This is a genomic window from Streptomyces sp. NPDC048603, from assembly GCF_043199475.1.
Lineage (GTDB): Bacteria > Actinomycetota > Actinomycetes > Streptomycetales > Streptomycetaceae > Streptomyces.
Genome location: NZ_JBICVY010000005.1, coordinates 509,734 through 563,896 on the forward strand (window position 1 = coordinate 509,734; position 54,163 = coordinate 563,896).

The 54,163-nt window shown below is 71.5% G+C and carries 65 protein-coding genes and 1 pseudogene (2 of these 66 running past the window's edge); 24 read left to right on the forward strand and 42 right to left on the reverse strand.

Annotated features, from left to right (window positions below; all coding sequences use genetic code 11):
- The 23 genes from ACGFQ9_RS15075 to ACGFQ9_RS15185 all read right to left on the reverse strand — a co-directional run.
- Nucleotides 1-133, reverse strand: partial view of a hypothetical protein gene (locus ACGFQ9_RS15075; RefSeq protein ID WP_393574198.1) — the start only. It extends 698 nt beyond the left edge of the window; only the first 133 of its 831 coding nucleotides appear in the window; the start codon lies at nt 131-133; its stop codon lies beyond the left edge, outside the window.
- A gap of 63 nt (nt 134-196) precedes the next feature.
- A complete protein-coding gene (locus ACGFQ9_RS15080) occupies nt 197-646 on the reverse strand; it encodes a hypothetical protein (protein ID WP_393574199.1) in 450 nt (149 codons plus the stop codon).
- Between the two features lie 194 nt (nt 647-840).
- Nucleotides 841-1,293 (reverse strand): XF1762 family protein, encoded by a 453-nt coding sequence (locus tag ACGFQ9_RS15085; RefSeq protein WP_393574304.1) that lies wholly within the window; start codon nt 1,291-1,293, stop codon nt 841-843.
- Nucleotides 1,294-1,295: 2 nt separating this feature from the next.
- The gene (locus tag ACGFQ9_RS15090; RefSeq protein WP_393574200.1) at nt 1,296-3,086 is read right to left on the reverse strand and encodes a type IV secretory system conjugative DNA transfer family protein; all 1,791 of its coding nucleotides are present in this window, start codon (nt 3,084-3,086) and stop codon (nt 1,296-1,298) included.
- A gap of 48 nt (nt 3,087-3,134) precedes the next feature.
- Nucleotides 3,135-5,150, reverse strand: coding sequence for a DUF317 domain-containing protein (locus ACGFQ9_RS15095; RefSeq protein ID WP_393574201.1), 2,016 nt, complete (start codon nt 5,148-5,150; stop codon nt 3,135-3,137).
- Nucleotides 5,151-5,188: 38 nt separating this feature from the next.
- On the reverse strand, nt 5,189-5,782 hold the full coding sequence (locus ACGFQ9_RS15100; protein ID WP_393574202.1) for a hypothetical protein: 594 nt from the start codon (nt 5,780-5,782) through the stop codon (nt 5,189-5,191).
- A 20-nt stretch (nt 5,783-5,802) separates the two neighbouring features.
- Complete coding sequence (locus tag ACGFQ9_RS15105) at nt 5,803-6,636, reverse strand: DUF317 domain-containing protein (protein ID WP_393574203.1); 834 nt, start codon at nt 6,634-6,636, stop codon at nt 5,803-5,805.
- Nucleotides 6,627-6,992: a hypothetical protein gene (locus tag ACGFQ9_RS15110; protein ID WP_393574204.1), complete on the reverse strand. Its 366-nt coding sequence runs from the start codon at nt 6,990-6,992 to the stop codon at nt 6,627-6,629. Before ACGFQ9_RS15110 ends, ACGFQ9_RS15105 begins: the two co-directional genes overlap by 10 nt.
- 27 nt (nt 6,993-7,019) lie before the next feature.
- On the reverse strand, nt 7,020-7,877 hold the full coding sequence (locus tag ACGFQ9_RS15115; protein ID WP_393574205.1) for a DUF317 domain-containing protein: 858 nt from the start codon (nt 7,875-7,877) through the stop codon (nt 7,020-7,022).
- Nucleotides 7,874-8,668: a DUF317 domain-containing protein gene (locus tag ACGFQ9_RS15120; RefSeq protein WP_393574206.1), complete on the reverse strand. Its 795-nt coding sequence runs from the start codon at nt 8,666-8,668 to the stop codon at nt 7,874-7,876. Before ACGFQ9_RS15120 ends, ACGFQ9_RS15115 begins: the two co-directional genes overlap by 4 nt.
- A complete protein-coding gene (locus tag ACGFQ9_RS15125) occupies nt 8,665-9,048 on the reverse strand; it encodes a hypothetical protein (RefSeq protein WP_393574207.1) in 384 nt (127 codons plus the stop codon). Before ACGFQ9_RS15125 ends, ACGFQ9_RS15120 begins: the two co-directional genes overlap by 4 nt.
- A gap of 268 nt (nt 9,049-9,316) precedes the next feature.
- A complete protein-coding gene (locus tag ACGFQ9_RS15130; protein ID WP_393574208.1) occupies nt 9,317-10,090 on the reverse strand; it encodes a hypothetical protein in 774 nt (257 codons plus the stop codon).
- Nucleotides 10,091-10,115: 25 nt separating this feature from the next.
- The gene (locus ACGFQ9_RS15135) at nt 10,116-10,766 is read right to left on the reverse strand and encodes a hypothetical protein (protein ID WP_393574209.1); all 651 of its coding nucleotides are present in this window, start codon (nt 10,764-10,766) and stop codon (nt 10,116-10,118) included.
- Nucleotides 10,763-11,656, reverse strand: a complete 894-nt coding sequence (locus ACGFQ9_RS15140) for a relaxase/mobilization nuclease (protein WP_393574210.1) — start codon at nt 11,654-11,656, stop codon at nt 10,763-10,765. Before ACGFQ9_RS15140 ends, ACGFQ9_RS15135 begins: the two co-directional genes overlap by 4 nt.
- Before the next feature lie 76 nt (nt 11,657-11,732).
- On the reverse strand, nt 11,733-12,149 hold the full coding sequence (locus tag ACGFQ9_RS15145; RefSeq protein ID WP_393574211.1) for a hypothetical protein: 417 nt from the start codon (nt 12,147-12,149) through the stop codon (nt 11,733-11,735).
- 105 nt (nt 12,150-12,254) lie between these two features.
- A complete protein-coding gene (locus ACGFQ9_RS15150) occupies nt 12,255-12,515 on the reverse strand; it encodes a hypothetical protein (RefSeq protein ID WP_393574212.1) in 261 nt (86 codons plus the stop codon).
- 439 nt (nt 12,516-12,954) lie between these two features.
- Nucleotides 12,955-14,754 carry a hypothetical protein gene (locus ACGFQ9_RS15155; RefSeq protein WP_393574305.1) on the reverse strand — a complete coding sequence of 600 codons (1,800 nt, stop codon included), beginning with the start codon at nt 14,752-14,754 and terminating at the stop codon, nt 12,955-12,957.
- Entirely contained in the window at nt 14,751-15,893 is a 1,143-nt protein-coding gene (locus ACGFQ9_RS15160) for an AAA family ATPase (RefSeq protein WP_393574306.1), read from the reverse strand. The genes ACGFQ9_RS15155 and ACGFQ9_RS15160 overlap by 4 nt, the downstream gene beginning before the upstream one ends.
- Before the next feature lie 194 nt (nt 15,894-16,087).
- Nucleotides 16,088-16,309 (reverse strand): hypothetical protein, encoded by a 222-nt coding sequence (locus tag ACGFQ9_RS15165; RefSeq protein ID WP_393574307.1) that lies wholly within the window; start codon nt 16,307-16,309, stop codon nt 16,088-16,090.
- Between the two features lie 95 nt (nt 16,310-16,404).
- A complete protein-coding gene (locus tag ACGFQ9_RS15170) occupies nt 16,405-16,830 on the reverse strand; it encodes a hypothetical protein (protein WP_393574213.1) in 426 nt (141 codons plus the stop codon).
- Between the two features lie 41 nt (nt 16,831-16,871).
- The gene (locus ACGFQ9_RS15175) at nt 16,872-18,020 is read right to left on the reverse strand and encodes a hypothetical protein (RefSeq protein ID WP_393574214.1); all 1,149 of its coding nucleotides are present in this window, start codon (nt 18,018-18,020) and stop codon (nt 16,872-16,874) included.
- Nucleotides 18,021-18,022: 2 nt separating this feature from the next.
- Nucleotides 18,023-18,787 (reverse strand): glycosyltransferase family 2 protein, encoded by a 765-nt coding sequence (locus ACGFQ9_RS15180; RefSeq protein WP_393574215.1) that lies wholly within the window; start codon nt 18,785-18,787, stop codon nt 18,023-18,025.
- An 11-nt stretch (nt 18,788-18,798) separates the two neighbouring features.
- On the reverse strand, nt 18,799-19,194 hold the full coding sequence (locus ACGFQ9_RS15185; RefSeq protein ID WP_393574216.1) for a hypothetical protein: 396 nt from the start codon (nt 19,192-19,194) through the stop codon (nt 18,799-18,801).
- Between the two features lie 18 nt (nt 19,195-19,212).
- Between ACGFQ9_RS15185 and ACGFQ9_RS15190 the strand changes: the two genes are divergently transcribed.
- Nucleotides 19,213-19,350, forward strand: a complete 138-nt coding sequence (locus ACGFQ9_RS15190) for a hypothetical protein (protein WP_393574217.1) — start codon at nt 19,213-19,215, stop codon at nt 19,348-19,350.
- A 59-nt stretch (nt 19,351-19,409) separates the two neighbouring features.
- Here ACGFQ9_RS15190 and ACGFQ9_RS15195 read toward each other — a convergent pair whose 3' ends face one another.
- The 8 genes from ACGFQ9_RS15195 to ACGFQ9_RS15230 form a co-directional block, all read right to left on the reverse strand.
- Nucleotides 19,410-20,192: a hypothetical protein gene (locus tag ACGFQ9_RS15195; RefSeq protein ID WP_393574218.1), complete on the reverse strand. Its 783-nt coding sequence runs from the start codon at nt 20,190-20,192 to the stop codon at nt 19,410-19,412.
- 31 nt (nt 20,193-20,223) lie between these two features.
- Nucleotides 20,224-21,714 carry an ATP-binding protein gene (locus ACGFQ9_RS15200; protein ID WP_393574219.1) on the reverse strand — a complete coding sequence of 497 codons (1,491 nt, stop codon included), beginning with the start codon at nt 21,712-21,714 and terminating at the stop codon, nt 20,224-20,226.
- 30 nt (nt 21,715-21,744) lie between these two features.
- Nucleotides 21,745-22,185 carry a DUF6238 family protein gene (locus ACGFQ9_RS15205; RefSeq protein ID WP_393574220.1) on the reverse strand — a complete coding sequence of 147 codons (441 nt, stop codon included), beginning with the start codon at nt 22,183-22,185 and terminating at the stop codon, nt 21,745-21,747.
- A gap of 44 nt (nt 22,186-22,229) precedes the next feature.
- Nucleotides 22,230-23,690, reverse strand: coding sequence for an SCO6880 family protein (locus tag ACGFQ9_RS15210; protein ID WP_393574221.1), 1,461 nt, complete (start codon nt 23,688-23,690; stop codon nt 22,230-22,232).
- Between the two features lie 77 nt (nt 23,691-23,767).
- On the reverse strand, nt 23,768-25,084 hold the full coding sequence (locus ACGFQ9_RS15215; protein WP_393574222.1) for an ATP-binding protein: 1,317 nt from the start codon (nt 25,082-25,084) through the stop codon (nt 23,768-23,770).
- Between the two features lie 30 nt (nt 25,085-25,114).
- Nucleotides 25,115-25,798 (reverse strand): hypothetical protein, encoded by a 684-nt coding sequence (locus ACGFQ9_RS15220; protein ID WP_393574223.1) that lies wholly within the window; start codon nt 25,796-25,798, stop codon nt 25,115-25,117.
- The gene (locus tag ACGFQ9_RS15225; protein ID WP_376146060.1) at nt 25,798-26,100 is read right to left on the reverse strand and encodes a DUF6112 family protein; all 303 of its coding nucleotides are present in this window, start codon (nt 26,098-26,100) and stop codon (nt 25,798-25,800) included. Before ACGFQ9_RS15225 ends, ACGFQ9_RS15220 begins: the two co-directional genes overlap by 1 nt.
- Nucleotides 26,101-26,277: 177 nt before the next feature.
- Nucleotides 26,278-27,390, reverse strand: coding sequence for a C40 family peptidase (locus tag ACGFQ9_RS15230; protein ID WP_393574224.1), 1,113 nt, complete (start codon nt 27,388-27,390; stop codon nt 26,278-26,280).
- A gap of 837 nt (nt 27,391-28,227) precedes the next feature.
- Between ACGFQ9_RS15230 and ACGFQ9_RS15235 the strand changes: the two genes are divergently transcribed.
- The 16 genes from ACGFQ9_RS15235 to ACGFQ9_RS15310 all read left to right on the forward strand — a co-directional run bounded on the left by ACGFQ9_RS15235 (nt 28,228) and on the right by ACGFQ9_RS15310 (nt 40,415).
- A complete protein-coding gene (locus ACGFQ9_RS15235) occupies nt 28,228-28,983 on the forward strand; it encodes a DNA-methyltransferase (protein ID WP_393574225.1) in 756 nt (251 codons plus the stop codon).
- 168 nt (nt 28,984-29,151) lie between these two features.
- On the forward strand, nt 29,152-29,781 hold the full coding sequence (locus ACGFQ9_RS15240) for a DUF4913 domain-containing protein (protein ID WP_393574308.1): 630 nt from the start codon (nt 29,152-29,154) through the stop codon (nt 29,779-29,781).
- Complete coding sequence (locus tag ACGFQ9_RS15245) at nt 29,778-30,284, forward strand: hypothetical protein (protein WP_393574226.1); 507 nt, start codon at nt 29,778-29,780, stop codon at nt 30,282-30,284. Before ACGFQ9_RS15240 ends, ACGFQ9_RS15245 begins: the two co-directional genes overlap by 4 nt.
- The gene (locus tag ACGFQ9_RS15250; RefSeq protein ID WP_393574227.1) at nt 30,281-30,919 is read left to right on the forward strand and encodes a DUF3631 domain-containing protein; all 639 of its coding nucleotides are present in this window, start codon (nt 30,281-30,283) and stop codon (nt 30,917-30,919) included. The genes ACGFQ9_RS15245 and ACGFQ9_RS15250 overlap by 4 nt, the downstream gene beginning before the upstream one ends.
- A complete protein-coding gene (locus tag ACGFQ9_RS15255) occupies nt 30,916-31,590 on the forward strand; it encodes a hypothetical protein (protein WP_393574228.1) in 675 nt (224 codons plus the stop codon). The genes ACGFQ9_RS15250 and ACGFQ9_RS15255 overlap by 4 nt, the downstream gene beginning before the upstream one ends.
- 55 nt (nt 31,591-31,645) lie before the next feature.
- Complete coding sequence (locus tag ACGFQ9_RS15260; RefSeq protein ID WP_393574229.1) at nt 31,646-32,353, forward strand: hypothetical protein; 708 nt, start codon at nt 31,646-31,648, stop codon at nt 32,351-32,353.
- A 161-nt stretch (nt 32,354-32,514) separates the two neighbouring features.
- Complete coding sequence (locus tag ACGFQ9_RS15265; protein WP_393574230.1) at nt 32,515-32,820, forward strand: SH3 domain-containing protein; 306 nt, start codon at nt 32,515-32,517, stop codon at nt 32,818-32,820.
- Between the two features lie 38 nt (nt 32,821-32,858).
- Nucleotides 32,859-33,302 carry a hypothetical protein gene (locus ACGFQ9_RS15270; protein ID WP_393574231.1) on the forward strand — a complete coding sequence of 148 codons (444 nt, stop codon included), beginning with the start codon at nt 32,859-32,861 and terminating at the stop codon, nt 33,300-33,302.
- Nucleotides 33,299-33,742: a hypothetical protein gene (locus ACGFQ9_RS15275; protein ID WP_393574232.1), complete on the forward strand. Its 444-nt coding sequence runs from the start codon at nt 33,299-33,301 to the stop codon at nt 33,740-33,742. Before ACGFQ9_RS15270 ends, ACGFQ9_RS15275 begins: the two co-directional genes overlap by 4 nt.
- A complete protein-coding gene (locus ACGFQ9_RS15280; protein ID WP_393574233.1) occupies nt 33,743-34,168 on the forward strand; it encodes a hypothetical protein in 426 nt (141 codons plus the stop codon).
- A 62-nt stretch (nt 34,169-34,230) separates the two neighbouring features.
- Nucleotides 34,231-35,073, forward strand: a complete 843-nt coding sequence (locus tag ACGFQ9_RS15285) for a winged helix-turn-helix transcriptional regulator (RefSeq protein ID WP_393574234.1) — start codon at nt 34,231-34,233, stop codon at nt 35,071-35,073.
- Between the two features lie 95 nt (nt 35,074-35,168).
- Complete coding sequence (locus ACGFQ9_RS15290) at nt 35,169-36,461, forward strand: MFS transporter (protein ID WP_393574235.1); 1,293 nt, start codon at nt 35,169-35,171, stop codon at nt 36,459-36,461.
- 79 nt (nt 36,462-36,540) lie between these two features.
- Nucleotides 36,541-37,803, forward strand: coding sequence for an MFS transporter (locus tag ACGFQ9_RS15295; RefSeq protein ID WP_393574236.1), 1,263 nt, complete (start codon nt 36,541-36,543; stop codon nt 37,801-37,803).
- A gap of 35 nt (nt 37,804-37,838) precedes the next feature.
- Nucleotides 37,839-39,041 carry a hypothetical protein gene (locus ACGFQ9_RS15300; RefSeq protein WP_393574237.1) on the forward strand — a complete coding sequence of 401 codons (1,203 nt, stop codon included), beginning with the start codon at nt 37,839-37,841 and terminating at the stop codon, nt 39,039-39,041.
- Nucleotides 39,042-39,106: 65 nt separating this feature from the next.
- Nucleotides 39,107-39,916, forward strand: coding sequence for a DUF317 domain-containing protein (locus ACGFQ9_RS15305; protein ID WP_393574238.1), 810 nt, complete (start codon nt 39,107-39,109; stop codon nt 39,914-39,916).
- A gap of 22 nt (nt 39,917-39,938) precedes the next feature.
- Entirely contained in the window at nt 39,939-40,415 is a 477-nt protein-coding gene (locus tag ACGFQ9_RS15310) for a hypothetical protein (protein WP_393574239.1), read from the forward strand.
- A 640-nt stretch (nt 40,416-41,055) separates the two neighbouring features.
- Here ACGFQ9_RS15310 and ACGFQ9_RS15315 read toward each other — a convergent pair.
- Nucleotides 41,056-41,433 carry a hypothetical protein gene (locus tag ACGFQ9_RS15315; RefSeq protein ID WP_393574313.1) on the reverse strand — a complete coding sequence of 126 codons (378 nt, stop codon included), beginning with the start codon at nt 41,431-41,433 and terminating at the stop codon, nt 41,056-41,058.
- Between ACGFQ9_RS15315 and ACGFQ9_RS15320 the strand changes: the two are divergent.
- From ACGFQ9_RS15320 to ACGFQ9_RS15330, 3 genes and pseudogenes are all read left to right on the forward strand, one after another.
- Nucleotides 41,420-41,494, forward strand: a pseudogene (locus ACGFQ9_RS15320) (hypothetical protein); the annotation flags it as partial. The gene ACGFQ9_RS15315 and the pseudogene ACGFQ9_RS15320 overlap by 14 nt on opposite strands.
- 208 nt (nt 41,495-41,702) lie before the next feature.
- Complete coding sequence (locus ACGFQ9_RS15325; protein WP_393574309.1) at nt 41,703-42,197, forward strand: prealbumin-like fold domain-containing protein; 495 nt, start codon at nt 41,703-41,705, stop codon at nt 42,195-42,197.
- Between the two features lie 80 nt (nt 42,198-42,277).
- Nucleotides 42,278-43,324: a collagen binding domain-containing protein gene (locus ACGFQ9_RS15330; RefSeq protein WP_393574310.1), complete on the forward strand. Its 1,047-nt coding sequence runs from the start codon at nt 42,278-42,280 to the stop codon at nt 43,322-43,324.
- Between the two features lie 79 nt (nt 43,325-43,403).
- On the opposite strand, the gene ACGFQ9_RS15335 is transcribed toward ACGFQ9_RS15330, so the two are convergent.
- From ACGFQ9_RS15335 to ACGFQ9_RS15365, 7 genes are all read right to left on the reverse strand, one after another.
- Complete coding sequence (locus ACGFQ9_RS15335; protein WP_393574240.1) at nt 43,404-44,033, reverse strand: hypothetical protein; 630 nt, start codon at nt 44,031-44,033, stop codon at nt 43,404-43,406.
- Between the two features lie 151 nt (nt 44,034-44,184).
- Nucleotides 44,185-44,553 carry a hypothetical protein gene (locus ACGFQ9_RS15340; protein ID WP_393574241.1) on the reverse strand — a complete coding sequence of 123 codons (369 nt, stop codon included), beginning with the start codon at nt 44,551-44,553 and terminating at the stop codon, nt 44,185-44,187.
- 6 nt (nt 44,554-44,559) lie between these two features.
- The gene (locus tag ACGFQ9_RS15345; RefSeq protein ID WP_393574242.1) at nt 44,560-45,033 is read right to left on the reverse strand and encodes a hypothetical protein; all 474 of its coding nucleotides are present in this window, start codon (nt 45,031-45,033) and stop codon (nt 44,560-44,562) included.
- 376 nt (nt 45,034-45,409) lie between these two features.
- On the reverse strand, nt 45,410-46,705 hold the full coding sequence (locus ACGFQ9_RS15350) for a HEPN/Toprim-associated domain-containing protein (protein WP_393574243.1): 1,296 nt from the start codon (nt 46,703-46,705) through the stop codon (nt 45,410-45,412).
- 241 nt (nt 46,706-46,946) lie between these two features.
- Nucleotides 46,947-47,636 (reverse strand): PaaI family thioesterase, encoded by a 690-nt coding sequence (locus tag ACGFQ9_RS15355; RefSeq protein WP_393574244.1) that lies wholly within the window; start codon nt 47,634-47,636, stop codon nt 46,947-46,949.
- Between the two features lie 42 nt (nt 47,637-47,678).
- On the reverse strand, nt 47,679-48,707 hold the full coding sequence (locus ACGFQ9_RS15360) for a zinc-binding dehydrogenase (protein ID WP_393574245.1): 1,029 nt from the start codon (nt 48,705-48,707) through the stop codon (nt 47,679-47,681).
- Nucleotides 48,700-49,137 carry a 4-oxalocrotonate tautomerase family protein gene (locus tag ACGFQ9_RS15365; RefSeq protein WP_393574246.1) on the reverse strand — a complete coding sequence of 146 codons (438 nt, stop codon included), beginning with the start codon at nt 49,135-49,137 and terminating at the stop codon, nt 48,700-48,702. Before ACGFQ9_RS15365 ends, ACGFQ9_RS15360 begins: the two co-directional genes overlap by 8 nt.
- Nucleotides 49,138-49,216: 79 nt before the next feature.
- Between ACGFQ9_RS15365 and ACGFQ9_RS15370 the strand changes: the two genes are divergently transcribed.
- On the forward strand, nt 49,217-49,801 hold the full coding sequence (locus ACGFQ9_RS15370) for a TetR/AcrR family transcriptional regulator (RefSeq protein ID WP_393574247.1): 585 nt from the start codon (nt 49,217-49,219) through the stop codon (nt 49,799-49,801).
- Nucleotides 49,802-49,858: 57 nt separating this feature from the next.
- Here the strand turns inward: ACGFQ9_RS15370 and ACGFQ9_RS15375 are convergent, their stop codons facing one another.
- A complete protein-coding gene (locus ACGFQ9_RS15375) occupies nt 49,859-50,335 on the reverse strand; it encodes a 4-oxalocrotonate tautomerase family protein (RefSeq protein ID WP_393574248.1) in 477 nt (158 codons plus the stop codon).
- A 970-nt stretch (nt 50,336-51,305) separates the two neighbouring features.
- Between ACGFQ9_RS15375 and ACGFQ9_RS15380 the strand changes: the two genes are divergently transcribed.
- The 3 genes from ACGFQ9_RS15380 (at nt 51,306) to ACGFQ9_RS15390 (ending at nt 52,912) form a co-directional block, all read left to right on the forward strand.
- Complete coding sequence (locus tag ACGFQ9_RS15380) at nt 51,306-51,665, forward strand: DUF317 domain-containing protein (protein WP_393574249.1); 360 nt, start codon at nt 51,306-51,308, stop codon at nt 51,663-51,665.
- 155 nt (nt 51,666-51,820) lie between these two features.
- Nucleotides 51,821-52,117 carry a hypothetical protein gene (locus ACGFQ9_RS15385; RefSeq protein WP_393574311.1) on the forward strand — a complete coding sequence of 99 codons (297 nt, stop codon included), beginning with the start codon at nt 51,821-51,823 and terminating at the stop codon, nt 52,115-52,117.
- A 234-nt stretch (nt 52,118-52,351) separates the two neighbouring features.
- On the forward strand, nt 52,352-52,912 hold the full coding sequence (locus ACGFQ9_RS15390) for a DUF317 domain-containing protein (protein WP_393574312.1): 561 nt from the start codon (nt 52,352-52,354) through the stop codon (nt 52,910-52,912).
- Between the two features lie 172 nt (nt 52,913-53,084).
- Here ACGFQ9_RS15390 and ACGFQ9_RS15395 read toward each other — a convergent pair whose 3' ends face one another.
- Nucleotides 53,085-53,759: a hypothetical protein gene (locus ACGFQ9_RS15395; RefSeq protein WP_393574250.1), complete on the reverse strand. Its 675-nt coding sequence runs from the start codon at nt 53,757-53,759 to the stop codon at nt 53,085-53,087.
- A gap of 99 nt (nt 53,760-53,858) precedes the next feature.
- A protein-coding gene (locus ACGFQ9_RS15400; protein ID WP_393574251.1) for a hypothetical protein crosses the window boundary here: on the reverse strand, nt 53,859-54,163 show its 3' portion. It continues 127 nt past the right edge of the window; only the last 305 of its 432 coding nucleotides appear in the window; its start codon lies off the right edge, out of view; its stop codon occupies nt 53,859-53,861.

Consider the following 54,163-nt stretch of genomic DNA (forward strand, 5'->3'; position numbering starts at 1 on the left):
CGGGACCAGAGGCGGCCGTTGGACGGAACAGGCTGAGGGCGTCGTTGTGACGGGTGACATCGCCGGCGAGGGCAAGCAGGCGTTCCACGGGAGTGGGCGGTTCGGGCACGTCGAACAGGAGGTCGTCGGTCATGGGAAGCGGGGGCTTTCGGGGGTGGGCGGGGGAGGCGGCGCGGTACGGGATGAGGCGTGTGGTTCAGGACCGGGCCCGGCTCGGTGCTGCGGCAGCCTGGGCCGGGACGGGGAGGGCCTGCGGCGGTGCCGGGGGTGTGACCGTCGGCTCGAAGGCCGGGGCCAGCTGGTGCAGTTCGCAGGACAGGTGCTCGGCGAGCGCCTGACTGGTGACGAGCCTGGCGGCCACCGTCTCCGGCAGCTGCTGCCAGCGGGCCTGGTGGCGGGCCCGCTCGATGAGCGTGGCGGCGGCCTCCAGCTGGGTGGCGACCTGGCGGAGCACGAGGTTCTGGTCGTCGTCGTGCCCGGTGGCCTGGAGTAGCTCGTCCAGCGCGCCGGGAAGCGGCGGGCGTTCGAGCGGCAGTCCGTACAGCTGCGCGTGGAGGGAGTTGGCGAGGCCGAGTACGGATCCGCCGCAGGAGCGGTTTCCGTATCGGGCTTCGGCACCGCGCAGCAGGCCGAAGCTGACGGTCACGACGTGCGGCGGGGGCGGCGGGTTGGTGGAGATGCGGGTGGCGAGGGCGCGGGCGACGTCGGCAGGGGTGGGCGTGCCGGTCTGCTCGTTCGGGGACGTGGGATCTCCTGCGGGAGGTGGGGGCGGGCGAGCGTGAGCCTCGGCTTTGGGAGGCCGGGATCGTCATCGGCTGCGCTGAGGGTTGGGTTGGGATGTCAGGGGGCTTCCCACAAGGCGCGGGCGATGTGCTCGTTGCCGCGCGGTGTGCGGGGCCGGGACGGTGTGTGCCAGCCGGGCCGGGGCGGGCGGTGGGCGATCACCCGCCACCCGGCTCCGCGTAGAGATGCGCCGGACTCGCCGTCCTGGGTGTAAGTGATCAGCCTTCGGTATCCGAGGGCCTTCGCCGCACGCCAGGCGGCGCCGTAGAGCATGGAGTTGGCGTTGTGCGTTCCGTCGGTGCAGGTGCGCGTGACTTCCAGGGTGTGGCCGTCGTCGAGGTGCCGGGCGACGGGGCGGCCGACGGTCGCGACCGCGCGGAGGGTGCCTTCCTCGTCGGCGGCGCCGACGGCGAACACCTGGCCGACGGGCGGCGGGTGGTGTCGGTGCCAGGTGGTGACGAAGGCTTTCGCGTCGCGGGAGCGGACCGGTACCAGATGGAGCCGTGGCATGCTCACGCGGCGGTCCCGAAGTCGGACTGGCCCGGTGTGACCTTGGCGATGGCTCGGGCGGTGATGCCGTCGGAGGCGGCCTTGGAAGCGGCGGCCAGCTCACCGGCGCCCGGTTCGAGGTACCAGGGGCGAAGGTCGAGCATGGCGGCGCGCAGGCCGGTCGCGAAGAGGAGGGCGGTGCCCTTGGGTAGGGAGCGGATCCGGTCCGCGGGCAGGATCCGTTCCTGCCGCATGCTGATGGAGGTGGACTTGCCCGATTCCGAGATGCTGGTGGACTTGGTCTCCACGTCGTGGTCGCCGATCAGCCGGGAGAGCTTGTCGGCGAAGTCGGGGTCGTCGATTCCGGCCCCGATGACCTTGATGGTGGCGGCGCTCCACATGGCATCCATGCCTGCGTCGCCCCAGACTTTCTGGCCCTGGCGGTAGGACTGCAGGATCGTGATCGGGATGATCCCGCGCGAGCCCAGGTGCGAGTACAGGTCCGGCAAGTCCGATATTTTGCACACGTTGGCGGCCTCGTCGAGGATCGCGAGCATGGGCGGGTCGAGACGTCCGCCAGTCCGTTCGGCTCGGGCGGTCGCGGCCCGCATCACCGAGTCCGCGCACGCTGCGATGAGCGCCGAGGCTCCGCCGCCACCGTCCTTGGAGAGAAGGAACAACGTGTCGGTGGAGGCCACGAACTCGGCCGGTCGGAACTCCGGTACGTCCTTCTGCGGGGTCACCCAGGCGGCGATGTCGGCGCTGAGCAGGGCGGACGCGTACTGTCTCGCGGTCTCGTAGATGCCGTCCCGGGTTTCCGGCGGGCCCTCGACCGTGCCCTTCAACTGGGCTGCGACGGAAGTGAATCCGTGGTCGCGCAGGATGTCGAGCGGTCGCCGGTCGGCGGGAAACGCCAACCAGGTCATCACGTCCGTGATCGGGCGGTTGTCGAGGGCCGCGGCCAGGAACAGCTGGCTCAGGATGTTACTGCCGGCCTTTGACCAGAAGTCGCCCTGCTGGGAGGCGTCCACGGACGCGGCGAGGAAGTGGCCGGCCAGCCGGTTCGCTCCCTCCAGGGACTTGGCGTCCGCAAGGGGGTTCCACCACATGGTGCGCGGTGCGTGGGCGATCTGCTGGGGGTCCATCGACCACACCCGCCCCACCCGGCTTCGGGCGTCGAGACAGGTTGTATAGGCATCGCCGGCGGCCTTGTTGCTGGTCAGGAGTACGGCGCCGGGGGCGGCCAGGATGGACGGGATCGCCAGCGAGGTGGTCTTCCCGGACCGTGGTGCCATGATCGCCACGGCGACGTCCTCGTACCCCATGCGGACTTCGGTCCGGGTGCCTTGCAGGTTGCCGAGGAGGATCCCGGTGTCGGAGGGGGCGATCCGGTCGGCTTTCTTCAGGCTGGGGCGCAGGCTGCGGGCTTTGGCGGTGATCGCGGCGGCCAGGAGCGGTTCGATGTCCTTGGCTTTCGCGGTGCCCTGGACGCGGTGCTTCTTCCCGCCGAACATGCCCTTGTGGCGGCTCCACCAGAGTCCGCCGCACGCGGCGAGGGCGAGCAGGGCCACCGCGGGCAGGACGCGGGTACCGATCAGCAGGGACGTATCTCCCAGGCCGGGCCAGAGCTGGTCGGGGCGTATGAGGGCGTCGGCGGGCCGGTAGGCGGCCCAGGTGGTGCCGGTGGCCAGGGCGGTGAGGTTGCCGCTTAGCCAGGTGAGGTGGGCGAGGGGGATGGCGACGGCGAACAGGCCCAAGAGGACCTTGAAGGCTATGTCGTAGCCGTCGGACGAGGAGGAGTTGGGCTGGGGCAAGGGCGGCGCTGTTCCGTGAAGGGGCGGGGGTGGGAGTGAGGGAGAGGCTCAGCGGGTGCGGCGCGGCAACGGCCCGCCCGGCGGCTGGGGAGGCAGGGGCTGGCTGGTGCGGGAGGCGGTGAGGCGGTCGATTCGGGCCCGCAGGGCGTCCTCGGCCTGCTGGGCGGGGACGCGTTCGCGGGCGATGCCGACGCTGTACCGCAGGAAGGTCGCCATCTGCTTCTCGTCGCGCAGCAGCGGTTCCGGGGAAGAGAGGCCGGCGAGGACCGCGGTGACCAGGTGGGGCGGGGTGTGGTCGGAGAAGTACGCCTGCCAGGCCGTTCGGTCGGTCGGCTCGGAGGACCAGGGGCCGTCGAAGGCGGTGACCTTGATGTGCACGGCGCCGAGGGAGTGACGGGAGACGGTGACGAACTCATCGGGCGAGTAGGCCCGGTGGTCCAGAATGGAGCGGTGCCATGAGGCTTGTTCCAGGACCTGGAGCGGGTCCGTGGGGCTGTCTGCGGCCGGGGTGGTGAGGGCGTCGGTGGCGGCGGCAACGATCTCGGCGGGCGTACGGGCGCCGAAGCGCGTGGTCCACGCTTTCCCGTCGTTGTCGGCCCCGGTGTGGCAAAGGGTCCACCAGTGCTCGTCCGGGCTCGGGTTGAGCAGCAGTTCGGTCTGGTGGTCACGGCTGGTCAGCCGCACGACCGGGCTGAGCGGGAGGTGCGCTGCCCGCCAGCGGAACGCCTGCTGCAGCGGGGCGGTCACCCAACGGGGATCCCCGCCGCCGGCCAGGTAGCGCGGCGCGACCTGGGCCAGTACCGGGGGCTTGCCGGGCTCGCTCACTGGTGCCCGTCTGCGGTGACGGTGAGGGCGATGTGGTTGGCGGTGACGGCGCGGCGCGCGACGGCGAGTTCGAGGGTGTCGGCGTGGGTGGCGAACAGGCCGATGCGAGCGGAGTCGAGGTCGCCTTCGGGCGGCAGGAGGACCTCGTCGCCTTCGTCCTTCAGCCAGGCCGGGCCGTGCACCCACCCGGTGGTCTCGGCGAAGCCGGCGGGGACGGCCCGCTGGGTCAGCGTTCCGGAGGCGGGGGCGTAGAGGACCTTGATGGCAACGGCCTGCTGCCGGGTGGGGGGCGAGGTCGGGCTCCCAGCCGACGGCGAGGTCGGCGGCGATCCGCGGCAGCGACAGGCCGGTGGCCCGCCAGACCGCCCAGCCGATCCAGTCCCCGCCGATCCGGCCGTTGACCTCGATCACGCGCGGCCCGGTAGGGGTAAGCCGCAGCTCCACGTGCTGGATGCCGTTCACGGTCCTGGTGGCCTTCACGGCCGCCGCGGCGACGGGCGCAACGGTCTTCAGCAGCGGGTCGCCGGCGGTGAGGGTGTGGCCGGTCTCCTCGAACAGCGGCTCGGCCCCGAGCTCCTTGCGGGTCACCGCCACCGCGGTCGTCACGCCCTGGAACGTGACGCACTCGACGCTGACCTCCTCGCCGGACAGGTACTCCTCGACCAGTACGACGGTGTTGTCGCCGCCGTGGAGCTGGACACCGCGAGTGGCGAAGGCGTACGCGTCGGCGAGGTCTTCCTGGGCCTCGGCCTTGATCACACCGATGCTGCCGCCGACCGAAGCGGGCTTGACGACCACTGGATAGCCGATGGTGCTCGCCGCGCCAAGGGCCTCCTCCAGGGAGGTGGCGGCCAGGGACTGGGCGGACGGTACGCCGTGGCGGCCGAACGCGGCGCGGCTGGCGGCCTTGTCCCGGCAGGTCCGCACCGACTCCACGCTGGCGGTGGCCAGCCCGAGGTGCTCGGCCAGCCGGGCCACCGCGGTCAGGTGGGCCTCGGCCCAGGTCACCACGCCTGCGATCGGCCGGCGCGCGGCGAGCGCCTCGCCGGCGGCGAGGAGAGTGGCCTCGTCATCGAGGTCGCCGACGATCTCGTGGTCGACGACGTAGGGCTGCTCCCAGGTGAGGGGGCCGGCGGTGATGGCGGCGACGTCATAGGCGTCGGCCACCTGGCGCAGGCAGTAACCGCGGTAGATGTCGTCACCCGGGGCGACGACGAGGACGAGCGGGCGGTGGGACAAGCGGACTCCAGGGCGGAAGGGAAGAGGGAGGGGTTGGTTCAGCGGCGGGTCGTGTGACCGGCGGTGGACGGCGGCGCAGGCGATGGCGGGGTGGCGGCGATCCGGGGCCCGGTGGCGGCGCGTAGCGCGACGGCGCGGATCTCCAGGACGGCGCGGCCGTGGACGGACCAGCTGTACAGGGCGTTCCACGCCTCCGCGTTGCGGGCATCGACTGCGGCGTGCCGAGCTTCGCGGCTCGCATGGGGATGGGCCGCGAGGAGCTGTTGGTACTCCGTCCTTGTGGCGTTGACTTGGTCGAGCGCGTCTCGCAGTTGGCCCAGTTGCCAGGCCCAGCGCTGCTGTACGGAGGAGACGGGGGTACGTTCGAGATCGGCTTCGGCGGCGTCGAGCAGGACGCTGGCCTCCTCGCGGAGGGGGCTGAACGCTGTCCATACCGCACGGTCCCGTTCGGCCTTGCGGTCGTCGTAGGTTTCCGGGTCGTACGGCCAGCCGTCGAGGTCGGTGTGCTCGTCGGAGTAGAGGTCCCAGGCATCGAGCGCCGTGTCCGCCGCGCGCAGGAAGGCGGCGAGACGGCCGGTGATCTCCTGGTGGCCGAGGGGGGCGGTGCTGCCGGATGGGGAGGGTCGGGGCAAGGGCGGGCCTTTCCGAGGGCTCAGAGGCGGGGTACGCGGGAGGGTGCCGGGCTTGGCGGGGCGGCGGCCGGGGCCGGCGGGCGGGTGGTGAGGCGGGTGCGGCGCTGGGAGCGGGCCCGGGCCTGGGCGGCGTCGACGCGGGAGAAGTGGGAGTCGACCGCCTGCTGTGGGGTGAGCGGGCTGTTCTCCTGCCGGGCGGCGTAGTGGTCGAGATCGTGCATGCCGCGCAGGACGGGGGAGGTGGAGACGAGTTGCTCGGCCAGGCCGGCCATGAGGTGGTCCGGGACAGGGCCGCTGATCCAGATCTTCCAGATCGGCGGGCCGCTGCACTCGGGCTTGGCCTCGATGCGCCACGCGAGGTGGTCTGGTGAGTCGTTGAAGATGGGACGCAGTTCGGCCCGGATCGGCAGCCTCGGGTCGGGTGAGAGGGCCTCGCCCGTTCCGCCCGGGCGGAGGTCTACGCTCCAGCCCGCCTTCCGCATGTGCTCCCACGGACCGCTTTCGCCCCGGCGGGGTCCGTCGAGGAGGCGGTCGGTGAATCCGGCGATGATCTCCGCTGGCACCATCCGGTCGAAGGAGGCGTTCCACGACCAGTCGACGGAGTGGATCCGCCACCAGGAGCTGGAGGAGGCGAACGGGTCGATCACCATCTGGTGCTGGCCCTCGTCGACGCCGGTCAGGACGATCCGCGGGTCGCCGGGGGCGGATGTGAGGGTCCACCCAGCGGCGAGCAGGGTGTGGGTGACGTGGCGGGGGTCACCGGGCCCCGCGAGGTGGCGGGGCGCCGTCTCGAAAGGGATCTTCGTCTGGTGGTCGTTGGCGTAGGAGGCCCGCTGGGCGGGGCTTACTGCCACGGGGCCGCCTCGGCGGGGCTCATGCGGACGGGCGCGGTGCGCAGGGGTTCGAGGGTGAGGTCGAGAAGGCGCAGGTCCTGCAGGACGGATGCGCCCTCGATGTATTCGCCCAGGGTCGCCTCGACGGTGTCGGTGCGGGGGACGGTGGTCTCCTGGGCGAGGTAGCGGGCGATGCCGCGCAGGGCTTCACCGAGGCGGACTGCGGTGCCTGTGTCCGCGTCGACAAGTGCCGCGATCAAGGCGAGGGCCTCGGTCACGTGCGGGCCGGTCCGCAGGTAGGCGGTGAGGAGGTGCAGGGTGTGCGCGGAGGCACGGATGTCCTCGGCGGTCAGCCGGGTGGTGTGTCCGTCAGTCATCGAAAGCTCCAGGGAAATGAGGGTGGTTCAGCGGCGCTGGGGTGTCGGGCCGTGGCCGGGAGGTGGGTACGCCGGAGCGGACGGCTGGGGCCGGGCAGTCGGGGTCAGGCGTCGGCCCAGGGCGGCGCGCAGATCGTCGAAGGTGCGCGATGTCGCCGTGTGGGTGCTGAACTTCCCGTACACGTAAGGGGGCTGGTCCCCCGTGCGGTAGAGCGGGGCGGGGTCGGTCAGGGCGGCGAGGAATCCGGCGACGGCCCCGGGCGGAGCGTGGTCGTCGATGTACGCACTCCACACCGACTGATGCTCCTTGCCGTCCGGGTGCGGAGCGCTGACGTGCACCCTCCACGTCCAGGCCGGTGGACCGGTAGCGATGACGCGCTCCTTGAGCACGAAGGCGGTCGGCGGGGTTCCGTCGAATTCGGGCGGAGCGAGCAGTCCTTCGAGCCGGTCGTCGTGGACTTCCGTCCACCCGTTTGCACGGGCCTGCTCCCACACGTCTTCGACGGAGCGGTGCGGGCCGTCGGGGCGGGTGAGGGCATCGGCGGCACCCGCGATGATCTCCACCGGCGTCCAGGCTCCGAAGGCCATCTGCCAGTGCCTGATCCCTTCGGCGGGCAGGAAGCGCCAGGCGGTCTCATGCCTGTCCGGGTGCGGTAGTTCGAGCGTGAGGTGGAAGCGCTGGTCGGGTGAGGAGAGCAGGACGTGGGGGTATCCGGGCACGGAGTGGTCCCTCCACCCGTGGGCCATCAGGTGGCCGGTGACCCACCGGGGGTCGCCGCCGCCCGCGAGGTGGCGGGGTGTGACCGCCATGACGGCGCGGTCTGCGGCGAATTTCGGGCCCAGGGCGGGGGTGAGGAACGGGGAGGAGGGGTCCGAGTGGTTCATCGGGTCCTTGCGTAGCCGGACGTCCTGGCGCCGGTGCGGGTGCGGGTGCGGGAGGAGACCCAGTTACGGCTCCAGGCTGCGGCGCGGGCGGCGGAGAGGCGGGCCTGCTGCCAGGCGCCGAGCTGGTCGGGCAGGACGGACACGGAGGTGACGCGGATACGCCTGCTGAGCGGGACGTGTCCGAGCGGGCGCATCACCGGCTCCGGGTCGGCCAGCGCCGTGGTCAGCGACTGCACCAAGTGCAGCGGCGTGCTCGCGGTGGCCTGCGCGTTCCACACCGGCCCGTGCTCGTTGCGGGCACCGACCCACCAGTGGTTCTGGCTTCCGTCACCACCGGGTTGGACGTACTGCACGACGGCGTGCCGGTCGGGGCTCTGGGCGACGAAGTAGTCGTCCGACTGCATGCTCCACGACTTCTCGGTGAGCGGCGCCCACACGTTCGGGGCATGCGCCGAGCGCGGCTTGGTCAGCGCATCGGTCAGGCCCGCCACGATCTCCACCGGGGTCTGCGGGGTCAGGGTGACCTGCCAGGCCGGCTGATGTCCGTGTGCGGCCCCGTGGACCTGCCAGCCGCCCGGCGGCTGGTAGGCGACGCGCACCATCTGGTCGGGCGAGTCGAAGGCGAGCATCGTGCCGGACTGGCGGGCGATGTCCTTCCAGCCCGACGCGCGCAGGAACTCTCCGACGTGGCGCAGGTCCCCGCCGCCGGCCAGGTAGCGGGGCTCGACCAGGTAGTGCTGCTGCGCCTGCTGGGCCTGGCCCCAGCCGGTCCACTGCTGTCTCTTGCTCAACGGTGCCTCCCGCGCGCCACCAGGGCAGTGGCCTGCGTGGCGGCCGGAGAGGACGTGGTCAGGGAGCGGCGCGAGGCGATCTCCTCGAACACTTCCTGGTGTTCGTCCAAGTCGAGGGCGAGGTCGTGGAGGGAGTTGGCGGTGCGGCCGAGTGCCAGCCACATCTCCGCGGGGAAGACGCCGCTCTGGGCGTGGTGCTTGGTGACGTGGGTGCCGGTGCCGACCAGGGCCGTCAGCCTGCCGAGGATGCCGTTCTCGGCGTCCAGGACCTGCTGGAGGATCTGTGCGGCCTGCTGGGGCCCGGCCTGGGACAGGTGTGCGGAGAGCTGGTCGAGCTGGCGGGTGATGCTCTCGGTGAGCGTGGTGGCGGGTGGGGTCATGGGCGGTCCAGGGGGCTGTGCCGTACCCCCGACAGTGGTCAGCGGGTGTGGCGGTGGATGGGGGCGGCTGGCGCGTCGGCGCGCGGCGGCGGTGCGAGGCGGGGCCGGTCGGGGCCTGCGGCCTTGACGACGGCGGCGCGCAGGTAGCGGCGCAGCAGGAAACGGGCGAGCCGCGGGCGGCTGGCGGCGTTGAGAGGTGGGACGCGCGGCCGGTGGCCGGTGCTGCCAGCGGATGGCTGGGCGGGGGTTGAACGGTGCTGCGGACGGGTCACCGGGTGCGGGCGGTGGTCCGGGCACCGGGCGGCGGAGTAGGCAGCGCGACATCCGTGGCAGGGCGGGCTGCGGTGCGCAGCACGGTGGCGATGCCGAGGCGGGCGAGGCGGGCGCCGGCCACCTGGACGGCGTGGGCCTGGGCGCGGGTGTCGTCCCCGGAGAGCACGTACGCGCCCGTTGAGCTGTTCCACGCGAATCCTTCGCCGACCAGGGCTTCGGCTGCGGGCCGGGTGGTGGTGACGGCCGCGAGGGAACCGTCCTCGAGCCAGGTCATCACCACCTGCTGCGGCTGCGATCCGGGGGCGGGCAGGGGCTGCGGGGGGTTCATCGCGTTGTGCCGGACCTGGGCGAGCGCGATGTCGTAGCGGGGCAGAAGCTCGGCGGTGATGGCGCGGGCGGCGCGCTCGGGATCGGCGGGCACGGCGATCCCGTCGGGTTCGCGGACCCCGGCGAACGCCTCCGGGGCGACGCCGGACGGAGCCATGGCGGCCACGAGGAACTCCTCCTCGTGCCGGGGATGGAGGGTGACGTACAGGCGGGTGCCGTCGTCGCAGGTGAGGTGGGCGTCTGCGCCCAGGGCGCACTCGGCGAGGGCGGCGGCTGCGTCGTTGAGGTCCCAGACGTCTTCTGCGTGCAGGAACTGGTCTTCGTGTCGCTGGTGTTGGTGGTGCTGCACGGTCCAGTTCCCGGGGAGTTCCTCGGCGAGGATGGTGGCGAACGACTCCACGTCGCGGCTGTCGTCGTCGGGCAGGGTGCGGGGGGCGGGCATGGGCTCCTCGAATATGGGGCGGGGGTCATCGGGTCCGTCCGGAGGCGGTAGTGGCTGGTGCGGCCGGCGGGGCGGCGGGCAGTGACGTGCCCGGCCGGGCTGGGGCCGTGGTGCGGCCGGCGAGTTCCGCGCGGGTGTGCAACAGGTCTGCGGCGATGGGACCGAGCCGGTGCTCGGCCAGGTAGCCCATGCGGGCCGCGATGTGCCGGTCCGCGGGTCCGCCGAGGCCGTCGTAGAAGCTGGCCAGGGAGTGGAGGAGCTGGTCCAGGGAGGCGAGGATGCCGTCGTGCGCGGCGGTCACCTCCTCCAGCCGGTCGGACACTTCGGCCGGGCTCGTCGCCTCGCGGATGGCGGTGGCAAGGTTGGCGATGGACCGGCCGTCCGTCACGTAGCGGTCCTGTGTCGTCGGCGTCGCGCATTCGGCGTCGGCCTCGACCCGGTAGCCGGCTGCCTGGAGCCGGGCCACCGCGAGCTGGGCCGCTGCGGCCTGCTCCGCCGGCGCAACGGTTGGCGACATCCGGTGCCAGGTCGTGCCGTGAACCTCGCGGAGGAAGAAGGTGCGTTCCAGGATGCCGTGGGCCAGCCCGTCACCGCCCCGGGCGATGATCCGGCCGGTGGCCGTGTCCCGGGCGACCGTGACGGGTGCTGCCTTGCGCGGGGCGGCAGGCTCGTTCACCGGGCCGCCACCCGCGATGCGGCAGGCGCCTGCACCGGCCGGGCCGGCGCGACGGAGGCAGCAGCCGCGGGAGGCTGGAGTCGGGAGGCGATCTCGCCCAGCTGCTCCTGCAGCCCGTACAGGCGACGGGCGGCCCAGAACAAGTCCCGTGCGGCGGCACCTGTTTGGTCGCCGGGCAGCGCGGCGGCCTGGCGGCCGACCTCTTCCACGAGCTGCCGCACGGCGGCGATCGGGCCGGACTGCTCGGCGGCGAGCTGCCGCAGGATTCCCGAGAGCGGGCCGGCCGCGGTCGGCACCCGCGGGGAGACGACGTGCTCCAGACCGGGCGCCGGTTCCTGGTGTGCGGAGTCCTGCCAGTGGCTGGAGTGCAGGAGGAGGTCGGCCTCGATTTTCCGTGCCTCGGCGACCAGGGTCTGCAGGAGGCGTCGGGGCTGGGCACTCCAGGTGCCGTCGAGGCGGATGAGGTTGGCGATCACGTCCAGGCGGCCGGGCTGGGCTTGGATGGCGATCCACTGGCATGCCTGGTCGTCGCCGGGGGGCGCTATCCCGGCGACACGGGCGATCCGGTAGCCGATCTCGGACCACTCGGCGTGGTTCAGCTCCCGGTCCAGCGGATGCATGTGCGCGGTGACGTGGAGGATTGCGCGCCGGTCGCCGTCGGGACCGGAGGCGAGTGGGTACTCCAGTGACGGGTCGGCAAGATGGGCGGCCCACGTCGCCGAGCTCCAGATCTCGTCCTCGTCGCTGTAGTGGTCCAGCCGGTTCGAATGCGCCACCACCGTGCCACCGGGCTCGGTGGTCAGGCCTTCATCCATGCTGATCTCCCGCCCGAGGGCCTCGGAGAGGGCATCCCTGGCGGTCACGTCACGGGAGTGGATTGCAATGATCATGGTCTCGCTCTGGGGGATTGCATTTCGAAGGGATGACAGAAGGGCTGGCGCTTTCGGGGCGGCGGTATGGCCGTGGTCAGCGCCCGGGCCGGGCGTCGGCGGCGTGGACGAGCTGGGCGTGGGCGGTAAGGGAGTACCAGCGGCAGTCCACGACCTCCTCGCCGTTGCCGAGGCGCTTGACCAGGTACTCCCGCAGCGCCTTCTGGTGCATCAGGCACTCCGGGCATCGCGTGGACAGGTGCACCAGGTAGCGGGGGTGGGCGGTGATGTAGGAGCGGTCGCCGCCGTTGGGGTCGAGCAGCCGCCACCCGTCCTCGTCGGTCGGGGTATGCCAGGAGGGGACCACGACCTTCATCGCGTCGCCCCACAGCTCTCCGCCGGCGGCGCCCTTGAGGATCACGACGTGCTCGCCGGGGCGGAAGTGCTGGTGGGTGATGTCCCGCTTCGGGGTGAGCGGGTCGGGGGGCAGGTACACGGGGCGGATCTCGGGCACATCGGTCCTTCCACGAAGACGCTGGGCGGCGGTGGAAGACAAAGGGTCCGGAGAATCCCCGGTTTCCGAAACCGGGACTTCGCCGCTATATTGCGCGCCGCGCGCCTACCGGAACGGGTTCTCGGTCGGCCGGTCGCGGTCGTCGGCAGCCTCCAGAAGCTCGGGCAGGTCGGTCCCCTCGGCCTCGCGCTGGTCGACCCACCAACCTGCCCTCGTCAGCAGCCGGACCTGCTCCTCCAACTGGGCCCAGTCGGCTTCGTCCCACGTACCCTCGGTGACCAGCGCGGTGTATGCGCGGGTCACCAGCTGGTGGCGGGTGCGCTCGCCCCAGCCCAGGATCTTCTCGGGACCTTCTAGGGGCGGCATGTCGAACTGGGTCGCCCAGTCCGCGGCGGCGGCCTGTTCGTCCGCGCGCTTGGCGGCCAGCCACTCGGCCGTGCTGGCGGCATCCGCCTGGTGATCAGCCCGCCAGCAGTCGGTGCACTGCCGGGCGGCGAGCCAGCGAGCGTATCCAGCGCGCTGGTCAGCCGAACGACTCGACAGGTCATGGGTGTTGATGTGTCCACAGCTGTGGACAATCTCAAAGGACGTGGGGACCCCCGGGGAATTCCTTTTGATGGGCGCTACGTTCGAGGTCGGGCTGCTGGTCTGGGGCTTCAATTCGAGTGCCTTTCGTTGGCGGTTGGGGTGGTGGCCTGCGCCGTTGCGGAGGGTCGTGCATCAGATGCGTGATTTATGCGGCGGACGGAGGTGGTCTGGAGCGTGTGGCGGTGGTCTCGGGGACGCTTCCGCCTTCTGCGTCGTCTCAGCGTGTCCTGCGGATGGCGTCTGTGGCCGCTGTGGCGATGGCGACGGGAGCGCTGGAGGGCCGGGGCAGGTGCAGCAAGGTGGTCCCTGGCAAGTGGTGGGACCCCGCGGTGAGGGTGAGCTGGAGTACGGCGCAGCCGGCGGTCGTGAGCTGCTTGACGCGGGTGACGGCTTGAGCGGTTTCGTCGCTGCCGTACCGGGCGTCGGTGACGATCACGAGGAGGCGGCCGGCGCCGGGGCGGCTGAGTTCGAGGCCGTGGTCGAGTGCGTCGATGGCGTCGCCGAGGTTGTGGTGGCCGCCGTTGGCATCGAACGTCGTCACGCGCTCTGGTGCCCGGTGGGTGGGTCGGGTCAGTGCGGTCAGGTGCCTGTCGTAGGCGATGGTGGCGGTGAGGGAGTCGGGGTCGGTCAGGGCGGCTGCGCGTGCCACGATCCAGGCGGCGGACGCGACGGGCGCGCAGGCGGCACGCATGGAGCCGGAGACGTCGACGGCGATACCCACACGCAGCGGTGGGGTGGGGGAGTTCCGGCGGCGGGTGTGGGTGAACGGTTCCGCGGTGGGGACCGACCCGGCCGCGCGCTGAGCGTCACGGGCGAGGGCCGCGCGCATGTTGAGGCGGCCGGGCGGGGTGGGGCTGGTGGTCCGCTCCTCGGTCCGCTCGCGGTAGGCGGCGGCACGCAGAGCGCGGCTCAGGCGCGAGGCGGCACTCTGCTCGGCGGCGGTGGGCCGGCGGGTGCCAGTGACCGGGCTGCTGTAGGGCGCCGGTGTGCCGTCGGGGGCGATGGTGGTGCCACGGGCGTTGAAGACCGACCGGGCGGTGGCGGCGGCTTTGCGTCGCTGGCCGGCCCGCTGCGCGCGGTCCTGCGCCTGCGCCTTGGACTGCGCGGCCATGGCGCTGGTCGCTGCGGCCTGTGCTGCGAGGTCGGCGGCGTCGGTGGCTGCCGTGCTGTCCATGACGACCCCCACGGCGCCGGACAGCAGATCAGTGAGGTTCTCCGGCATGGGCAGGGCAGGGGCCGCGGTGTCCAGAGCGTCACACCATTTCTGAGCGTGCGCGAGCATGGTCGTGGCGTCGTGGTCGGCACACTGGTGGGCTGCGGTCCAGATGCGGGTGAGTGTGGCCAGCAGGTCCGCGCCCAGCACCTTCTCGCACAGATCGGCAACGGCCCGGGTCTCGCCGGCGTCCAGGATGCCGACGTCACGGCGGCCGAGGACCAGGGCCGCCACGCCGGCGGCGTGCTCGATGCCCTGGAGAGTGGGGTGGGTGATGTCGGGCATGACCAAGGTTCGGGCACTGGTGCGCAGGTACGTGCGGTCCGTGGGCCGCCTGATCAGGTGTGCGCCTTCGACGCGGCTCTCCTCCAGAAGGAGCGCGGCCTCGACGACACGGGGGTCCGCTCCGGCAGGCTGCGTCCAGACGGAGTGGGCCGCGTGCGCGGCCTCGTGGACGAATACTCCCCAGGCGGCGGGATACCGCTCCTCGTCGCCCACGATCCGCGGATGGATCTCGTGGGGCTGGAGCGGGGCGAACAGGCCGGCGTCGAACTCGACCTCTCCCAGAGTGGGGAAGAACGCAGCCGGTGCGCCGCTGCGGGTGCCGGGGCGGCAGGTGACGAGGAGGTCCTGGCGGCCGGAGAGGGCGACCAGCCGGTCGCCGAGTTCGGCTCCCACGCGCAGCCACGCGTCCGGGGAGGAACGGGGTTGCGCGGGCGGGGCGCCGTCGTCGTCCCATCGTGCGAGGTCGACGTCGTCGTCCGGCGTGGTGGCGGGGGACTGGACGTGGTGGTGGGCGCTTATCGCGAGCGACCCCGGTGCGCGGAGCCGGTGCTACCCGGCGGCTGCCGGACGGCCGAGGCGGAGAGCTGCTTGCCGAGGGTGAGGGGAGCGACCTCCTTGACGCCGACAGCCTTGATGACGGCGGCGGCGACGGCGTCGCGATCCTCCAGAGGAGCGATGCCGACCAGGTTCGCAAGCGCGGCCTTGGTGCCGAGGACGGCCTCGGTCTTCTGGTAGCTGAGCAGTTCCCGCAGTTGGGGGGCCCAGCCCAGCTCCCCGAGTTCGACTTGGCGGGCGAGGTGGCGGGCGACCCGGACCGCCCGGGCATCGATCCTCAGCGCCAGGGCGAGGTCATAGTCCGTGCCGATCTGGATCTGCACGCTGAACCGGCTCGCGAGCGCCTCCGTCAACACCGCCCCGTGGACGCCGGGATTGTGGCCCGCCACCACGTAGAAGCCCGGCTCGGCCTTGATCGTCTCGCCCTTGTGGGCCTTGACCTGGATCTGCCTGCGCCCGTCCATCGCGGGATACAGCGCCGCCAAGACCTTCGGCGAGATCAAGGTGGCATCGTCGATCAGCAGGGCGCGGCCCTCGGTCATCGCGGTGACCAGCGGACCGTACTGGAAGACGTAGCCTCCGCCGTCGGCCTGCGTGTACTCGCCGATCAAGTCGCCGACCGTGGTGTCGCCGTCACCGGCGACGGTGAGCAGGTCCGGGAACGCCGCCTCCACCAGCGACGTCTTGCCGGTGCCCGGAGGGCCGTAGAGCAGCACCGGCACGTCGGCGTCGCGCAGGCGATTCAACGCCTCGACGTCGGGCAGATCGGCCAGCTCCCGGGGGTGGTAGAGCTGGCCCCCCGCGCGGCGGATCGGGCCGGTCTGCCTGGTCGTGGCTGCTGCGGGAGTGGTCGTGCGGGCCGTGGTCGTCTGGGCGCGGGGAGAGTGGGTGCCCGGTGGGCTGATCACAGCGGTCTGCGCGGCTGCGGCGGTTTTCGCGTTCGCGTGGAACTCCGGTTGTCCGGTTCCGCTTTGGTTGGCCTCGCCGCGTCGCACCAGGGTGAGGGCGGCGTTGCGGACGGCGCCGTGGGAGTGGCCCAGCTGCCTGGCCATGTCCCCGATGGTGAGCGTGCCCGTCGGCCGGTCGGCCAGCAGTCGGGCCACCTTGGCTCGTAGCTCGCCGCCCTTGGTGCGCACCGGACTGGCAGGCGCTCCGGGTGTGGTCAAAACAAGGTCCCTTCAACAGGTTTGGGTGCGGGCGGGGTTGGCTATGCGCTGGAGAGGCTGGCCGCTCTCGGGGCGGATCACGGACTGTGTCGACATCAGCGACCGGGCCAACCGGCGCGTACCGTCGGCGCTCACCGGCCGACCGAGGGCTCGGTCCAGGTGCAGGGGATGGTCGGCGATGAGCAGCTCGCTGGCTGCCGAGCAGGCTCGTGCGTCCGCTCCGTACCGGGTTCCGTCGCTCGGCAGGCGCAGCCGGGTGTCTCTTCGAACCCGTCCTGGAGCAGGATCCGCCGGGCGGCGGCGTTGTAGCCGGTGGTGGTGATCTCGCCGGTGATGGTGTGCCGGATCGTCATGAACGGCTCTGCTGGTGCTTCGGGCAAGGCGGATCTCCTATCGGTGGTGGCGGGAAAGCGGTGTGGCGGTCAGGCCGGGGAGGGGTACGCCGTCGTCACCTGGCTCGTCTGGCAGCCGAAAAATGGGCGCCGAGGGCGGGTACGGGCACGGACGCGACCCGGGAGGCGTTCGCGCGGTGCTGCAGAGGTCGGGCGGCGGCGGCCCGGGCGATGCGGGCCAGCCGTTCGGCTGCGGAGTTCGCTCGGACCGGGGAGTTCAGCGGGGCGGTTTCCGCTGGGTCGAGGGAGAGGTCCGCGTGCACAGTGAACCCATGTCGGCGGAGGTCATGGACGGTCTGCCGGGCCCTGCGCCGCAAGTCGCGGTCGGGATGGGTGAGCCGGTAGAGGTCCGGTCGGCCGGGGACGGGCTCGAACTGTTCGCGCTGCAGGTACCAGTCGGCGAGGTGGGGTGTGATGGCCGCGGTAGCGCGGGCCACGACCCCGTGCTCAGGGTGCAGCCCGAGGTGGAAGTGCGGTGGCATGACGTGTGTCCTGATGCGGGAGGAAGGGGTGAGAGACCCGGTCAGCGGGTACGGGGCGCACCCGTTGCCGGGGCGGGCAGAGCCTTGGCTGCGGCGGGAAGCGCGGTCCTGGCGTTGACAGCCTCTGGTCTGGGCGGGCGAAGTGCTCGTGCCTGCCGCAGCAGGGCCGGGGCATCTACTCGCCACCGTCGAACCTCCTCGGCTGAGGCTGACAGGAGCCGCGGGGGTGATGCGGCAAGCGGGGCCGGCCACATCGCCTGGGGCGCGGCGATGGGGAGCAATTTCCGCAGGCGGGCCAAGGCGGCGGCGTCCTCGGGAGGCATGCCTGTGACAGCGTCGATCCGGTTGAGGAGTTGTGCGGCGTGGGGCCGCAGGTGGCGGAACTCCCGGGCGGATTCGACGAGGTACTGGTCCGCAATGTGCGAAAGCGTGGGTTGGTCCAGAGGCGTTCCGTCGGTGTAGCGGCCGGACGCGTCGATCACAGCCCAGGTGCCATGTAGTTCTTCGAGCCTGGCCTGGCCTGCTTCGACAGCGGCCAGGAGCCGTTCGTGGACGGCCTGCTCGTACGCGGGCAGGAACGTGCCGGTGACCAGGCTGGCGGCGCGGGCGGTGTCGGACGGCAGCACGACTGCCCTCGGGGCGTGCGGGTCGGCGTAGTTGTCGTCGAAGGGGGTACTCGCGAATGAGCCGAGCAGGTACTCGTGGGCGCTGCCGGGCCGTTCGACCAGGAGGAGCTCGATGCCCGCGCTGCTGGTGAGCTCGGCACCGTACGGGATGCGGGCGTGCTCCACGGAGGCGATGAGTTCGCCCGCGTCCCACAGGAGGGGGACGAGGTCTTCCTGCCACACCGGGTGGGCGTAGACCTCGACCTTCACCGTCCACTCCCCAGGCACGCCGTTGGCAAGCGCGGCGGCGTAATCACCGAGGTAAGGGCGGGGGCCGCCGAAGAGGTGGACACGGTGCCGGCGCGCGGTATCGGCGAGTGCGAGCAGGATCGGGGCGGCGGTGTCGACGTCGCGCAGGGCGTAGGTGCCGTCGGGGCGTTGCTTGAATCCGGGTGTGAGCTGCAGGGCGGTGTTGGCCCACCGGTACTGCTCGCCAAGGGGGACGACGACAAGGCCGTCGGCCGGGCTGAGGGCGAGGATGATCTGTGCCAGGCCCTTGGATGGGCTCTTCGTACGGTCGTCCATGCTCACGTCCGGCTGGTGACGGCGTTACGCAGGCCGTGTCCGAACCCGTGGGCATGGCGGCGGGCGGCTAGCTCCAGCTCCTCGTACTGCTCGCCGCGGGTCATCTGCCCGTCGTGCTTGCGGTACCGGTAGACGGGCAGCCGGAGAAGCACGCCGGGGGCCAGCGCGGTGACGCCGACGGCGGCCATGTAGTCCTCGCCCTGGACGAGGCCGCCCATGCCGCCGGCTGCCCGGACCAGGTGGGTGCGGGCCAGGATGGTCGTCGGCCCGATGGGGATGGTGTCCTGCGGCCGGGGCCAGTACGTGACCACGTCGCCGGCGGCGTGGTAGCCGGGCGGGGTCGGGCATTCCCACAGGCGCGTGGAGCCGTCGGGCAGCCAGTCCTCGCTCCATCCGGCGACCCACCCGAGCTCGTTGGTGAAGGTCTCCAGGCGTACGCCCAGGCTCCAGTCGGGGAAGACGTCATCGTCGTCGGCCCAGTTCACGAACTCGGTGTGCACCTCGTTCAGGCCGAGGTTTCGGGCGCAGGCAGCGCCGACCGGTCGGGGCAGGGCGAGGGTCCGGATGCGCGGGTCGGCGGTGATCGTGGCCGGCACGAGGGCGGGGTCGGCGCCGTCGAGGACGAGGACGGCTTCCCAGGGCACGGTCTGCCGGGTGAGGCTGGCGTGCATCTCCTGCAGGTAGGGCAGGCGTTCGGGGTGGAGCTGGGTGGCGATGACGACGGTGATCTGCGGGGCGGACAGAGGGCTCTCCGGAGTGCGGTTCATGGGTGGGTCGGTCAGCGGGTGATCCGGGATCGGGTGGCTCCGGGCGCGGGTGCCGGGGCGACCGGCTTGGTGATCTTCAGCGGGGTGTCGGGGGCCTGGACGGGCGCGGGCCGGGTCGGGTCCCACAGGGAGGGGGTGCCGGAGATCCGGGAGAGGGAGTCGGTGTCCCAGGGCACGATGGGGCCGAGGTCGTACCAGGTCAGGGCGATGACCTCGATGCCGTGGTTGTGTAGGACGTAGCCCCATTCCAGGCCCATTGCATCAGCGTTGGCGTCGGTGACCGGGATCGGCTTCGCGGGGGTGCCGTCCGCGTTGAAGACGTTGTCGAAGGGTGCGCTCGGCCTGCGGTCGCCGTGCGGGTCGAGTTTCTCCCGGACGTTGTCGGGGGCCCGGTCCAGGAGGTCCATGCCGAGGTTCTTCCAGTCGTGGGGTCCGTCGATGAGGTGCCGGCGAAGGGCGTCGAGGTCGCCGCCGAAGCGGTAGCGGGCGGCGCCGAGCAGGAGGGGGAGCTGGTGATCGGGGTAGCCGTCGTAATGGCAGTAGATGCCCTCGTAGCCGTCTGACGGGGTGGGGCGGGCGATGAAGCTGCGGGTGCTGATGGCGGTTTCCTTCGTGCAGGTGGTCAGCGGGCGCGCGCGGAAGGGGCTGCGGGCAGGACGGGTACAGGCCGGGCCACGGCCGGCGGGCGAGGCGGAAGCGTGGCGCTGGGCGTGGCGTGACGCAGGTTCACGCCGATCCCGGCTGCGGCGAGCCGGAGTGCGACGGCCTGGAGGCGTAGGGCGCGGTCGGTCTCGCCGTAGGAGGCGGGGAGGAGGAACGCGGCCTGGTGGGGCGCGTACTGGAATCCGTGGACGTAGAGCACTTCCCTGGCTTCCTCCAGGACGTCCTCATACGGAGCTCCGAGCGCCCCGTCCTCGTACCAGGTCAGGGTGAGGGTCTGGTCGACCTGCGGCGGGGCCGTGCGGCGCGGGGGCTCGGGCCGCTCGACGAGGCTGCGCCGCACGGCGTCGCGGGCGGCTTCATAGCGGGGCAGCAGCCGCCGCGCGATGTGGGCGGCGGCCCGGACGGGATCGTTGGGCACCACGATCCCGCTGGGCTCCTCGATACCCACGAAGTGGTGGGGCTCGACGTCGGGGCACAACGGAGCGACGACGAACTGACCCGGCCGCAAAGGCCGGTCGGTGACGTAGAGGCGTTGGCCGTCCGGACCGTGGAGGATGGCCTCGTGGCCCAGGACGTACTGGCTGACGATGTACTCGACATGACCGCAGTCCCAGAGACGGTCGATGGTGGCGCACTGGCTTTCGAAGGTGAGGTGCTGCTGGTAGTCGCTCGTCCACTGCCCGGGGAGACGGGCGGCGAGCGCGGAGGCGAACAGGGACAGGTCGGCGCGTGCTGAGGGCATGGGTTCCCGGGTTGGTTGAACGTTTCTGTGGTCAGTGCATGCGGGCGTCGGTGTCGAAGAGCTGCAGCTCGGCGGGGTGCAGCTGGTGCTGGACCACGAAGCTTCGGCCGGCGACCTTCCACAGGCCGCGGCCACGGCTGAGGTGGGACAGGGCTGCGGTTTCGACGCTGGTCAGTCCGAGGAGTCCGGCGGCGGCGTGCAGCTGGTCGGTCTCCTGGCGGTAGATCACGCGGGTGCTGCAGTCGGCGAGCAACCCCTCGGCCAGTGCGCGGCTTTGGCTGCCGGCGTCGCCCGCGGTCAGCAGGTCGGACAGCCGGTGGATGACCATGGCGTTGGCGATGCCCAGGCCGCGGGAGAGCTTCCACTGGGCCTGCATGCGCATCAGGAGGGCCGGATGCCTCATCAACCTCCATGCCTCGTCGTAGATCACCCACCGCCGGCCGCCGTACGGGTCGGTGAGCGCGGCTTCCATCCAGGCCGAGGCGCAGGTCATGGCCAGGACCAGGGCGGTGTCGTCGCTGCCGCCGAGGCGGGAGAGGTCGATGGACAGCATCGGGCTGTACGGGTTGAAGGCGCTGGTGGAGGGCGCGTCGAACATCCCGGCCAGGTCTCCGAAGACCAAGCGGCGCATGGCATGGGCGAGGTCGCGGGCTGCCTCCCCGAGCCGTCCGGCCAGTAGGCCGCCGGCGAGGTCGAGGCCGGGCCCGTCGGCCAGGGCGTGGGCGATGTCGCCGAGCAGCGGGGGCCGGCCACTGGCCGCTGCCCGGGCGCAGGCGGCATCGAGTGCGACGTCGAGGACGGTGTGCTCCATGGGCAGAAGGTCCCGGCCCAGGACGGTGCGGGCCAGGGATCCGAGGAGCAGCAGGCGGCGTTTGCGGACCTCGCCTTCCCACTCCGCCTCCGGCACGGACGGCGGCCTCGGCGCCGCGTCCAGCGGATTCAGCCTGCCGGGCAGTCCCGGCCCCAGCGCGATGGACGTTCCGCCCAAGGCGGCGGCTACCCCGCTCCATTCACCCTTGGGGTCACACGGGACGTACACCCGGTAGCCGAAGGCGACGGACCGCAGGGCCAGGCTCTTGGCCAGGGCGCTCTTGCCCTGCCCGATTACCCCAGCGAGCAGCAGGTTGGGGTTGGTGAACCCCTCGACCTTTCCGTACAGGGAGAACGGGTCGAAGGTGAACGATCCTTCGGCGTGCAGGTCGCGGCCGATGTAGATGCCGTCGGCGCCGAGCCCGCCTTCGGCGAGGAACGGGTACGCGGCCGAGGCGACGGCGGTGGTCATCCGGTGGGCGGGGAGTTTGAGGCGGCTGCCGCGGGCGGACGCGGGTCCGGGACGTCCGGCGAGCGGGTAGACGGCGTCGGGGTAGGCCGCCTCGGTGGGCTGCTGCTCCGAGTCTGCGCCGGCGGCGATGCGGGCGCGGGCTTCGGCTCGGGCCGTCTGCTTGCGCAGGGCCCGGCGCTGGGCGCGGTCGATGTTGTGCGGGGTGAACAGGGGGGTCGCGCTGGCGCGGCGGTGGGACAACGGTGCTACTCGTTTCCGGGGCGGGGGTGTTCAGGACGCCGGGGCGGCGAGGTCGGCGGCCGTGGTCTTGCGCCGCACGGTGTGGGAGGCGGCCAGGTGGCGCTGGCAGATGGTCAGCACTGGCGGGCCTTCCGGAAGCCGCTCGGGGTGGCAGTCGCTGCCGCCCGGGGCCGTGGCGGGCAGCAGGTGGAACGCGGCGTGGACGGCGTCGGCTGCCTGCCAGAGGCGGGCGTGGGCGGTGGCCAGGTGGCGCCCGGAGGCGGGGCGCTCGGGCCGGGTGTGTTCAGCGATCTGGTCCAGCAGGCGGTGCAGGGCGGTGATGTGGGCGTGCAGGCTGTCGAGGTGGGGCCGGTCGGCGGGCGTCTGTGCGGTGAGGGTGCGCGTGTGGTGGCGCAGGCCGGCGGTGGCCGCCCGCAGATACGGGTGGGCGTCGCTCGTGGGGAGGGCGTCGCTGCGGTCGTCAGGTGACAAGGGCTTCTCGCGGGGGATGGACGCCAAGATGGCGGGCGGGTGGGTTAAAGGGTGTTGCGGGCCAGCGGGAGAGCGCCGGCGGTGAAGGCGTCCGTCTGCTGGTAGATCAGGCGCCGCAGGTCGACCTGGGCGCCGGCTGCAGCCGTTTCGATCTGTGCGCAGGCGGCGTCGAGGTGGGCGTCGGTGTCGGCGGAGACGGTGAGCAGCCCGGTCAGGGCGACGTCCGCGTGCCCGGAGATCAGCTGCTTCTCGCGGGTCTTGACGTCCGCGTACTCGACGGTGTCTGCCTCGGACTCCACCTGGCCGCGGCGCCGGCGCTCGGAAGCGTCCGCGATGATCGCGGCCTTACGGCGCTGGACGTCTCGCAGCGCGGAGTCGATCCCCTGAGGGGCGTAGATGAGGGAGAAGGTGCGCCGCACACCGGTGCTGAACATGATGTTGTGCAGGAATCCGGCGTGACTCTCGACCCGCGGCCAGTTCTCGATCCAGTACGTGGTGTGCCGGGCGGAGTCGGTGATCACCCGGTCGGTCTCCTCGACCTGGGCGACGGGGCCGGCCGCAGCCGGGTCGGCCTCGGCGCGGCCGGTGGAGGACCACTGCTGGAGGCGGGCGGTGGAGGCGGGGTCGTAGGCGGTGCGCAGCACGGCCGCGATCTCCCGCGGGCCCAGCCAGCCGGTGACGGCGAGACCGGCGGTGCGGGCGGCCTGGGCGACGGACGCGGTGGTCTGCGCCATGACGGTGAAGGCGCCGTCGAGTCCGCCGCCGGCCTGGCTGACCAGGCGCTTGGCGGCTTTGAGGTCCAGGGCGATGGCGAGGTACGCCTCGTGCGGGGCGGCGGCGGGCCCGGCGGATTCGAGGAGCGCGGAGTAGATCTGTCCGGCCACGGGGGCCTGGGGATTGCCGTGCTCGGCCCAGTGCCGGGCGAGGCTGTCGCCGGAGTCCGGCACCGTGCGTTCCAGGACCTGGACGGTGGCGACGTGCCCGGTGCGGGCGATGCCCGCGAGCGCCCGGCCCCACGCGGCGACGTTGCTGTTCTGGGTGCCAGGATCGAGCAGTGCGAAGGCGCGGGAGCTGACCTTGGCGACGGCGGTCAGAGTCTGCCGGTGGGGGTCGTGGACGGCGGCGGCGCCGGAGGCGGCCGTGGCCACGCGCAGCGACGCGGTTGTTCCGGGCAGGTGGAGCAGCCCTTCGACCCGGGGCCGGGAAACCGGCCGGGCCCGCCATACCGTCTGCCCGCTCCGGCGGCGCTGGGCGTAGCGGGCGACGAGGGGCGCCCAGTCGATCAAGGACCGGCCCTCCCGTCGTACTCCGACCAGGACGGCGGTGGTGATCCACAGGGGGGCCAGGACGACGGCGCCCACGAGGCCGGAGGTCACCACGGTGACCAGGAGGAGCGCGAGGGTCGAGGAGACGAGAACGAGCTGGGGCAGGCTCAGGCCCAGCAGGATGCCGCGCCGGGACCGGTGTGGGAACTTGACGGTGAGAGGGAGAACTTCGGAAGACAAGGTTCGCGTCCGGGTCGGGTCGGGCCGGGGCAGGGCACGCGGGAGGGCGGGCCCTGCCCCGGGTGGGGCGGGTGGGGTTACAGGCCGGTCGGCGAGCCGGACTGGGTGCTGTCACCAGCGGAGGGCGTTCCGTGCGCCGGAGGCATCGGATCGGACGGGGCGCTGCTGCTCCACTGGCCCTGCTGACCGCCGCCGCCCCAACTCGGCGGAGTGCTGTCCTGGCCGGAGCCCTGGCCCGCGTTGTTCTGGGTCTGCGGGGTGCCGGACTGTTCCATGAGGTCGCGGAAGCTGCCTCCGGAGCTGTCGCCGGAGTCGTCCTTGTCCATGCTCATTCCGCTGGTGGGATTGGCGGCGATGTCGCCGGGGAAGCCTCCGCCGCCTGCGGCCTGGGTGCCGCCCGCGGCCCCGGCGCCGGCCGCCGCGCCGCCGGTGCCCGCAGTGGCTGCTGCCGAAGCGGCCTTGCGTCCGGCGTTTTCGGCGTGCTGGCGGGCCATCTGGGCTCCTGCGCCACCGGCTCGGTGAATCGATTCGCCGTCCGTGCCTTCGCTCGCCCAGTGGACGAACTTGAACACCATGTACGGGCAGAGCAGCACCAGGAGCATGATCACCATGCCTGCGGCCATGTCGGCGAGGGCGGCGACGCCGTCCTTGGCTTCGGTCTTGCTCATGGCCGCGATGCCGAGCACGAAGATGATCGTCATCAACAGCTTCGACACCACGAGGGTTGCGGTGGCTTCGATCCAGCCGCGACGCCAGCGGCGGGCGACCTCCCAGCCGCCGCCGGCCCCCGCGAAGACCGCGAGGGTCACCAAGATCAGGATGCCGACCTTGCGGACCATCATCACGCCCCAGAAGAGAAACAAGCCGATCGCGCTCGCGCAGGCGGCGACGACGGCGACGAGCCAGCCCATGCCCGCGATGGCGCCGATCTGGGAGATTTTGACGAGGCGCCGCACGGCCGTGGACATGTCGGTCCCCGATGCCTTGAACAGCCCGTCGCTCAAGGCGTCGATGACTTCGAGGGCCACCGTGGTGAAGGCGATGGCGCAGAACGCGAACAGCACGCCGGAGGCCGTGCCGGTGACGGCCTGGGTCAGGGCCTGGCCGTCGCGTTTGATGGCGGCGCGTACGAGCTGGGCGCAGAAGGTCGCGACCAGCACGAGCAGACCGATGGGCAGGATCGTCTCGTAGTTGTCGCGGAACCAGCCGGCACCCAGGTCGATGTCGGTGGTCCGGTTGATGGCCTTCGCGGCGAGGTCGGCCGCAGCGGCGGCGAGGTCGCCGGCACTCTTCGCCATCCAGTCCCCGATGGCGCCGACGGGATCGGAGGCGAAGTCGATCACGTCGCCGACCGTGCAGAGTTTGCCGGCGACGGGCAGGTCACAGAAGCCCACGCGGGCGTCCTTTCGGGGAGAGGGGAAGGGCTACGGGGCGACGCGCGGGGATACGGCGACCAGGCGGCAGTCCTTGCCGGGTCGGCACTGGACGGCGAGGGTGATCTGGCGGTCCTCGGCACCGCCCCCGCCGCCGTTCCAGGCGAGCTGTGTCTTGCCGCGCACGGTGACGGCGTAGATGTACGCCTCGGTGATCGCCTGTGGGTTCTCGGCCAGGGCCTGCTTGAACGCCGAGGGGAAGTGCGCCTCGTAGGTGGTGGCGCTGGCGTGCTGGGCGTTGTCTTTCAGCCGGGACCACAGGAGCGGGTCCGGGATCTGGGCCTGGACGGAGTCCCAGTCCGCGTACGCGGTCTCGCCGGTCATCCAGGTGTGCATGCCGGCGAGCTGGTCGTCGCGGCTGGTGGTGGTGCGGGCGTCGAAGGTCCACAGCATCACCGCGCTGGCCCGGGCGAAGGCCAGTGGGTCGGCGATCGGTGGGGGCCCTGCGACCTTGGACCCTCCCGGGGGCGGCTTCGGCACGGGAGCGGAGGTGCTCTTCGGCGATGCGGAGGACCCGGTGTGTGGCGCGGAAGCGTTGCCGCTCTGGCCGCGGCCGGTCCACCAGGCCACGGCTCCAGTCAGTACGAGCAGCGCGGCCAGGATGCCAGCGGCGAGCATGATGCGCCGGGGCGGCTGCCAGCCGATGCCGAGAGCGTCGAGGGAACGTTTCCTCATCAGTGGACCTGCGAGCCGAGGGCGCTGAAGAAGGCCACGATTCCGTTGGCCGCGCCCAGGCCGAGGGCGGCGCCGGCGCTCACGACCGCGCCCTTCTTGCCGTTGGCTTCGGCCTGGTGGCCGCCGGAGTGGTGGCCCCAGGCCCACACGCCGAGGCTGACGGCGAGCGCGCCGACCACCGCGACGATGCCGAAGAGGTTGATCGAGTTGACGACGGTGCGCAGGACTTCGAGTCCGGGCAGGCCGCCGCCCTTGGGCGAGACCCCCGGATCGTAGGCAAGCAGAGTGAAGCGTTCGGACAGGGGTGGGGTGAGGTGGACGGGGGAGATGGTGGTGCGCTCCTTGCATGCGCAGGACACGGCGGGCCCTGCCGGGGAACAGGAAGAAAGGGGGATGGGGAGGGGGCGCTCTGCGGCGCGAAGGTGGTCCGGTCCGCCCGGCGCATCAAGGGCCGGCCGGGCGGACCGGGCGGACCGGTGTCACGGGAGACGGCGTGCGCTGTTGGCGGCGAAGTCAGCGAGGGTGGCGAAGCGGACTGGTTTTCCGGTGCGCGGGGCCTCGATGACGTAGCCATGGCCGACGTAGATGCCGACGTGCTCGGGGACTGCGACGGTGCCGCGGCTGAACACCAGGTCGCCGGGGCGAAGTTGGTTCAGCGGGACGGCGTTGCCTTCTTTGACCTGGGTGTATGTGGTCCGGGTCAGGGTGATCCCGGCCTTCTTGTACGCCTGCTGGGTCAGAGAGCTGCAGTCGCACCGGCCCATGGGGTCCGGGCCGTGGGGTGCGAGACAGGAGCCGCCCCACTGGTAGAGGGTGCCGAGCTGGTTCATGGCCCACGTGATGGCCGTCTTGGCACGGGGATCGGCGTCGGCGGGGATCGAGTACCCCTTGGGGACGGCCCCTTCGGGGATCGGCCCGGAGCCGCTGCCGTCTTCGCCCGGAGTGCACGGGTCGGTGGCCGGGATGCCGGGGTTCTGGCCGCCGGCGGGCGGCTGTGCGCCCCTGAGCGTCGGGGCGATGGCCTGCTGCAGGGCTCGGGCGAGGGGTTCCCACTGGGCGTACGCGTCGGGGAAGCCGCTCAGCTGGACGGCCTGCGCGGCCTGCGTGATCGTCATCTGCTGCCAGCCGGGGACCTTGAGCAGGCCCTGGTAGAACTTCGTGCTGGCGTAGACGGGGTCGCGGACCTGGGCGGCAGTGCCCCACCCCTGGCTGGGCCGCTGCTGGAACAAGCCCAGCGAGTCGCGGTCGCCGTAGCCGAGGTTGCGCAGCCGGCTCTCCTGGATGGCGGTGGCCAGGGCGACGACCTGGCCGCGCTCGGGTACTTCGAGCGTGACGCCGGTGGCGACGATGGTGCGGGCGTGCGGTATCTGCTCGTCGGGCAGGTCAAGGCCGTCGACGTGGACCTTCTGGGCGCCGGATCCGCCGAGAACGGCGGTGACTTGGCGTCGTACGGCTTCGGTGTCGACCGACTTGGTGAAGCAGGAGGTGCCCTGGTCCGAGGAGTCGCTCGCGGCGGCGGCGAGGACGGCGGTGCCGGCCACCAGGAAGGGGGTGAGGCAGAGCGCGCCGATCGCGGCGGCGATGCCTTTCACTCCCGGGCGGCCTCCGGTCGGCGGGCCGCGGGGATGTCACGTGGGGATGGGGAGGGACGGGTCACGGGGAGGTCCTCGGGGGTGGGCCCCGGCCGCACGGTGCGAAAAGGGGAAGGGCCGTGCGGCCGGAGCGGTGGAGGCGGGCTGGGGGCCCGGCCTGGGTGCGTGTTGCCTCACGCACCCGGCGGGACGGGGGAGTTACGGGCGGAACATGGGCGTGCCTCCAGGAAGGTGCAGGGATCGGCCCGCAGCGGCGGGCTGGTGAAGAAGGGGGATGCGGGGGCGTTTTACGGGCGGAACATCAGCGAACTCCTGGAGCGGGTGCCGGGGCCGGGGAGGGCCGTGGGGGGTTTGGGCGTGCCGGGTGGGCGTTGCCTCGCGCACCGGGGCAGTGGGGGTTACGGGCGGAACATCAGGGGGACCTCCTCGTCCTGCGGAGTGGCGTGGGATGCGGGCGAGGTCAGCAGGGGCGGTACATGGGCGCTCTCCGATTCAGGGGCTGCAGCGGGCGGGGGGCGACGGGGCGGCGGTGATGGCCGCGTGCGGGGTCACGGACGGAACACAGGGGCCTCCTGCGGGAAAGGGAAAGCGGGGGAAGGGGTACGCCATCGGCGGTGTCCGCCGGGCAGTGACACGACAGTAAGCCCGAATCCCCGGTCACCGAAATCGCCGCCGAAATCCGCGAGATTCCGGGCTTCATGTCCCGCGATGCTTCCCAACCGGGGATCGTGACCTACAGTTTGGGCCTCCCCGCGCGCCACCGGCTTGTACTGCCGTGGCCCTCTGCGCGGTCCGGAGCTCTTCCACCCGCATCCCTCATCGAATTGGGGTCCCCTTTTGTCGTTTTCCCTCCACCAGGGCGACGCGCTGACCGTGCTCGCGACACTGCCCGACGGCTGCGCCGACTCGGTCATCACCGACCCGCCGTACAACTCCGGCGGCCGGACGGCGAAGGAGCGCACGAGCCGATCCGCCCGCCAGAAGTACGTCTCCGCGGACGCCCAGCACGCCCTGCCGGACTTCACCGGCGAGAACATGGACCAGCGCTCGTACACGCTGTGGCTGACGCAGATCATGACCGAGGCCCACCGGGTGACGAAGCCTGGCGGCACGGGGCTGCTGTTCACCGACTGGCGCCAGCTGCCGGCCACGACGGATGCCTTCCAGGCGGCCGGATGGCTGTGGCTGGGCCTTCTGGCCTGGCATAAGCCGCAGGCCAGGCCGCAGAAGGGCAAGTTCCGCCAGGACACCGAGTACATCGTCTGGGGTGCGAAGGGCAAGATCGACGCCGCCGCGAACCCGGTCTACCTGCCGGGGATGTTCAGCGCCTCGCAGCCCTCGGGCAAGGCACGCCGGCACATCACGCAGAAGCCCGTCGAGGTGATGCGGCAGCTGGTGAAGATCGCCCCGCCGGGCGGCACCGTGCTCGACTTCTGCGCCGGATCGGGCAGCACCGGGGTCGCAGCCCTCCTGGAAGGGCGGAGCTTCATCGGTATCGAGAAGACCAGCCAGTACGCGGCCGTCGCCTCCGAACGGCTCACCGACACCCTCCATCAGGTGCATTCCCAGGACGATTTCGACCTGACCTCCTGACCGGGCCGCATCACCGGCCGGATTGCGGCGGGGTGGAATATAGCGGCAGATCCCCGGTTTCCGAAACCGGGGATTCTCCGGACCATCGGAGCCACTGAATCCACGGCCCCGGCTGCAAGGAGAACCCTTTTCGTGTCCGAATCTGCTGAGCCCCGCCATGGCGGGGAAATGGAGCCGGTCCGTCTGCCGGAAGGCGACCTCGAATCGATCGAGGCGTCGGTGCGCAAGCTCCTGGACCAGTCGGCCGAGCAGGCCCGCCTGATCGACACGCTGGCCTCCGCCCCGCCGGCCGACCCGATGACCGCGAGCATGCCCTTCGCGGGATTCCCCGGCATGCCCTCGTACGCCGCCCCCACCCTGCCGCCGGACCCCAAGCCGATCCTGGAACTGGAGGGCGAGGAGTTCGAGGACGAGTTGGCCGCGCTCACCGACTGGGTGGACGACCACCTCATGGACGTCTACGGCGCCGAGGTCACCACCGCCGCACCCTGGTGCGACCAGTGGCAAGAGCACCTCGACGTGGTCGCGTGGCTGCATGCGCTGTGGTTGGCCTACCAGCAGCACAAGGACCCCGAGGCCGGCCTCAGCGGCATGGCCGTGTGGCACCGGGACTACCTCACCCACTGCCTGGCCTACGTCCGCGCCCCCGGCGGCCCCCTCAGCGCCTGCCAGACCGACCCGGAGCGCCCGGAACACCGCCTGCTGCGCGGCCCGGGTCCGTCCGCGAAGTCCGCCGCCCGCGATGCCGAAGCCCAGCAGGCCGACGCCGGACCTGCGCCGGTCGGGGCCGCCACGTGACACACCCACCGCAGCCTCCGGCGGCGTTCGGGCTGTCCTTCCACCCCGAGGCCCTGAACGACTTGCTTGCCGCCCCGGGCGACATGCGAGACCTGGGGCTCGCCCTCATTCAAGACGTGGTCCGCGCCGAGGTCAGGGGCGGCAAGCTGACCGGGGAGCTGTCCGGGTACCGCAAGCTCTACCTCGGCTCCCGCGCCGAGTGGCGCATCGTCTACGCCCACCGCCCGGCCCCGCCCGGGTCCAGCCACCCCACCGACATCCACGTCGTCGCCGTACGCCCTCGCGCCAAGCACGACATCTACGACACCGTCCGGGCCCGCGTAGGCCGCCCCCGCCCGGCGGCCGGGCTCCGCGCGCACGCAGCTCGCTCCCTCTCACCGCAAGTCCGGCCGCGCCCTGCGCTCACGCCGACACCTGTACCTCCGGCCCCGGCGTTCCCGGTACCCGGACTTCCCGTGCCCGCCCGCATCACCACGACTTCCCCGAAGGGTCCTTCGCGATGACCAACCTCATGGCCCAGTCCTCCCCCCTGCTCCAGGCTCTGATGACGACCCTCCTCGAGCCCCGCCCGGCGCCGCACCCGCGCCACCAGGCCCTGCTGGACGCTCACGAACGCCAGCTGGAAGTGGAGGCGGAACTGAGCGCCTGGGCCGGCCGACCGCAGCCCACCACTCCCGCCGCTCAGGACCAGGAGCTCGACGATCTGAGCAATCTGCTCGTCGAGCATGCCAAGGCGGGCCGGCAGGTCTCGCAGCTCCTGGGCGCAGACAGCTGCTGCCCTCCGTGCACCGACTTCGAGCAGCCGCCGACCGTCCTCAGCCGCCCCGCCCGGGACGCGGTCTCAGCCTTCAGGGCCCCGTGCATCCTGGCCGCCTGCCTGGACGTCTTCGCCTTCCACGGCAGCCCGGACGCGGTGTCCTCCGCCGACCTAGTCGCGGAGCTGCGCACCCTGCCCGGCATCGCCGAGGGCCGCTGGGCGTACGCCGACCTCACCCAGACCCGCCTGGCCGCCCTGCTGCGCCCCTACGAGGTGGCCAGCCGCGACATCACCCACGGCGACGGCCGGCGCCGCAAGTCCTACCGCCGATCGGCCCTTCTGGCCGCCATTCCGGCCGACTGCGACTGCCTGCCGTCGTGACCGCCCGCGAATCCCCGACGACCGCTCTGGACGCCGCCATCGAGCACGTCGTCGGCGACCTGAGCGTCCTGCACCACGACCACCTCCGTGGGCTGCTCCTGCCCGAGCGAGCCGCACTCGCCGCTGCACACCGGGAACTGGTGACCGCCGAGGACGCGGTCACCTACCACCGCAACGCACTGAAGCGCCTGTCCTCCGGCAGCTACCCCGTGGACACCCCGCTCCTGGACCGCCTGCGCCGGACCCTGCACGACCTCGCTCAGGCCACGGCCACCCGCGACCGGCTGCAGGAAGGCGTCGGTGCCGCCCTGGAGGCGGTCAAAGCCGCCATCCCCGCCGCCGCCCCCGCCGACGACGAGCTGACGCCCCGCGACTTCGCCGCGCTCCTGTCGCTCGCCGGCGGCGGCACGATGCGCGAACACCTCCTCACCCACCGGGTCTCGGTCCGCACCGTCCAAAGCCGCCTGATCGAACTTCCGGTGTTCCAGCGCCTGGAAGCCCACGGGCTGGTTACTCGGGACACATCCCGGGCCCTGACCGTCGGCCAGCCGGTCACCCTGACCGAGACCGGCCGGACCGCGCTGCTCGGCACCCGGCGCCCACCGGCCATGGCCACCTCCGTGCCTGCCCGCCCGGCCGGAGCCTGGCCGTCACCAGCCCGACAGCACTGACCGCAAGGCGCCCGCGGTATGTCCTCTCCCGCCTGCAGAAAGCAGCACGCCACACGTGTCCCTTCACGAACCCGACTACGAACTCGACGGCTTCGAGCCCGCTGACGACGAGCACGAACAGCAGCACGACCATCTCGACAGCTCGGACTACAAGGTGCTCGGCGAGCACCGCATGGACACCGACAGCTACTTCGTGCTCCTCGACGAGGGAGCCACCTGGGGCATCCCGGGAAGCCCGCAGCTCAGGGCCGTTCACGTCTCCCGTGACCTGAGCGCCCGCACCTTCGAGGTCGATTCCAAGGAACTCCCGCTGTACGCGATGGCCCAGTCGTACCTGATAGCCCGCGGCTGCCCCGCCGACGCGCTCAGCCCGCAGGAGGGTGTGCACGACCGCGCCGACGACATGACCCGGGCCCTGGAGGCGCGCGTCCGCGGCGACGGTGACCACTTCGCCCTGCTGGCCAGCTACACCGCCGACATGCGCGATCCCGTGGAGACGGTCGTGATGCTGCGCTCCCTTGACCCCCAGGCGGTGCCGGAGTTCCGGATCCTGCTGGAGCGGTTCGACTGGGACTCCAACACCCACACCCTGCGGGAAGGCGGGTTCGAGACGTACGACGCCGCGGTCGATTGGTGGGAGGCGTGGTCGGACGAGGAGGCTCCGGCGCTGCCGCCGCCGGCTCCGACCGTACGCCGCAGCCCGGCCCGCACCGCCCCGGCGACACCCGTGCCGCAGACATCTCGACGGCCACACAGCCGCTGAACACGACCGCCCCTCGGACCGCTTCGGCGGATCGGCGGCGCGCAATATAGCGGCGAAGTCCCGGTTTCGGAAACCGGGGATTCTCCGGACCCTTTGCAACACCACCGCCCCGCTGAGGGCGGTCACTTCCTGTTGTCCTGCCTGGTCTGGAGCCATCCGCTGTGTGTCACACACCCGCGTTCATCACCGCCACCGTCCTGAGCGGCGATCCATCCCGTTCCACCGCCACCGCGGTACTCCGGCCCCTCACGCCCCGTATGGCTCGGCGGGCCGAGCCGGTGCTCGCCGTCGCCGTCCGTGCCCGTGCCGACGGCGACTCCACGGCCGTCGGAGTGCTGCGGCGCGGGGAGCCGTTCACGGCTTCGGTGACCGACGGCGCCTGGCGGCACGTCACCACCGCCTCGGGCATTACCGGCTGGGTAGACGACGGTGACCTCGCCCTGGATGACGGCCTTCGCCCGAACTGACCCGCCCGTACGTTCCCTTCTCCCAGGAGCCCCCTTTCGTGTCCGACATCCCCGACGTCTTCGACGGCGACGTGCTCGGCCTGTTCGCCGCCCGGATCGAGGCCCAGTTCGGCCTCGCCATGAGCGAGCTGACCCAGGCCGTCCACGCCGCACCCCAGGCTCATCCCGGCGCCACCCAGGCGGTCCACTGGTACGGGCTGCTCTCCCAGGCCCAGCAGGTGCTGGAGACGGCCGAGGACACCCTGGTCGCGGCGCTGGAGACAGCGGTGGGGGATCAGCTGGACGACCCGGTGATGGAGCTGGCCCACCGGGTGAACCACGCTGTTGCCGCCCGCGACGGCCGGGCCATGACGCTCCGGTTCCTCCTGCAGGCCCCTGCCGAGACGGCCCGCATCCAGCAGCGCTTCGGGCCCCGGGTGACGACCACGCTGCCCACCCCCGTTCCGGCACAGCCAGCGCGGATCCGGGGCGGTACGCGATGAGCGACGGACGCCGGCCCAGCACCCAGGACGCCCGCCTGGAAGGCGTGTTCGGCGGGCCACTGGACGAACTCCACGAGCGCGCGGTCAGCCCCGGAGCCTCACCCGCCCTGGTGCGGGCCCTGGAGCTGCGTGTCTTCCTCGCCCTGGCCGAGGCACAGGTCGTACGGGTTCGTGACCGCGTTCACGCGGCGATGGCCCCCGACACGGAGCTGGACTCGCTGAGTTCCGATGCACTGCGGTTCGACGCCGAGTGGACGGAGGCGGCGCTGGCAGCACGCAGCGGCTACCGGACCGCCCTGGACAAGCTGCTCGCCGCGATGCCACCGCCAGCAGTCCGCCCCCTCGCCGCCCCTGCCCCGATCCGGCCGGTAGCCGTCAGCAGCAGTCTCCCGCCGGTCCGTGCAGGAGCCGGAGGCGGAGCGGCAGCCCGGGGAGGCTGAGTGCCTGATCCGTACGCTGCCTCCCGCGCGGCGGGCGAGCGGATCGAAGCCCTCTACGGCCGCCCGGTTGCCGAACTCGCGGCGGACCCCGTGCCCGGCAGCATGCGGTACGCCCTGCTCAACAGCTTCGACGCCCTGCAGTATGCCGACCGCGCCGTCACCTTCCACGCCGAGCAGCTCCACCGGCTGACTCACCCCGACCGCGCGATCGAATCCGTGGACGTCGGCCACATCGCCGACGCCACCCGCCGCCTGGCCCACGCCGTCACCGTCCGCGACTCCCACGCTCAGGTCCTCGGCGACGTGCTGAACAGCCTGGTCCGCGTCACCGACGTCACGCCCCAGGCATCCGCCGAGCCCCAGGCCCTGGCCGTCGTACCGGCGCAGCCTCCGGCCGCGCCCACCGAGCCCGCCCGCTCGCGTTGACACCCCTTTCTTCTTCTCGACCATCCCGTCTGTCTGGAGTTCCCGCCTTGGCTGCTGCCCGCTTGCCCTCGACTGACCTGCCCCGCGTTGCCGAGGCGCTGGAGATGATCGCGCCGCGCTGGAGCGTGTGGGTGCTGATGACACTGGCCTCCCAGCCCGGCCCGCTGCGCTACACCAAGCTCAAGGAGCAGCTGCCGTGGCTCGGTGACGGCCAGCTCCACCCCCGTCTGCGGGCGCTGTCCGAGGCCGGGCTCGTCGAACGTACCGCTCAGACCCGGCTGCACGTCACGTACGGCCTGACCGCCCGCGGCCGGGAGCTGATGCCGTCCTTGACCGCCCTGGCGGCCTGGGGTGACGCGCACTTGGAGAAGAACCTCGTTCTCAACCGCGTGACCGGGCGGACCGAACCGGAGCGGATCCCGGCCGCGCAGAACGCTGAGGACACCCTCGCTGTGATCGGTCACCGGCACGCCACCGTGCTGCTGTGGACCCTCAAGGCCCGCGGGACCACGACCATGGCCGCGCTCTCCGCCGAGGCGATGGCCGACCACAGCCCCAGCGCGATCTACTCGCCGATCCGTCGGCTCATCGACGACGGCATCGTCTCCGTCTCCCGCGATGACGTCGCCTCCCTGCAGCTGACCGCGCCGGGCCAGGCCCTCGCCCCGATCTACCGGGCCCTTTCGACGTGGGGCACCGCCCGCCCGCTCCCGGACGCCGAGACCCACCCCGTGTGGGGCACGCCCCGCCTCCCGGCCGCCGCTCGCTCCGGGCAGTGGGCAGCCCACCAGGCCCGAAAGACCAGTCAGGCCGTCGCCGTGCGCCAGCCCCCGGCCCCCGCCCCGGCCACCTCCTGGCGGCCCGGCGAGCTGTTCTCCGCAGCCACCACCGGACCGAGCCGATGAACCCCCACCCCTCCCTGCCACCTTCCGGCCGCCCGCCGCCGGTGCCCCCTTCGCTCCCAGCGCCCGGCGCTGAGCCCTGACGGAAAGCCCGCCCGTTGACCGCTCGCTCGACCGCAACGGCTCCCTCGGCTACGTACGGGGCCGTACTGGGCAGCCGGTACGTGGCCCGCCTGCTGGGCGGCACCCTGATCGGGCGCCTGCCCAACGGAATGGTCCCCGTCTCGCTGGTCTTGTGGATCACTGCGGGCGGCGGGTCGCTTGCCTTCGCCGGATTCCTCGCCGCGATCTACGGCCTGGCCTCGGGCCTTTCGCAGCCGGTCAAGGGCCGCCTGATGGACAAGTACGGGCAGACCCGCGTCTCCGTTCCGGCCGTCCTGCTCAACTCCTCCTGCCTGGTGGCGCTTCCGTGGATCGGGGCGGACGGACAGCCGGCGGCCGTGACCGCGGTCGTGGGGTTCGCGGGGATGATCACCCCACCGCTGGAGGCCGGCCTTCGCGCGTTGTGGCCGACGGTCCTGCCTGATGCGGGGCGGCGTCGCGTCGTGCAGGCCCTCGACACCGGTTCCCAAGGGCTCCTCTACATCGTGGGCCCCCTGCTCGCCTCGTGGCTGGCGACCGCACACAACCCCGACATCGCCCTGTGGGCCACCGCGGCCCTGGGGCTCGTGGGATCGGCCATCGTCCTGAGCACCGGCCCTTCGCGATACTGGCGCCCGGCCGCAGAGGGGCCTTCGGGCACCGGACGGCTGATGAGCACGGGCCTGGTCCTGCTGTTCACCGCACTGGCGGGCACCGGGTTCGCGCTCGGCGCGATGAACGTCTGGGCCGCGGACATGGCCGCCATGTACCAGATGGCCACGCTCTCCGGGGTACTGCCAGCCGCGTTCTCCACCGGCAGTTTCCTGGGCGGCCTGGTCTACGCCCGCAGGACGTGGCCTGGCACCACAACCACCCAGCTGATCACAACCAGCACCCTGTTCCTTCTCGGCTGGCTGCCTCTGCTGGCCGATCCCGGCCCCCGGGCGGCCGTCGCCCTCGCCGGGATACCGGGGCTGTTCCTCACCTTGATCATCACCAATGGCTTCCACACGGTGGACGCCCTGGCCCCCGCCTCCCGCACCACCGAGGCGTATGCCTGGCTGATCCTGGCGGTCGGCACGGGACAGGCCGCCGGCACCGCACTCGCCGGAGCCCTCTCGCACAGCCCGCAGGCCCTCGCCGCCCTGCCCGCAGCCGGTGCCGCCACCGCGCTGACCGTGCTGATCGTCGCCCGCCCCAAGCTCGGCCCCGGCCGTCGCCTGGGCCGCCACCGGCGCCCGCGCCGCTCCCGGCCCGCCCCGGTCCCGCACGACGCATTCCCCGCGCCGGTCCACGGCCCCGGCCACTAACGGCCGTTGGCACCCGACCCGACGGCCAGCACCCCGACGGTCCGGCCCCCGAACGTATCCGTCCCACCCTCCCGGAAACATGATGCCTCCCAAGCACGCCGCCCTGCGGCCACCCACCGGCCGACACGTCCGCGTCCCCGCATTCGGGCCCGTCCGCGGCGTCTACGTCCCGCGCACCGCCGATGCCGGAGCCTTCGCCATGAGCACGTACGGCATCCCACTCCTGGTCCTGGCCGTCACCGACTCGGGCACTCTGACCGGGATCGCCTTCATGCTCGAATGGGTGCCCCGCCTCGGCGCGTTCGCCCTCGCCGGCGCCGCCGTGGACCGCTTCGGCAGCACCCGTATCCTGCGCATCGCCTCGGTCCTGCGCGCACTCGTCGTCCTGGCCGCCGCCGCCGTGCTCCCCACCGTCGGCGGCACCGCCGCAATCGCCACGGTCATGCTGCTCGCCGCGCTGACCGGCGTCCTCACCGAGTTCTCCTACATCGCGGCCGAGACTGCAGGCGGCGCCGCCAGCCGGGACGCCGGAGGCCACGCCCACCGCGTCCAGGCCGTCCTGCTGGGCATCGACCAGGGCGCCACGCTGGCCGGCCCGGCCCTGGCCGGTGTCCTGCTGCAATACACCGGTGCCACCGGCATGCTCCTGACCATCGCGGCCTGCTCCCTGCTCGGCGCGGCCCTGGCCCCGCGCCAGCGCCCCGCCTGGCCCCAGGACGCCCCGGTCCCCGTAGCCCAGGGACTCCAGATCGGATGGCGGACCCTGCGCTCGCTGCCCGCGCTGGGCTGGCTGTGCGTCGGACTGGTGCTGTCCAACACCGCGATCGGCCTCGTGCAGGCCGCCGGTCCCGTCCTGGTCATCCAGCAGCTCGGAGGCACCAGCAGCCAGGTCGGCCTCGTGTGGTCCGCCGCCGCCGTCGCCTCCCTGGCCATGGTCGCCCTCGCCCGGTTCGCGATCGACCGGGCCGGTCTGTGGCCGGTCGGCGCCACCGCAGCAGCCCTCGCCTCCTTGGCCTGCCTGGCCCTGGCCGCCGCCGACACCTACACCACCTTCCTGGTCCTGGTGGCGCTGCTGATGGCCGGCGAGGCGGGCATGACCGTGGTGCTGCGCACCCTGCGCACCCACCTCGTCCCCGCCGAGGTGTTCGGCAGCACCCTCAGCCTGATCATCCTCCTGCTCCTCGCGCCGTTCCCCCTTGCCGGAGCCCTGGTCGCGCTCACCCCGCCCGACCTGCTCGGCCACGCCATCACCGCCTGCGCTGTCCTGCAGGCCGCCGGCCTGGCCGTGTCCTTCGCGAAACTCCGCACCCACCCGGCCACCCGCCGCCCACTCCCCGCCTGACCGCCACCGCCACCAACCCCTCGAAAAGGACCACGATGCCCGCGACCTCCGACGCTCCCCAGCCGCAGCAGCGACGCCTCCGCCTGCGCGAAGTCGCCGAACTCGACGACACGGCGTTCTCCGACTACCTGCAGGACCGCTTCGATCACCTGGTGACGGCCGCGATAGCCGACGCCGCCGGCTACCTCCGCCCCTCCCAGCACGACCTCCTCCACGCTCCCGCCCGCCTCCACGACCTGCGCGACGCGCTCACCTTCGCCGAGGGCGACCTCCAGGTCTCCGTCGAGCGGATGACCTACCGCCAAGACCCGCGCGCCGCCCGCACCTCCCGCCAGCTGCGCCAGGTACGCACCGCCCTCCACCAGGTCCACCGGGAAACTGCCACCCTGCGCCGAGCCGAGAACCGTAGCCGCGACGCTGCCGCGGGGACGGGGCCCACCGATACGGTCACCACCGCCCGAGGCTGGCTCGCCCACGCCTACCCTGCCCGCTTCACCCAGCTCCTCGCCCAGGCCCACGCCGCCGCCGGACTGCCTGTACGCCCGCTCGCCAGGGACATCTTCGACACGATCGAGGAAGGCTGGGCCGACGGCCACCTCACGGCCCCCAGCACCCCGGGCGTAGAGCGGCTGCTGGCCAGGGGAGTTGTGGCCTTCCGCAGTACCGTCGCCGACGACGCCCGCGACCAGAACGACCGCGACCCCGCGCTGCGCCACCCGCTGATGCAGCGGCGCTGGAACACGGCACTGGACGAACTCGCCGCCCTGACCGTGCCGGTGGCCCGCGCCTCCAGCCCCTCTGCCCTGGGGTCCCTGCCCAGCGACTTCGCCGACCTGCCCGAACAGGACGCCTTCAAGATCCTCAACGCCCGCCGGTTCCTGGTCGCCATCTGGCAGCGCCGCGCCGAACACACCCGCCTGATCCACCAGTACGCGGGCACCGTCACCGACCGGCGCCGCACCGCTCCCGACCACGACCTGCGATCCCAGGCCCTGGACGCAGCCCTCGACCGCCTCGTCGCCGAGCAGCCGGCCGCCGCTGCCCGCATCCTGGCCCGGCTCCGCCCGTACGCCAGCGCGGACGGCAGGCTCGAGGAAGACGCCTTCACCCCGGCCCTGCGCGCCCAGGCCAAGCGCGAGGTCCTCGCCGACCTGGCCGCCATCCGCAAGCCCGACGTCGCCCTGCCCTCCGCGATCGCGCCCCGCCCGGCCCCCGCCGCTGCCCTCGCAGCCCGCTGACCGCCATCCCTTCCGCCCTGGAGACGCCCTTGCCCGCACCCGCCCCCCGAACCACCGCCACTCCCGTGGACGGCGACGTTCACGTCACGCCCCGATACCTGGCCGGGTCACCCGGCTACGGCGATGCCGGATTCGCGCCCGTCGCGCACTGGCCCCACCACCACCTCGACGAAGGCCCGCACCAGCTCGTCGTGACCAGCCCGGACCACCGCATCCGCATCGGCTGGGCCGGAGACGACTACGACCTGTGGACCATCAGCGCCGCGCCGGACGCCGTCTCCGGACCTCAGCGGACCGCGATCGTCAACCAGAACACCCCGCCCGAGCTCGTCGCGGCCCTGACCGCCGCGCTCGCCCGGGACTGGGCTGACGGCCAGGACCGCTTCCTCGCGGCCCCGTCGCCGTACTGGGCCGACAGCGTTGCACCGCTGGTCGCGGCCGGCTGGGAGCACACGGGCGCCGAGCTCGGCACCGTGGAGCTGGCAGCCCCCGACGGCGACGCCGGGGTCTACATCAACCGCTCGCGCCGCGACCTGGAGGACGGGACGCAGCTGTGGGCCGGCCCGCCGGGCTGGGGCACTCGCGCGGAGATCACCTTCAGCCCCCATACGCCTTCCCACCTCATCGCCGCCACGGCGGCAGCCTTCACCGATCCGACCCCGGCGGCCCGCTGGCGCGAGAGCCTCCACCCCGAGCTCGCCGCCCGCGCCAGCCTCGCGCCCGTCGTACCGCCCCGCCCGCCGGTGCCCACTCCCCGAGACCTCCGCCCCCGCCTCGGGGTCCGCCCGCCCGTCCCCGTCGGCAGCGTGCCGCGCTGGAGCACCGCGACCACACCCTCCGCCGCCCTGCCCGCCCGCCCCGCCGCCCGGCGCTGAACCCGACCAACGAGGAAGCCCCGTGGCCCTGTTCACTGAGCAGCTGTTCGCTGACCACCTCACGCTGCCGTACCCGGAGGCCGCCGTCGTCGGTGACGCCTACTACGCCGCCCCCGTGCCGGACCTCCCGCTGCGGCTGCGTATCGACTTCGCCCCCACGATCCGCGTCGGGCGCTACGACGGGCTGCGCCTCCAGGTCGTACACATGGAACACGGCCGGCTCGACACCGCCGTGCTGTCCTTCGCCGACTACGGCGCCTTCGAGGTCCGCGACCGACGCCTCGGCAGGCTGCCCACCCATGACGGGTACGGCTCGTTCACCGACTGGAACCGCAGCGAGCACGCGCCCTGGGTCGGTATTGACGTCACCCGGCTTCGAGCCGCGATCGACCAGTACGTACGCCTGTGGATCCCCGGCGCCCCGCCGGTACGCACCGGACCGCCCCCTTTCACGGCTCCGGCGCCGCAGGCCAGGACCTCCCCGGCCCGGACACGGTAAACGGCCCTCGCCCGCCGGTCCCTGGCCCCCGCCGACACTCCAGTGCCCGCAGCCCTCATTCCCTTCTTCACCGACAGGACCTCTTCCCCCATATGAGCCTTCGCCTCGCCCGACCCGCTCACCTGGCCGTCGCCGTCGCCGCGCTCGCCGCGGGCACCCTGCTGCCCGCGCAGGCCGTGGCTGCACCGGACGCCCCCGCGGTACTGGGCCCCGGCTACACCATCCCGGACTCCGAGGGGCACGCGGCCTCCAGCCACATCGGCGCCTACGGCCCGCCCGGCCCGGCCGTCCACGGCGACACCGAGACCTACTGCGCCGACCCCGAACGCAAGGGCCCGGCCGACGCCGGAGGCTACGCCGACCCGCAGCCGGTCCCGACCTGGACGTCATCGGTGACCGGGAAGCCCGTCACCAAGGAGAACCTGGCACAGGCCGCATACGTGATCGGCAAGTACGGGCAGACCCGCGACAACGCCCAGGCCGCCGCAGTCGACGCCGTGGTGTACGAGTACCTGGCCGGCGGCACATACGCCCTCGACGGCGACCGCGGCAAGCAGCGCCTGGCCTACCCGATCGTCTCCCCGACCGCCCGCACCCTCGCCCAGGGCTACATCGCCGAGGCCAAGAAGCTCGCGGGCCCCTACGCCCTCCAGATCACGCCGTCGGTCAAGACCACCACCGCCGGGACGAAGGTCACCGTCGCCGTGAAGGTCACCACCACCGCCGACACACCGGTCCCGAAGGTCGCCGTCACGCTCGCCGAGTCAGGATCCGGCACCGCCTCCGGCAAGATCACCACCAACGACAACGGCACGGGCACCTGGGAGTTCACCGCCGAGAAGCCCGGGACCGCCAGCGTCACCGCGACGGCCGAGGGACTGCCCGCCACGGGACTGCAGGTCCTCACGCCCAAGAACCCGGCCGCCCAGCGGATGCTGCTCGCCGGGGGCACCACCAGCATCAAGGACTCCGCCACCGTCACCGTCGGCGAGGCCACCGGCGGCGTGACGATCCGCAAGAAGGACCCCGAAGGCACCCGCCTCGTCGGCGCCGCGTTCCAGCTCCTGGACTCCGACGGCAAGCAGGTCGCCGCAGGCAAGACCGACGAACAGGGCAACCTCGTCTTCGAGAAGCTCCCCCGCCGGCACCTACCGGCTGCGCGAGACCTCCTCCGGCAGCCCCGTCCACGACCTGATCCCCGAGCAGACCATCACGATCACCGCCGGACGCACCGCCCAGGCCAACCCCCTCGACCTCGTCGACCCGTTCAAGAAGGCCCGCTTGTCGGTGAAGAAGACCGACAAGAACACCGGCAAGACCCTGCCGGGCGCGGTCATCGCCATCCGCGCAGACGAGACGGACAAGACTGGCAAGCACACCCCCGGCAAGGCGATCACCAGCCTCACCACCGGGACCGACGGCACCGCCACCGTCCCCCTCGACGTCACGCTCAAGGCAGGCACCCGCTACTGGGCCGGCGAGACCAAGGCCCCCGACGGCTACCAACTCGATCTCGCCCCGGTTGCGTTCACCGCCCGGCCCGGCGCCGACGTCACCGTCACCCTCGCCGACAAGCCCACCGAGACCACACCGCCGAGCCCGAGCACCCCGCCCGCGACGCCCCCGGCCACCAGCCCGCCGACGACGCCGCCCGGATCCCTCGCTCACACCGGCGCCGACGCCACCACCTGGCTGGCCGGCGGAGCCACCGCCCTGCTCGCCGCAGGCGGCGGCCTCTACCTGATCAACCGCCGCCGCCGTACGGGCGACACCCCCAGCTGACCCCTCGCGCTGCCGGGCTCCGCCTCCGGAGCCCGCGCCACACCGTCCCGCACCGCACAATTCCGCCCGGAGCACCCCTCATGAAGCACCGCCCCATCCTGTTCACCGCGCTCGCCCTGACCGCCGTCCTGAGCGGCCCGGCCACCACCGCCACGGCGGCCCCCTCCCCGAGCGCCGAAGCCCCCAAGGACCAGGCCGACCCCGCGTCGGCGGACAAGGCCGGACTGCGCATCGTCAAGACGGACCCCGAAGGCCAGGCTGCCCCCGGAGCTGCCTTCCAACTGCTCGACTCCGCGGGCAAGACGCTCGCCGAGGGCAAGACCGGCTCCGACGGCACCCTGGCCTTCTCCGACCTCGCCCCCGGCGTCGTGCGCCTCAAGGAGACCTCCTCCGGCAGCCCGCTGCTGGGCACCGTCCCCGACCAGGACGTCGTCGTCGCCCCCGGCGAGCCCAAGCTCCTGGCGATCACCGACCCGTACAAGTCCGCCGGCCTCACCGTCAAGGTCACCGACAAGGCCACCGGAAAGGGCCTGCCCGGAGCCATCGTCAACATCGCCCCGAAGGACGCCAAGGACGACAAGGGCGCCTTCACCCTCACCACCGGCCCGGACGGCACCGCCAAGGCCCCCCTCCCCGTCGGCAAGAAGAACGGCAGTACCTACACCGCCACCGAAACAAAGGCCCCGGACGGCTACCGCCTGGAGACCACTCCGGTGGAGATCACGGCCAAGCCCGGCGCCGAGACCACCGTGGCCCTGACCAACACGGCCACGGCCAAGCCCACCGAGGAACCGACCGGGAAGCCGACGGCCAAGCCCACCGGCGACCCCACGACCCAGCCCACGCCGACCACTTCGTCCTCGACCAGCACCGGGGAGCCCACCGGTACGCCGTCCTCCTCCAGCAGCCCGGACATCGGCACCGCGACCTCGACCCCCACCGCAACCGGCGCCAAGCCCGAAGGCTCCCTCGCCCACACCGGCGCCGACAGCACCAACGGGTGGCTACTGGCAACCGGCGGCCTTCTCCTCGCCGCCGGAGGCGGCGCCATCTACGCCGCACGCCGCCGTAAGAACAACGAGAGCGAGACCGGCACCGGCCAGCACCGGCGCACCGACGACAACTGACCTCACCACCACCGGCCCCGGGAACCAGCCAGGTTCCCGGGGCCGACTGCGTCTCGGCCCCGTCATTGTGCGAGGCGGATCAGGGGCGACCGTTCAATCCCACCGTGGCGCCCACCGCGGCCAGTAGCTGGTCCAGGGCCGCGATCGCCTTCGGGTACACATCGGCCGGTAGCTGAGCCTGGGACAGCTCGAACAGCACCTCCTCGCCAATCTCGCCGCCGTTCCCTGCGTACGTGGTGTACCAACCGCGCTGCGCGTCTGCTGGACTCAGATGTGGCACTCCAGCCACGCTGGCCTCGTCCATCTGCCGCGCGTGCGCGAGTATCGCGCCCCCGATGTCCTCGGCCATCCGCACTCGCCACTCGCCGATCAGCACCACCAGGGCCTGACGGACCTTTCGCTGCTTGCGCTTCCGCAAGTTCCGAGCCTGCTCAACCGCCTTCGCGGCGAACATCTCCAAGCGCTCGCCGGAGAACGCGTGCGGGTTGTAGGTACTGCGTGCCGTCAGCACCGCGTGCGCGTACTCGACCTCGTTGCGCATGGCCTGGACGACCTTGCGCAGCTCGACCTCTGCGGCGGCCTCCGCCTTGCCGAACTCCGTGCGGCGCGCGTTCACCCCGGACAGTAGATACGTGAACAGTACGGTCGTCGCAGCCGCGATCGGGAAGATCTGGAGGGCCGTGGCTCCCAAGGACTGGGCAAGCAACAAGGAGGTCCCCCCTCGGGACAGGCCGTAAGTGCGCGCGGAGGTTGATCCTCCGCCATCCGTGATCGACCTGACAAGGCGCCGACGTGAGCACGCGTACCCAGATTGTTTCCTTGGACAGGTCAGGGGGATCAGGCCGTCCGGGGCTGCAGTATTAACCACCCATCTCTTCGAGCGTCTGCTGGTCTTGGTAGAGCTTGGCAACAAGCAGCTTGCGCGGGTCGGCAATCGGGTAGCGTACTTTCCGATCACGCTTAGTGAACGCGCGGCCCACAGGATATTCGAGCCAGTGGTCGATACGAGTTGCTTCGATGGGCGCCGTCGGCCCACTGGTCAAGAAGATAAGGAACGGTGGGAACGAGACGGCCCAGAACTCGGTGCTGCTCATGCCCTGACCGGTGAGGTCGACCGACACGGATTGCACGACGTTTCGGAAGTAGCACAGGCCGGAGTTGGCGAGCGCCACGTGCAGCGCGAACGGTTCGATCGACGTCGGCTCGTCCGAGTGGTATGCAGTGGCCAACCGCGGCTACGCATCCAGCAGGTAGCGCGTGTCCTGTACGGCCAGCATCATGCCGAGCAACTGGCGAACGATCTTGCCCGGATTCAAGTTCGTGATGTGCTCCGAGCCGAGCTTCGTGCCGTGCTCCATCGGCAGCATGAAGGCGCCGCCCTCTCTGGCGGCAATGAAGAACAGGTCGTTATGTGGCTGACCACTGACATGGTGGAACGCCGCAGCAGCTTCCCGAAGGTGGCCGATGGTGTCATTGCGCCAGAGCGCGTACGCCTCCGGCAGACTCCGCTGACTGGCCTTGTTGTTGTCAGCCTCGCAGAGCGACGGAATCGTGTGGCCGCGCTCGAAGCTCCGAAGTACCGTCAGCGCACCGCCTTGCTCGCCGTACATGGTGATGGGCGACTCGTTGCCCGCGACTCTTGGCGGAAGGTGCTCCTCGGTCATCGGCCCGTGGTTGCCGCAGTGTCGGCACCAGTCGGAAATCGTCACCAGATGAGGTTACTGGTAATCCGGCTTTAGATCGTGGTCTCCTGCCCGCTGGCAGGACATGCTCGAGGCCCTGATGGGCCAAATTACGGGGCGGCTTGCAAGGGTGGAACCACGGCGTCGGCCCACGGGAGTTAGTGCTGGAGCTGGCGTCGGACCTGCCGCGATGATCAGGCGATATCCGAGCCGGTGGCGCCGCCGACTGTGACTCGGCGGCGTGGCCAACTGGCAAGACGGTGGTCATCGAATCTGAGACGTGGCCCCGAAGTCCGAGGCCCACAGCGCCGGCCCAAGGCTGAGTTGTCCTTGGACAGCGAAGTCAGTCGTGTGCAGGGTCCTGATCTGGGGCGACTAGGTTGAATGTCAACGAGAGGGTCGTTCAGTCGAAGGCGTGGACGATGCTCTCGATGATGGCGTGCACGCCGCTCCAGTCGCCGGTGCCGCTGTGCTGCTCGCGTTGGGCTGCCTTGATCTTCGCCTCGAACGCCTTGTGCACCAGCCCCTTGTGCGTCTTCGAAAGCGCCCCCTGGTGTCGCTGCACGGTGGGGATGAAGTTCCCCAAGTGGACTGGCATGAGGGTGCCGTCGATGGTCAGTACGTCTTTGCCGAGGTACATCTCCAGGGAACCGGCAATACCGTTCACGTCGGTCATCGAAATGGTTGAGGACGCTGAATCGGCGGTGGTGGGGTAGCTGGCCAGCAGGGGCAAGTCCGGGTAGTGCAAGGCTTTGCAGCCCGCAGGAAGTCCTTGCTTCTTCAGCTTGGCGAACGCCTCATGCCCGCCGGCGTCGTTGTCGGCGATGGCCACGAAGCGATGGGCGACGCCGGCCGCGATGAACGCGTTCACAAGGTTCACGAGCATGCCCACACCGCCCTGGGCCTTCCTTCCGGCGTAGTCGATGAAGCGTACGAAGCCCACGAGGTGCGGATGCGTGATGTGCATAGCCTCGGCGAGAAGGCGGGAGTCGGTGCTTCCCTCAGTGAGCACGATCAGCGGGGCATTATCTGGCAGGGCTGCGAGCTGGCTCTCGCGTGTGTGTCCTGCGATGGGCTGCGTCGTGTCGAGGTGCACGCAGCAGCCAGTCAACTCTCCGAGGTTCAGTCCGACCCGCGTGTTGTCGAGGGCCTGGTCGATGATCAGCCGTATCAGGCTGCGTTCCTCAACGAACCAGCGGAGCTCCTCGACGTCACTGACGGTCTCGGTGAACTGATTCTCGTACTGGAGGTACTCCTGCACCGTGGCGAACGATTCATCCGACCGGTGCGGTCGGATCGCCTCGCCAATGGCGGCGAGTAGTTCGTTGGGCTCGCGCGGGGGCCGGACGACGGTCTCCCACACCGACTCGCCCTGCGCTAGCCGTTCCCGCCGCTGCCTCTGTTCCTCGCTTTCATAGCGCTTGCGCCACTCTTCGATGCCCTCTCCCAGGTTGGCAACGGCACGACGCGAGGTGAACCCCTGCATGTTGAGACGCTGCCGCAGCGCCCGGGCGGTGGTGTAGTACCCGAGCGCGTACTCGCTCTCGGGCCCCTCGTCGCCAGGGATGACCTCGCTGCCGTCAGCGCCGATGAACTTGCGGTCGGTCTCGATGAAGAGCGCTGCCAATTCCGCGTCGTAGTGATCGCGGGCGTAGAGGAACTGGCAGTCGCCAGCGACCAGATAGGAGTAATGCCCCATCCAGGCAGGGTGCCATGCCTTGGGAACGTCGCGCCCCCATTTCCGAGTATGGCTAGTGTGCTCACCCTGCACGACTGGGTTCGCTGTCACGGAAGCCGAAACGGCTGGGTTCGCTGTCAAACGACTCGGTTGGATGTGTAGGTTCTCGCTGGCCGTGTCACATAGCGCCACCCTGACCAGTGGATTTGCAGCCGTCTCGGCAGGTACTGAGGTATCTCGGTCTCAGGACCGCGTCATTTCCTCATTGGTCAGCAACGTTCTTGGCGTGGCCGAGGGCTGGGAACAGACTGCGTGCGGTCCGCGGGCCGGGCGCGACGAACACGCCGTCCGCCTCCACGAGGATGGCGGACGGGGCGTCCTGTGTGGTGATCGTGCCTTTCACGAAGATCTTGCGGTCGTCGGTCCCTGTGATGCGGGCGGTCACCTGCAAGGGGGTCTGCAGGGGAACCGGGCCGTGGTAGTACGTCCGGAGTGAGATGGTCATGCCCGGTTTGCCGGCGGCGGCGCATGCCCATCCCATGAGTTCGTCGAGGAGCATGGCGCTGATGCCGCCGTGGCCGTAGCCGGGTGGTCCTTCGTGGGCGATGCCGAGGAGACACCGTCCGGTGACACCGCCGTCGAAGGGAGTGACGTGCATCGGGGGTGCGAGCGGGCTGCCGGCGCCGGTGACGGGGCTGTACATCCGCACGCCGCCCGGGAAGTCGTCCGCCTCGGGGATCTCCGCCGGTCCGCGGCGGCGGCAGGTGAGCTGTCCGGTGAGGGTTCGGACGGCGTCTGCCAGGTTGTTCAGGGTTTCCGGGGAGGCGGTGGTTCGGACGACGGCGTCGATGAGCAGGCGTAGCTCGTGGCCGAGGGCGGCGATCGCCTCCCGCCGGCGTTCCAGGTCCTTGACTGCGGGGTCGTGCGGGGTGGTGGTGTGGGGCGTGTTCATCAGGAGTCTCTGTGTGCGTGGTCGCGGCTGGCGACGACGAGGTCAGCGTGCGGGCCCGGCCGGGGTTGTGTCGCGGGCGAAGACGGGCTTGAGGTGTTTCTCGGGGAGGGCGTCGGGGAGCTGTTCCCAGTCGAGGACGTGGGAGACGACGCGCGCCGGGTCGACGGTGCCGGAGGCGGCGAGGGCGAGGGCGTCGGGGATGTGGGCGCGGACGTTGTCGCGGGCGATGCGCAGGGTGACGCCCGTGAGGTACATGTCGAGCAGCGGCAGCTCGCCAGGGCGGAAGTGGTTGCCCGCGGACTCGCAGATGCCCTCCGGCGCGAGGGATCCGACCGCGAGCGCGAGCTGGTCGACGCGACCAGTCGCCTCGACGGCAATGTCGAATCCGTGCCGGATCGGTTCGAGGGCCTCGGCGGTGCGGGCGCCGAAGCCCTCGGCGAGCTTGCGGTGCTCGGGATCGGGGTCGACGTAGAGGACGTCGGAGGCGCCGAGGGCGCGGGCGATGTCGCACACGTACAGGCCGATGCTGCCACGGGCGACGACCAGCACCCGGGCGCCGGGGCGGGCCTTGAGGTGGGGCGCGACCAGCCGCCAGGACAGCGACCAGTTGTCGCTGGCCGAGGCCATCGCGACCGGGTCGAGGCCGGCCGGCAGTGGGACCAGCATGGCGTCCGCGTACGGGACGCGGACCAGGTCGGAGAAGAGCCCGCCCCAGTTGCCACCGATCGGCGCGCCGTACATCGCCATGTGCGGGACCGAGGAACAGTGTGCTGTGAGCCCGCCGCGGCAGGGCTCGCAGGTGCCGCAGCTGATGGACCAGGGCACCACGACAAGGTCGCCGGGAGCGACAGTGGTCACGGCGTCGCCGACGTCGGTGACGCGGGCGACGCACTCGTGACCGAGGGCGAACGGTGGGTCGATGAAGCCGTGGCCGGCCAGGATCGCGGAGTCCACGTCGCAGGAGGTCGCGGCCACCGGGGCGACGATCGCCTCCTGATCAGACCGGAGCTTCGGGTCCGGGGCCTCGCGCCACTCGACCGTGTGGCGGGCGACGTAGGTGAGCTCACGCATCGGCCTGCTCCTTGTCCTGCTGGGCGAGGGCGACCAGGTCGGCGTAGCGGATGACGGAGCCGCCGGCTCCCCAGGTTCCGTCCGGCTGCTCGTGGATGAGCACCCACACCCGCAGAGCGTCGGCCGGGGTGAGGCCGGCCGCGGCGAGGACGGTCTTCGTCGCGTCCTGGACCAGACCGGCCTTGCGCCGTTCGGACAGAGCCCCCTGCGGCACCGTCACCTCCACGAGGAAGCGAGGCACGTCATCCTCGGCGGTCGTCTGGGCTTCCTCGGGCAGCACGTTCAGGTAGCTCCACGCCTGGGCGCGGAAGAAGGCGGTGTCGGGGCCTCCCTCCCAGCGCAGCAGGACCGCCGCGAGATCGCGCTGGACGGTGGCTCGGCCTTCCTCGGTGAGGGCACCGGTCGGCACGGTCAGCCGGATCATGGGCATGGCAGCTCCTATGACGAGTGTTATAGACGCTGGTCACGGTAGACTATGACGGACGTTATAGCCAGAGGGGAGCGCACAGGTGACCAAGAGCAGTACGCCGTCGCGCGAGCGGATCGTGGCCGGTGCCGCAGACATGATCAGCCGGCGCGGACTGAGCGCCACGAGCATCCGGGAGATGGCCAAGCATGCCAAGGCGCCGCTCGGCTCGACCTATCACTACTTCCCCGAGGGCAAGCAGCAGCTGGCCACGGAGGCCGTCCGGTTCACGGGCGAGTGGGTTGCGCGCAGCCTGCGGAAGGAGCTGGAGGCGGGTCCGGCTGCGGGCCTGAGGGCCTTCCTCGACCTGTGGCGCAAGATCGTCGTCGACAGCGATTTCCACGCCGGCTGCCCCGTCCTTGCAGTGGCCATCGAGGAGCCTCAGGACGGCGAGATCCCGCCCGCGCTCACGGCCGCGGCCGAGGTCTTCGAACAGTGGGAGGCCCTGCTGGCCGACTCGCTCCGAGCGCACGGCGCCGAAGCCGGGCAGGCCGCCCAGCTCGCCACGCTCGTCGTCGCGGCCGTCGAGGGCACGGTGGCCATGTGCCGCGCCAAGCGCAGCACCGAGCCGCTCGACCGCACCACCGAACAGCTCCAGGCCCTCATTGCCGCAGCAACCGCGAAGTGACCCGGCCCGGGTGTCCGCACCCCCGACCGGGGTGCGGACACCCGGGCCGGGCCGGCGTCACGCGCCGAGCTTGGCGCTGATGGCCTTGACCTTCTCCTCCGTGAACACGCCGGAGTCGAGGAGGGAGAGGACGGACAGCACCCCACCGCTGGAGCCCCAGCTGCCCTCGTCGATCACACGGAAGTTGACCCACCAGGTCGGCGAAGGATTCACCAGGCCGCAGGCGTCCGCCATCGCGGCCAGGATGCGCTCGATGACCGCGGTCCTGACCTCCTGCCGCCAGTCCCCGTCCATCACCGCCACGTCGATCACCATCACGTCGGCATCCGGACCGATGTCGGCGAGCAGCCGCCCGCCGATCGCCATCATGTCCGGCCGACGCTCCACGAAGTGCACCTGGAACCCGACCCGCGCGGGCGGAGCAACCTGCCCCACCTCGGGCACGAGGACCGCGTCCGTCAGCGTCTCGGCCAGCGTGCGGCGCTGCTCCTGGCTCAGTCGTCCGGTCGGGGTGTTCACGGTGATGATGGTCACGGCAGCCTCCTATGACGGTCGTTATAGATGACCTCCAGCGTACACCCGTCTATAACGACCGTCATATCGCGGCTGGTAGAGGCGTGAAAGGCGCGGCGCCGGACAAAGCGTCGACGGTCGGCCGACATGGAGCCACTGGTGTCGTGGGGCGGCTGTCTGGCAACCAGCGCCTGATTCGCCGCCGGAGTAGTAACGACGAGGCCCGCACGGCCGTCATGTACAGAGAAAGGTCACTTCCGCCGAGGGCGGCCTGGGTAAGACCCGGCGGGGCGCAGTGAGACCCTGTTCTTGAGGAAGGCAAGACGCACGGTGGCGAGGCTTGTTCCTTCGAGGTCGGCGATGGCCTGGAGCGACAGGTGGTCCTCTTCGTACCAGATGCGCCAATTGCCTCAGGGGCGTGGCAACGTGCTGGGTACGGCAGAAGCGGAGCGGGCTCCAGTCGACTGGGTGCTGGGACAGCAAGTGAATGACGTGGGCCGTGGTGGTGTTCAGGGTGCGCGCGAGCTGGGCGACGGAGAAGTCGCCGCTGGGTACGGCCCGGTGGAGCGGGGGGACAGTGACGTTTCCCGGGGCGGGTCCTGACAGAGCAAGGTAGCGCAGGGCGCGGGTGGGGAGCCGGGGTGTCCACTGGAGTGGTTCGTCGATGCTGTGCTTGTCGAGGATCGGTTGCGCGGTGTGGGTGAGCAGGTCTGCTTCGGCGGGCAGGATTCGCCAGCGGAAGCGCTCGTATTGCTGGCGCTGCGGACACGTCGGCCGGGAAGTCTCAGCTCCGTGATCAATTGGCCACGAGGCGGCCATGGGTCGTGAGATTTGGCCACGCCATTCGAGATCCCACAGCAGGCTGCGATGTTAGTTCGCCGGTGGCAGACAGGAAAGTTCCTGCAAGGGGTGGTGCGGTGGCGCAGTGCATGTCAACCTAGACGACCTTCCCAAGAATTCGGGATTTCCCCAGGTCAGAGAGGTGATGCTGGTGACCGTGGAGCTGTCGAACGCGGGGTTCCGCACCACGATTGAAAAATTGCGACTGCATAGCTGGCTCTTGGGGCCCGGCCAGCCGACCGAGGTCATCGACTGCTTCCCCGAGGCGAACGGCGACTTCACCCTCATCGTCGACGACCGGGCCGACACCCACATCTCCTCCGCCGACGGCCGGCTCTATCTCGGCTGGTTCCCCGACGGCCGCCCCGGCGCCGAGGGCGAGGGCTGGGTCCTGGCCGTCACCGGCACCGACAAGGTGCCCGGCTACCGTGTCGTCTTCGATCCGCAAACCCCGGCGCGGCTCGTGGCCGCTACCGTTTCCGAGGTGCTCGCCACAGCTCGACGGCTGTAGTGACCACGTCGCCGCCGGGGACAGCGCCTTCCGTCCTCCAGCGGCTTCCCATCGCGGCCCGTTCCCGGAGGCCGCGCGGTGCACATCCGCATCCACCGCAGTGCTTTCCACCCGTGAGGAGAACCGTGGCACCCCAACCCACGCCCGGCGCCGAGATGACCGCCGCCGACCTGATCAAACACCTGTCCGCGGTAGACCCCGCCGCCCGGGTCCGGCTCGCGATCAACCCGTTCTTCCCGATGGCCCACAAGATGGGCGCCGTGACCGTAGACACGGACCAGGACGGGCGACCGATCGTCTATCTCGCCGAGGACGCGGAGGCGGTGCAGTACGGATACCTCCCCAGGCCGGTCGCCGAGGCCCTCACCTGGATACCTCCGGTCGAGCCGCCCGCCCGTGGACGGCGGCTGCGGGCCGTCTCCGACAATGATGCGAGCCGTGAAACCCCCTGACGACAAGGAGCACTTCTGCCCCCGTCCCCTGATTCCTCTTCCTTTCCCGCGTACTGGGTCACCCCGCGCCATCTCGCCGGTGACGACGGTCTCCTTGCCGACCAGGTCGGCTCTCACCTTGCTGCTGCGGGCTGGACCAGCCTCACCCTCGTCCGGGGCCGGCGTGAGCCCGACGAGTCGGACAACGCCCGGCAGGTTCTTCGCAGCACCGTCCTGTACGTCGCTCCGGATGCACTGAGCTGGGCGCAGTGGGTGCTGGCCGACGAGCCCATCCTCCTGGGTGATCAGCCGGTGGCATGGACGGTCTCTGCCCGCGCCACCCCCGACAGCCTTCCCCAGTGGAATGCGTACTTCTCTGCTGGCACCCCGCACGAGGCCGTCACCGACTTCCTGCTCGCCTTGGAGGACCGCCCGGATCCCGCCCACGGGTACGCCGGACCGCAGGCGGTGCTCGACGCGTTGGCGGGCGGCGGCTGGCTCCGCGATGTCGACACCCCCACCGCCATGTCCGACCCGCGGCTGGCTGCCACCATCGCCTTCACGACGTTGCCGGACGAAGGCATCCAGGACGGCGACCCGCTCGTCCTCGACGCCGAGGTGGAAGCGCCGGGATGGCAGGCATGGTGCGAACCGCGGATGGGCGCCGGGCTTCTGTGGGCCGCCATGTTCTCCGCCAGCACGCCGCATGATCTCGTTGCGGCCTTCGCTGGCTCTCTGGCCTCGCCCGCACCGGTGCTGCGCCACACCTTGCCGGAGAGCAGCGAGGGCCAGCTCACCGTGCAACCGACTGTCTGATACGCCGACGGCCGGACCGTTTGGGTCCGGCCGTCGGCCTTTTGCGTCTCGCTACGGACATTGATCGATGTGCGACTCCAGCGGACCGTCGCAGTGCCTACTGACGCCCGACGCCCCGCCCGGCCTCAGCGCTCGTGCGTGAGTCGGGCAGGGAGGTAGGCCAATCGGATGCTTAGTGGGCCGTCGCCTTGGCCAGGGCGGTCTGCCCGTGGACTGTGACTTCCGCCGGACTGCCGGAGACGACCAGGAGCACAGCCCCGTCGCGAATCACGGTCTGCTGGACGACGGTGCGCCGCCCGCCGACGGTGACGGTGAGGACCTGCCCCCACTGCTCGTCACCGAGACGGGGCACCGGCACCGCCTGGGTGCGGACCTCGGCCACGGTGGTGGCGGTGACCAGCTGGTAAGACGGGCAGGCGCCCATCGCGGTCATGATCCGCCCGACTCCTACGGAAAGGTCCTTGGGCGGTGCGGAGTACAGCTCCTCGGTCAGCTGGGTGCCGCCGGGGCCGGCGAACACCCGCTTCCCCTGGTTCGGGAACATCGCGTACGGGTTGTCCACGTCGCTGCCCAACTGCTCCAGTTGGGGGCAGCCCTCGACGGACGCCTCGGACGAAGCCGTGGTTGCGGCGGGGCGGGCGGCGTAGCCGGTGCCGAGATCGTCGGCGGTGAGCAGCCGTGCCGCCAACTGCTCCGACGGCAGCACTTCGTGGTCAACGCCGACAGGTATGGGCGTCTCCGCTTGCGTCCCGGCGGGTGAGCTGTCGGAGGGTGGGGCGGAGCAGCCGGTCAGGGTCCAGAGGGCGAGGCAGGTGCTGGTGAGGATGGCGGAATGGTGCAGGCGCATACGGGTTCCCTGGGTCGGATGCGAGTGGGCTGACCGTGGCCGCTCCTCCGAGCGACAGGGCAGGAATACAGGGGGTCCAGGGGGACGTGAGGCGCCGGATCAGTGGTCGAGGGAGCGTAGGCCCTCCTTGAGCGTGCCGAACTTGCCGTTGCTCGGGCCGCTGTTGCGGTTGTACCAGGCCACGTCCAGGCGCGGCTCCACGGTCTCGTGGCCGGCGCGGCAGCGCAGCCAGATCCGGCCCTGGGTGCACAGGATGACCCAGTCCCGGTACGCCTGGCACTGCGGGCAGGCGCGGACCTCACCCTCGACGACCAGGGGGCGCCGCCACGGCATGAACCGGCCGGCCAGCTCGTCGTCGGTGTCCATCCGGAAGTCCGGCGGCAGGAAGTCGTCCACCACCGGGG

What these genes read in the sequence shown, in the direction of transcription:
- ACGFQ9_RS15085 (WP_393574304.1), bottom strand. Translation starts at nt 1,293, where the DNA reads ATGCCACGGCTCCATCTGGTACCGGTCCGCTCCCGCGACGCGAAAGCC.
- ACGFQ9_RS15110 (WP_393574204.1), bottom strand. Translation starts at nt 6,992, where the DNA reads ATGACTGACGGACACACCACCCGGCTGACCGCCGAGGACATCCGTGCC.
- ACGFQ9_RS15115 (WP_393574205.1), bottom strand. Translation starts at nt 7,877, where the DNA reads ATGAACCACTCGGACCCCTCCTCCCCGTTCCTCACCCCCGCCCTGGGC.
- ACGFQ9_RS15125 (WP_393574207.1), bottom strand. Translation starts at nt 9,048, where the DNA reads ATGACCCCACCCGCCACCACGCTCACCGAGAGCATCACCCGCCAGCTC.
- ACGFQ9_RS15130 (WP_393574208.1), bottom strand. Translation starts at nt 10,090, where the DNA reads ATGCCCGCCCCCCGCACCCTGCCCGACGACGACAGCCGCGACGTGGAG.
- ACGFQ9_RS15140 (WP_393574210.1), bottom strand. Translation starts at nt 11,656, where the DNA reads ATGATCATTGCAATCCACTCCCGTGACGTGACCGCCAGGGATGCCCTC.
- ACGFQ9_RS15150 (WP_393574212.1), bottom strand. Translation starts at nt 12,515, where the DNA reads ATGCCGCCCCTAGAAGGTCCCGAGAAGATCCTGGGCTGGGGCGAGCGC.
- ACGFQ9_RS15165 (WP_393574307.1), bottom strand. Translation starts at nt 16,309, where the DNA reads ATGACGATCCGGCACACCATCACCGGCGAGATCACCACCACCGGCTAC.
- ACGFQ9_RS15170 (WP_393574213.1), bottom strand. Translation starts at nt 16,830, where the DNA reads ATGCCACCGCACTTCCACCTCGGGCTGCACCCTGAGCACGGGGTCGTG.
- ACGFQ9_RS15175 (WP_393574214.1), bottom strand. Translation starts at nt 18,020, where the DNA reads ATGGACGACCGTACGAAGAGCCCATCCAAGGGCCTGGCACAGATCATC.
- ACGFQ9_RS15180 (WP_393574215.1), bottom strand. Translation starts at nt 18,787, where the DNA reads ATGAACCGCACTCCGGAGAGCCCTCTGTCCGCCCCGCAGATCACCGTC.
- ACGFQ9_RS15185 (WP_393574216.1), bottom strand. Translation starts at nt 19,194, where the DNA reads ATGGACCTCCTGGACCGGGCCCCCGACAACGTCCGGGAGAAACTCGAC.
- ACGFQ9_RS15195 (WP_393574218.1), bottom strand. Translation starts at nt 20,192, where the DNA reads ATGCCCTCAGCACGCGCCGACCTGTCCCTGTTCGCCTCCGCGCTCGCC.
- ACGFQ9_RS15220 (WP_393574223.1), bottom strand. Translation starts at nt 25,798, where the DNA reads ATGAGGAAACGTTCCCTCGACGCTCTCGGCATCGGCTGGCAGCCGCCC.
- ACGFQ9_RS15240 (WP_393574308.1), top strand. Translation starts at nt 29,152, where the DNA reads ATGGAGCCGGTCCGTCTGCCGGAAGGCGACCTCGAATCGATCGAGGCG.
- ACGFQ9_RS15250 (WP_393574227.1), top strand. Translation starts at nt 30,281, where the DNA reads ATGACCAACCTCATGGCCCAGTCCTCCCCCCTGCTCCAGGCTCTGATG.
- ACGFQ9_RS15275 (WP_393574232.1), top strand. Translation starts at nt 33,299, where the DNA reads ATGAGCGACGGACGCCGGCCCAGCACCCAGGACGCCCGCCTGGAAGGC.
- ACGFQ9_RS15295 (WP_393574236.1), top strand. Translation starts at nt 36,541, where the DNA reads ATGATGCCTCCCAAGCACGCCGCCCTGCGGCCACCCACCGGCCGACAC.
- ACGFQ9_RS15300 (WP_393574237.1), top strand. Translation starts at nt 37,839, where the DNA reads ATGCCCGCGACCTCCGACGCTCCCCAGCCGCAGCAGCGACGCCTCCGC.
- ACGFQ9_RS15330 (WP_393574310.1), top strand. Translation starts at nt 42,278, where the DNA reads ATGAAGCACCGCCCCATCCTGTTCACCGCGCTCGCCCTGACCGCCGTC.
- ACGFQ9_RS15350 (WP_393574243.1), bottom strand. Translation starts at nt 46,705, where the DNA reads ATGGGGCATTACTCCTATCTGGTCGCTGGCGACTGCCAGTTCCTCTAC.
- ACGFQ9_RS15355 (WP_393574244.1), bottom strand. Translation starts at nt 47,636, where the DNA reads ATGAACACGCCCCACACCACCACCCCGCACGACCCCGCAGTCAAGGAC.
- ACGFQ9_RS15360 (WP_393574245.1), bottom strand. Translation starts at nt 48,707, where the DNA reads ATGCGTGAGCTCACCTACGTCGCCCGCCACACGGTCGAGTGGCGCGAG.
- ACGFQ9_RS15365 (WP_393574246.1), bottom strand. Translation starts at nt 49,137, where the DNA reads ATGCCCATGATCCGGCTGACCGTGCCGACCGGTGCCCTCACCGAGGAA.
- ACGFQ9_RS15385 (WP_393574311.1), top strand. Translation starts at nt 51,821, where the DNA reads ATGACCGCCGCCGACCTGATCAAACACCTGTCCGCGGTAGACCCCGCC.
- ACGFQ9_RS15395 (WP_393574250.1), bottom strand. Translation starts at nt 53,759, where the DNA reads ATGCGCCTGCACCATTCCGCCATCCTCACCAGCACCTGCCTCGCCCTC.